Source organism: uncultured Selenomonas sp. (assembly GCF_963528755.1).
GTDB lineage: Bacteria > Bacillota > Negativicutes > Selenomonadales > Selenomonadaceae > Selenomonas.
Map to the genome: position 1 here is coordinate 1 of NZ_CAURXA010000004.1, position 56489 is coordinate 56489.

Genomic DNA, 56489 nt, shown 5'->3' on the forward strand with positions numbered 1-56489 from the left:
CTGCCCGCGTGCCTGCCCGTTTTGTCGCGCCCCACGTGGGCGCGTGGATTGAAATTTGACGCGAGGCTGCCCGCGTGCCTGCCCGTTTTGTCGCGCCCCACGTGGGCGCGTGGATTGAAATGTTGAATGCTACCGTGCAAAGTGGTACAATTATGGTCGCGCCCCACGTGGGCGCGTGGATTGAAATGAGCATGTGCAGCGCAAGACGGAGGAAGCGAATGTCGCGCCCCACGTGGGCGCGTGGATTGAAATCCCGTGCCGGAAGAGCTGCACTATGAATGGTACCGTCGCGCCCCACGTGGGCGCGTGGATTGAAATACCTGAACACGCTGAAGGAGTACGCCACGCTTGCGTCGCGCCCCACGCGGGCGCGTGGATTGAAATGACACAGAAAAGGCAAAATTTGCATTACTGCGCCGTCGCGCCCCACGCGGGCGCGTGGATTGAAATGCGGCATGCCGTGCTATATGAGCAGAGGTACGGCACGTCGCGCCCCACGCGGGCGCGTGGATTGAAATAGGTACCTTGACGTTCGGCAGCTCCGCCGTCGGCGTCGCGCCCCCACACGGGGCGCGTGGATTGAAATTTCTGGGACGCCGTGCCCGTGCACAACGTGCGTTAGTCGCGCCCCCATGCGGGGCGTGTGGATTGAAATGGCGAACCTGTGGCGCAGGGCAGGCCGCGCTTTAGGTCGCGCCCCCATGCGGGGCGCGTGGATTGAAATGGGCGGCTCGTGCAGACGCAGACGCGCCACGGCACGTCGCGCCCCCATGCGGGGCGTGTGGATTGAAATCGTGACAATCGAGCAAAACAAGCAAGGTAAATGGGTCGTGCCCCCACGCGGGCGCGTGGATTGAAATTTTGCGGTGCGCTTACTGATGCGATCGACCGCCCGTCGGCCCCCACGTGGAGCGCGTGGATTGAAATACGGCGCGGCTTGCAGGGGCAATCCACTTCGTGGGTCGCGCCCACACGGGCGTGTGGATTGCAATCCGAAATACGCCGACAAGAAGAACCTCCGCACATGTCGCTCCCCACGCGCGCGTGAGACACAGATAAGTGCGACACTCAAAAACGCGAGGAATACGGGCTTTGGTAAGCCTCCTGTGAGGTGTGCTTGGTCAAGGATGCGCGAGAGAATATTTTGTGCATTGAGTCCTGAAGAATGATTTAAACAAAACTCTTGACGCACCCAGAACTCGCGAAAAAAGGAGAGGCATCATGGAGCAGCGAATCAAATACAATCCAAAGGATTATGTCGACTATCTGGAAGAAAGCATGACGCTTTTCGCCGAAGCGATGCAGGGGGGAGATGTATTCCTCATGGAACACGCATGGCGGCGTGTGTACAACGACACGAAACAGGCGATGAAGGGAGGAATGCTGTCTCCCAAAGACCGTGCTGAGATGCTTTTCTGTTGTGACGAGTTGATTTCGAATGCTTGATATTCTATATAGAATGGCATACGAATCACTAGGACAGGTCGAAGAAACGAGGGATTCATCATGGAAGCAGTCTATAAGTACGATCCGCAAGATTACGAAGAACTTCTTCGCGACTATATGGAAGAATTTTATCGAGCTTATGAAGAAAAGAATCATCTCCAGATGGTTCTTGCTATGCAGAGGCTTCATTCCGAAACGAAATATGCCATGAAGGAAGGCGATATTTCATCAGGCACCCGGGAGGAAATGCTGACATATTTCGGAGGGTTGATTGATGGTTGATCTGACACATGTGAAGTGGCTGCCGAATCGTTTCGGCGGTTCAGAGAGCAAGTGGACGATGCAGTACAACGACAAGCTCTATATGGTGAAGTTTCCCGATCCCAATCGAGCGCTGAAACAAACATCACAGCCATACATCAACAATCATTTCTCTGAATATATCGGCTGCCATATATTTCAGATGCTGGGGATTCCAGCACAAAACACTTTCTTGGGACGTGCTACGCCGCCGAACAGTGAAAAAGAGAAGCTTGTGGTGGTGTGCGAGGTGTTTTCCCCGAGCAACGAAGGTATTCTCATTGAATTCAGCAAGTTCTTTTTACATGAGACGGACAGCAAGAAACGGAGCAAGACTACGATTGACGATGTTATGTATATCATCGATACTGATGTGACGCTCAAGGACAAGATGCTCTTGAAAAAGTTTTTCTGGGAAATGTTCGTAGTGGATGCTGCTATTGGCAATACGGATCGTCATTTGGATAATTGGGGCGTGATGGCATCGTCTGATGGCAAAATATCTCCCGCGCCTGTATATGATTGCGGTTCAGCGCTTTCTCCGCTAGTGTCTGACAGGGAAAAAGAGGAACTCTTGGAAGATGATATAAGCTTCAAAAATACAGAGTATAACTTGTGTTCTGTCTATCGCTATCAAGGAAAGCGAATCTTCTATCATGAAATCTTGAAAGCGCCTCCGGCTGACCTGCATCGGTCGATTTTGGAGATCGTCCCAAGAATCAAGTTCGCGGCACCGCGCATCGATGCGCTGATTGATGCGACGGAGGGAATGACCGACATCTCCAAAACCTACATGAAGAAATCCCTCGCCATGCGCTTGAATCAGATGCTGCTTCCGGCATGGAAGAAAGCGCAGGAGCATCAGGCTCGCGAGGATGGGGAAAGCCGCGGCTTCAGCCGCTGACACAAATGGCAAGAGCAGAAGAGAACAGTCCGATGAGCAGCACATACACCTACAACGACTATCTGCGCGATCTCTTGAAGGATGCGTCTTGCATCCTCGCCTACGATACGGCTGCGGATTATCTGGAGCTATGGAGCGGCAGTATGAATCCGCTTACGGCGAAGATTTATGTCTGCAAGCCTCTACACATCAAAGGAACGACGGAATATCTGATTTCTTCCTTTGAAGCTGTGGAACATGAGAATCGCCTCGCTGTCGAGAAGGCGAAAAAAATCGCCGCAGAGCTTGAAACTCTGCGGCAGGAATTCTAGGAGATGCGCGGCGAAGCCGAAGCCGACAAGATGAACATTCAATTTTGCCGGGGAGTGCCGGAGAAGCACGGATAAAGATTCAGAGGATGGAGAAAGGCAAGCCGTATCTGCGGTTATTGCTGATGCGGGCCGTGGCCTGCTCCGTGGCCACCGCGACCGTGACCGTGTCCGCCGCCTTTGCCGCGATGCGGACAGCGCCCTTCACCCATGGTGGCGTCCTGTCCGTGACGGTGTGTGTGCGCTTGGCTTTCACCGTGGTGCTGACCGCAGTGACCTTCGCCCTCGCCGTGACGATGCTGACCTTCGCCCGCGCCGTGCGCGTGGGAACAGCGATGGCCGCCTTCGGCGTGCTCATGTCCCTCACCGTGATGCGAGCAGTTTGCTTCCGTCGTATAGTCGAGCGTACCGGCGAGATGCTGTGCGACAGCTTCGTCCGCCGCACCCTTGACGCCGGCGTAGACGCGGATGCCAGCATCTCGGAGCGCTTCGATCGCGCCCGCGCCGATACCGCCGCAGATGAGCGCATCGACTTCGTTTTCCTTCAAAAATCCAGCGAGTGCGCCGTGACCGCTGCCTTGCGTGCTGACGACCTCCGATTTCTCTACGGCGTCCTCCTTGATGTCGTAGAATTTGAATGCCTGCGAGTGGCCGAAGTGCTGGAACACCGTGCCGTTTTCATTTTCATAGGGGACTGCGATTCTCATCGTTCCTTCTCCTTTCTTTCTCGGGGGCGAAAAGCAATAGTCTTGACGCGCTTCTGCACGCGGGCAGCATTTGCCGCACGGTGCGGACATGTCGCAGAGTTGGTAGAAGCCGCCTTCGATGATGAGCGGTCTGCCGTGAACGAGGCTCTCGGCGATTTTTTTGCGTGCTGCGGCATAGATTTCGGCGACCGTCGTGCGCGAGATCGCCATGCGTTTGGCGCATTCCTCCTGCTTGAGCCCGTCGTGGTCGATGCTGCGTATGCACTCGTACTCTTCGAGGAGCAGGGTGACGGCCTCGCCGCCGGGAAAGCCCGCAGGCGTGAAGCGCTCGTAGGCGGGACGCACGCAGATCCTTCGCCCCCGTGTCGGTCTTGGCACAGCCCCCGCCTCCTTTAACATATTTTACGGATTTGTTATCGACATATGTCGATAACTGTGTTATGATCGTATCATGGAAGGTACAGAGTGTCAAGCCGTTTTGGCGAAAACTGCAGGATTTAGCCCTTTCATGGAGAAAAGAACAATATCGTTCATCAAAATAGAGGAGGGATTTCATGGCAAAGGAAACGATACAGAAGGACGTCGTCATCATCGGTGCGGGCATGGCAGGGCTGACGGCGGCGCTCTATGCGGGACGCATGAATTTTTCGACGCTCGTCCTGGAGAATGCCATTGTCGGCGGGCAGATTGCGAACGCCACGGGCATTGAGAATTATCCGGGCTTTTTGAGCGTCTCGGGCAGCGACCTCATTCAGACAGTGCAGCAGCAGGCGGAGAAGTTCGGCGCTGTCGTCGACGAGTTCGATGCGATTGAGAAGGTCACGCTCGAAGGCGCAGTCAAGCGCGTCGAGACGGAGAGCGCCGTTTACGAGACGCCCGTCGTCATCATCGCCTCGGGCATGAGCCGCAGGAAGCTGCCGCTCGCTGAGGAAGCAAAGTACGCGGGGCGCGGCGTCCACTATTGCGAGCTTTGTGACGGACACATGTATCAAGATAAAATCATTGCTGTCATGGGCGGCGGCAATGCGGCGCTCGATGCGGCGAACTTCCTCTCGCGTTACGCGAAGAAGCTCTACCTTGTGCATCGCTCGCGCCTTCGTGCCGACGAAGTTTCGCAAAAGCGTCTCCGAGAAAATCCCAAGGCGGAGATCTTGCTCGAAACGGAGATCCGTGCCCTGCGGGGCGAGGGAAAGCTCGAATCTATCGAGATTTTTGACAAGAAGGCGGGCGAGGCACGGGAACTTGCTGTCGACGCCATATTCGTCAACATCGGTGTGCAGCCGAACACGGCGCTCTTTGAAGGACAGGTTGAGATCAACGAGAAGGGTCATATCGTCGCGGGCGAGGACTGCCGCACGAATATCCCCGGCGTTTTCGTCGCCGGCGACATCCGTGAGAAGGAGATCCATCAGCTGACGACTGCCGCATCCGACGGCACGACGGCGGCGCTTCTCGCCGAGAAGTACATCACAGGAGGGAAAACATCATGGTAAAGGTCTATTCCATCACGCAGTGCCCTTGGTGCGACAAGGTCAAGAAGTATCTGAAGTCGAAGAACATCGCCTACGAGGAGCACAACATCGAAGAGGACGAGACGGCGCGCAAGGAGTGCGAGGCCATCTCGGGCGATCTCATCGTGCCGGTGACGACGGTCAACGGCAAGGATTTCGTCGTGAGCTTCGACAAGGCGAAGCTCGATGCGATTCTCGGTATTTGAGAGTGACTGCTGCCGCAGGCAGTATCGAAAAACGCCCGCATGTGCAAAAGTGCATGTGCAGGCGTTTTTTCAGTCTGCGCCCTTCGGGCTTGACTTCTTGGGGTTTCATGGTAAACTACACGCACAAACGTCCACTTTGTGGACATTGTGCGCCGCCCTTACATGAAAGAGCCAATCAGTCTGCGCCTACGGCTTGACTTCTTGGACTTTCATGGTAAACTTTTTGGACATATGTTCAGCCGTCGCGCGAAGCAGCATGAGCTGTTTTTCGTCCGCTTTCTGCGACAGCTTCATCAAGGAGGCACGCTGTACATATGTCCACACGCCTTACATGAAACCGGCCAATCAGTCTGTGCCCTTCGGGCTTGACTTCTTGGGGTTTCATGGTAAACTATAAATTGCTATATTAGCCACATTAGCTCGATGGAACTTGCAGTGTGTGGGGGAGGAAATGGGACTTTCATGGAGAAGTTGATTATAAAGGGCGGCTGTCGGCTTGCGGGACGCGTGAAAATCAGCGGTGCGAAGAACGCTGTGCTGCCCATCATCGCCGCGACGCTTCTGGGGCAGGACGCCCCAAGCCGCTTAGAGGAGGTTCCTTCGCTCGATGATGTGCATACGATCACGGAGGTGCTGCGGGCGCTCGGTGTACATGCTACGTTCGACAAGGCGGCGAGCGCGCTGACCGTGGACAGCTGCGAGATCAAGCGGACGGAAGCGCCCTACGAGCTTGTGCGAAAGATGCGCGCTTCTTTCCTCATCATGGGGCCGCTGCTCGCACGCCTTGGTCATGCGAAGATCTCGCTGCCGGGCGGCTGCGCCATTGGCACCCGCCCCATCGACCTGCATCTCAAGGGCTTCGAGGCCCTGGGCGCAAAGATCGAGATCGGGCATGGCTACATCGAGGCGCGCGCTGACGCGGGACTCAAGGGCGCGCGCATCTATCTCGACTTCCCGAGCGTCGGCGCGACGGAAAACATCCTCATGGCGGCCTCGATGGCACAGGGGCAGACTGTGCTCGAAAACCCTGCGCAGGAGCCGGAAATCGTCGATCTCGCGAACTTCCTGAACGTCATGGGCGCGAAGGTGCGCGGCGCGGGTACAAACGTCATCAAGATCGAGGGCGTCAAAAAGCTCACAGGGCACAACTATACGATCATCCCTGACCGCATCGAGGCGGGCACCTACATGGTCGCCGCCGCCATGACGCAGGGCGACGTCTATATCGAAAACGCTATTTCCGAGCATCTGAAGCCCGTCATCGCCAAACTCAAGGAGGCGGGCGTCACGATCGAGGAGGCTGTTGAGGGCATTCGCGTGACCTGCGACCACAGGCCGAAGGCGGTCGACATCAAGACGATGCCGTATCCGGGCTTTCCGACAGACATGCAGGCGCAGTTCATGGCGCTCCTCGCCATCGCAGACGGTGCGGGACTCGTGACAGAAACGGTCTTCGAGAACCGTTTCATGCATGTGGATGAACTGAAGCGCATGGGGGCGTCCATCAAGATTGACGGGCGCACGTCCATCGTCGAGGGCGTCGATCATCTGACGGGATGCCAGGTCAAGGCGACCGATCTGCGTGCCGGCGCTGCCATGGTGCTCGCGGGTCTCGTTTCCGAAGGCGAGACGCAGGTCGGCTATATCCACCACATCGACCGCGGCTATGACAAGCTCGTGGAGAAACTCGTGGGGCTTGGTGCGGACATTCGCCGCACGGATGATTGAAGGGAAATCGATAGCAGATGCAACCGGTTGCTGCAAATAAAAATTGACATTCCTACGGGAAAAGTGATATATTGTTTCTATTGATGCGCTCGTAGTCCAGTGGATAGGACGTTAGCCTCCGGAGCTGAAAGCGTGGGTTCGACTCCCGCCGAGCGCACCATGGGATGACCTGAAGGAGGGCGCGCTTTCGCGCCCTTTTTATCATATCTGCGAGAGGCGGAAGGTACGATGAACGAAAAGGCGAGCGCGGCGATGCGCCAGTTCCTTGAAGCGATGGGACTCGATCTCGCGGCGTGCGGCATGGAGAAGACGCCGGAGCGCGTGACGGAGATGTTTGAGCTGCTCTTTTCGGGCTGCGGCGAAGATGCGTCTTCGGCTTGGGGCGAGCTTTTCGAGACGAAGGCGCGTGGACTGACAGCGGTGCAGCACATCCCGTTTTATTCGCTGTGCGAGCATCATCTCGTGCCGTTCTTCGGCGAGGTGCATATCGCCTATTTGCCGAAGGACGGTAAGGTCGCGGGCTTCGGTAGGTTCGTCCATGTCGTGCATCTTCTCGCAAGGAGGCCGCAACTGCAGGAGCGGTTTACGCGCGAGATCGCGGACGCAGTGCTCGGCGGGCTTTCGGCAGAGGGCGTGCTCGTCATCGTCGAGGCGCGTCAGCTGTGCATGATGATGCGCGGCGAGCTTGCACCCGGGACGCGCACGCTGACTTCGGAGACGGGCGGCACGATCGCCGCCGATGCGGCTCTTGGCAAGGAGGCATGGGATCTTCTGATGCGCGGAGCGAAGGAGGGATGAGGCAGATGAAGGCGAAGAGGCATTACCGACTGCCGTCGGGCAAGGAGCTGACCGTCGGCGAAGGGACGCTCGTCATGGGCATATTGAACGTGACGCCCGACTCTTTCTCAGACGGCGGCAAGTGGAACACGCTCGATAAGGCGCTCGACCACGCGCTTTCGATGGTCGAGGACGGCGCGGCGATCATCGACGTCGGCGCGGAGTCGTCGCGCCCGGGCTTCGTGCCCGTGTCGGCGGCAGAGGAGATCGAGCGGCTCGCGCCCTTCTTGGAGCATATCGCGCCGAAGATTCCCGTGCCGATCTCCATCGACACGTTCAAGGCGGAGACGGCACGCGCTGCCTTGCGGCTTGGCGCGGACATCCTCAACGATATATGGGGCCTGCAGTACGCGGCGGAAGAACGCGGCGCGATGGCTCGCGTCGCAGCCGAGTACCACGCGCCCGTCGTCGTCATGCACAATCAGACGGGTACGGTGTACAGGACGGACGTCATCGAAGCTATGCAGGATTTCTTCCGCGAGAGCTGCGCCATTGCCGAGGAAGCGGGCGTGGCGAAAGAGAACCTAATCTTCGATCCGGGCATCGGCTTCGGCAAGACGCCCGAGACGAACATCGAGGTACTGCATCGTCTGCATGAGCTGATGAAGCTCGACGGAGAAGCGTATCCGCTGCTTTTGGGCGCGAGCCGCAAGAGTTTCATCGGCTATGCGCTCGATCTCCCTGTCGAGGAGCGGCTTGAAGCGACGGGCGCGGCGACGGTTTTGGGCGTCGCCGCAGGCGCATCCATCGTGCGCGTGCACGACGTCAAGGAGATCGCACGCATGTGCCGCATGGCGGACATCATCTTGGAGGGCGGGAAGCATGGACAGGATTGAGCTTTCGGGCATGGAGTTTTTCGGCTATCACGGCTGCTTTGCTGAAGAGCGTCAAAAGGGACAGAAATTCATCGTCGATGCCGTGCTCTGCCTTGACCTCGCTGAAGCGGGGCGCATGGACGAGCTTTGCAGGAGCGTCAATTATGCCGAGGTGTTCGAGGACGTGCGCACCGTTGTTGAGGGAGAAGCGAAGAATCTCATCGAGGCGGTAGCGGAGGAAATCGCAGCGCAGCTTCTCAAAAAGTATGCGGCGCTTACACGCGTTGAGATCGCCGTGCATAAGCCTCAGGCACCGCTTGCAGGCGCATTCTGCGACGTCTGCGTGCGCATCGAGAGGGGCCGCGCATGAACGGCGAAGAGGCGAGAGCTGGCGAACGGGTGAGGAACGTGCACCTTGCGGAGCGGGGACTTGCGCATAATATTGCAGGGCGTACGCAGAGAATGTATCGCATCTATCTTGGTCTCGGCGCGAACCTCGGTGACCGTTGCGCTTCCGTGCGGCGAGCCTTGCGACTTTTGGCTCATCTTGAGGATACGCGGCTCCTACGCGTATCCTCTTTTTATGAGACGCCGCCGTGGGGAAACGAGAAGCAACCGCCGTTTCTTAATGCCTGCGCCGCTTTGGAGACGCGCCTTTCGCCCCTCGTGTTCCTGCGCCGCGCTCAGCGCATCGAGCGTGCGCTCGGCCGCGTGCGCAAGGAGCATTGGGGGCCGCGCACGATCGACATCGACCTGCTCTTCGCCGAAGGATTCGAGAGTGCAGTGCCAGAGCTTCGCCTGCCGCATCCGTATATTCACGAACGGGCCTTCGTCCTTTTGCCCTTGACGGAGATTGCTTCCGGGTTGATTGTCCGAGGCAGGAAAATCGACGAATGGTTGGAGGATCTTTCGGAATCTGCCGCTTGCCGCAGGTGTGGCGTATATCGTCCTATGAAAAAATGACAGAAGGTTTTTTCTTCCAAAAGAAAAGCTATCTTTTCCTGCTGGAACATGGTAAGCTACACGCACAAACGTCCACTTTGTGGACATTGTGCGCCGCCCTTACAGAAGCCTAGCCAATCGGTCTGCGCCTATGGCTTGACCTCTTGGGGCTTCATGGTAAACTACACGCACAAACGTCCACTTTGTGGAAATTGTGCGTCGCCCTTACAGAAGCCTAGCCAATCGGTTTGCGCCTATGGCTTGACCTCTTGGGGCTTCATGGTAAACTACACGCACAAACGTCCACTTTGTGGAAATTGTATGCCGCCCTTACATGAAAAAGCCAATCGCTCTGCGCCCTTTGGGCTTGACCTCTTGGATTTTCATGGTAGAATAGACTCGGTTGATTGAGATTTCATGAGAACTACGCCAAGGAATTTGGATGGCGCGACTGTCCTCTCCGTGGTATCTTTAGGAGGGAAATGCATGGCGAGATTCAGTATGCAGGAAGCGCGTCAGCTGGAGCAAAATCTTGCACATATATATGATTTCGCTCGTTTTGTGGATGCAAAGGCATGTGAGGTGCTTCATCTTGAAGCAGATGGTACGGTGCAGCGCGAGGGGCGTTGCTTCACCACTTGGGGAAGGACGCGTCGCTGCCGGCACTGCACGAGCTTCTGCGCCGCCGAGACGCAGTCAAACTTTGAAAAGGATGAAATTTCGGCCGACAAGATCTACCATATCCTTTCCGCACCGGTTGAGATCGAGATGCCGGATAAGAGTATCCTGCATTGTACGATAGAACTGGTGACGAACTACCCGCGCAATGCGGATACGCGCGCGATGTGTGACCGCGAGGTGCTGCAACTTCTTTCGCGTGCGAAAGATACGGCTCATGCGGGCGTCTTGTGCTTCAATATAGAGGATTCCTGCATTTATGCCAACCTTGAAGCATACCGTGCCTTCCAGGTGCCGCCGGGCGAGCTTGAGGCTCTGCGCACTTTCTTCATGACGTGGCTCAAGGACGAAAGCTGGGATTTTCCGTGGGAAAGCGCGGCAGCGTGGGAGCAGGAATTCTTCCTCGAAGGCGAGCGATTCGTTTATCGGGTGACGATGGCGAAACTCTTTGACGCGGACGGGCATTACAAGGGCTATTATTACACGATCCGTGACCGGCAGGGAGAGATGGAGGAGCAGGACGAGACGTCATCATGGTCGCGCGACAAGCTCACGGGACTTTATGACCGCGAGGGCTTCTACGGCGCTGTGCGCGAGGAACTTGACTACGGCGTGAAGGGAAAACGCTGCATCATCTGTTCGAACATCAAGGATTTTAAACTGGTCAACGAGCTTCTCGGCGAAGAGAAAGGAAATGAGATCCTGAAGAGCCTGGCGGAATTTTTCACCGACCTTGCCATGGATTCGGGCGCGGCAGCGCGTCTGCACGGCGACCATTTTGCCGCCTATGTGGACAAATCGCGCTTTACGGAAAAGGATTTGCTCGACGGCCTGGAACATTTGGGACAGGCGTTCGACAGCAATTCATTCAAGTTGAACATTCATCTCGGCATCTATGAGATCCAGGAGCTGCAGATGCCCGTTTCCGTCATGTGCGATCGTGCGCACCTTGCACTTTCCTTCTTGCACGATGAGAACGGCAACAAGGTGGCATTCTATGACGATGCCTTGATGGAGCGCACACTGCGCGAAAAGGAAATCTTGGGAAGTTTCGAGGAAGGCTTGGCCGAGCGCCAGCTCGCCGTCTACCTGCAGCCGCAGGTTTCGACGGAAGGCGAACTGCTCGGCGCGGAGGCACTCGTGCGCTGGGATCATCCCGAAAAAGGCTTCCTCGCGCCTGGGCAATTCATCGGCATACTGGAGAATGCGGGACAGATTCATCGCCTTGACCAATATGTCTGGGAAGAGGCGGCGGCGATTCTGAAAAGTTGGCAGGGAACAGAAAAGGAAGGGCTTACGATCTCCGTCAACATTTCCGTGAATGACATGCTTCATCTCGACATTTTCCAGACGATGACGGACATTGTGAAGCGGCATGGCATCGACGCCAAACAGCTGAAGCTGGAAATCACAGAGACGGCCTTGATGGGAGACATCGAAAAGTATAGCAAGCTCATCCGCAGTCTGCAGGAGGCGGGCTTTGAAGTCGAGATCGATGATTTCGGCAGCGGCTACTCCTCGCTTTCCATGCTCAAGGACATCGAGGCGGACATTCTGAAAATCGATATGGGGTTCTTGCGCCAGACGGGTAATCCAAAGCGTAGTTCCGTCATATTGAATGCCGTCATCGCCATGGCAAAGTGGCTCGGCATGCGCGTCATCACGGAAGGCGTGGAAACGAAGGAGCAGGTCGAGCATCTTCGGTCGCTTGGCTGCGATATGTTCCAGGGGTATTTCTTTGCGAAGCCCATGCCAGTCGAGGAGTTCGAGACAAAGTATTTTCAGGAAGCATCGAATATATCTGCGCTTACTGAAGCCGGACGGTGATGGAAAAAGTTGCATGAGGAGGATTTCATGCAGAGGTACGAATCGTCCTGGCGCAAGGGAGGAATGCTGGAAATGAAAAAGGGTTGGATGAAGCGTGCGGGGTGGCGAGCCTTCGTGCTTAGCGCATGTGCTTTTGGGGGATGGAGTGCGCAGGCCTTCGCCGCCCGCATCGACCCGCAGGAGCTTGAGCAGCTGCGTGGTACGGTCGGTATGTTGTTCGAAGACGTCGAGGAATTTTACCATGTGACGCTCTTGATTGAATCGTTCATGGTCTTCATGCTGCTAGCGCTGATCGTTGTCGGGCTTGTCGGCTATATCAAGCTGAGAAAGGAAGTTCGCGAACTGCGGCGGCGCGTTTGCGGCGAGGACGATTTTGCGGCAGAGCCGCCCGAGGACATCGACTCTCCCTTTGAGCCTATGCCAGAGCCAGAGTCGATGCCTGAGCCTGAACCAGAGCCTGAGCCTGAGCCGATGCCAGAGCCTGAACGAGAGCCGGAATCACCGCCGATCGTACGCTTTATGGAAGCGTACAGCGAGGCGAACGATATAGAAGACCCCGCTCTGCAAAAAGCGCGCTTTGCCAGCCTCTTGGCGGAGTTCTCCAGCAAACGGTTCACCTGCACGAATCCTGAGGATCGGAAGACGAACCCGAATGCGCCACCGACGTTTGAAACGAGGGATGAAGGCGACTTCTGGGCTGTTGAGAAGGGCGACGGTTCGGACGATTACTATGTCATTCCCGATCCCACGCTTCCGTACAGTGAGGAACGCCATCGCTTCTGCGGCATGAAGGAAGCATTCGCCTCGAACTACCAGGAGGGAAAGACGTACACGCACATGGAGGTCGAAGCTCCTGCGCGTTTCAGCCTCATGGGCAGTCTCTGGGCGCCGCAGCGCCCCGGCAAGATCATGCTGTCGGGAGAATAAGACGTATAGGAAGAATGAGGAACTCCGGCAGGAAGAGATTTTTGCTGGAGTTTTTCGTCCCTTTGCACATGAAAACCCCGCAGGTCTGGAGCCTGCGGGGTTTTCATGTAAAGATGCGGTGTCACACTTTGAACTTGACGGATTCTTCCTTCAGATTCTTTGCGGAGTCTGCAAGGCCACGCGAGCTTGCGGCGATTTCTTCCATGCCCGCGGCCTGCTCTTCGGTGGCGGCAGATACATTCTGCGAGGCGTCGCTCGCACGTTTCGCGGAATTGTTCACGTTCTCGCTGAGGTTCACGATCGTGTGGATGCGTCCGTCGAGGATCTGCATTGTGTCGGTGATCTGTGCGCTGTCGTCGCTGCAGATGCGGATGAGCTCTAGGATGCGCGAGAAGCCCTGGCCTGTCGAAGAGACATTCTCCAGCCCCTTCTCAGCCTGTTCGCGGCCGTCCTTCATGGCGCTGACTGCTTGCTCCGTCTCGGTCTGGATGGAACTGATGAGGTCGCCGATCTGCTGTGCTGCCTGCTGGGATTCTTCGGCGAGCTTTCGGACTTCCTCGGCGACGACGGCAAAGCCGCGTCCGTTCTCGCCGGCGCGCGCAGCCTCGATGGCGGCATTCAGAGCGAGGAGATTCGTCTGCTCGGCAATGCCCGAAATCGTCGAGATGATCTCGCCGATTTCCTGCGAGCGCTGACCGAGCTTTTCGACAATCTGCGCCGATTGGTCGACCGTCTCAGAAATTGTGTTCATCTGCTCGACGGTCGATTTCACGAGGTCATTACCTTCGTTGGCGCGCTCGACGGTGTCCTCGATGTTCTTGCGGATCGTGGCGATGCGGCTGACGGCTTGGCTGATGCCGTCGGACAGGGCGTCAATCTCATGCTTCGTTTCGCCGAGAGAATCCATCTGGACGGCAGCGGACTCGGCTACCTCCGTGATGGACTGAGCGACGCTCTGCGTGGCCTCAGCAGACTGGTTGGCGTTCGCCGTGAGCTGCTCGGATGTGTCGGAGACGAAAGCGGCGGTGTCTTGGATCTTCTTCGTCATCGAGCGCATGTTGTCAATCATGCCGTTGAACGCTGTCGCCATCTCACCAAATTCGTCCTGATTCTCCACGGGCGCATGAACGCTGAGGTCGCCGCCTGCGGCGCGGCGCACGGCCTGCAGGAATCCTTGCACGGCGTTGTTGATTTCGCGGCGCAGCCAGTAGAGGACGGCGAGCGTCAGGGCGATGACGAGGAGCAGAGCGACGATGGTGATGACGGCGATCTGCGTTTCTTTTGCCTGGCTGAGTTCCTTCTGCGTCGCAGCGTCTTTGATGCAGTTCTGAGCGTCCTGGTTGATGCCGGCGACAGCGGCATCGAACGCCTTGACGAGCTCGGGCGCAAGGATGAAGGTTTCGGCCTCTTCCCGATTGTCCGCCTTCTTCATGGCATCGCCCGCCTGACTCATGCGCTTGTAGTTCTCCCAAAGTTCCTGCTCTGCATCGAGTTCGGAGAGCGCCTGTTTCGTGATGTCGGGCGAGCCGAAATCCGTGTTTTTCTTTGCCTCGCGCAGGGCATTGAACGCATCATCCACATCCTGACGCGCATCTTGGATCTTTTGGGCGAAATCTTGTTTCTGCGCAGGATCAGTTGACACCACCTGATAGAAGATGTAGAGGCGCGTCTTCTGCATGGCCTGCGCGACCCTGTTCGAATTGGCGACGAGGGTCGTGCGTTGGTTGATCCCCGTATTGAGATCGTCGAGTTCACTTACGGAATGATAGGCGAAGACGCCGAAAGCAATGAAGGCAATGAGCAAGATGCTGAAAGAGAACAGAATCTTGTTTGCCACGGTCATGTTTTTCATTAGAACCATCTCCATTGATTTACGTTGAGTTGAAACTTTACTCTATTAGCCTTCGACGTTCTGAGGAAAAATCCTTCGAGAAATTTTTTCTGATTTTAATGGATTTTTTTCGTTTTGTCGTATCGCGGAAAATGGAAGAAGAAAAAGCCCCCCGATACGCCTTCTGTGCTGAGATGGCGGTACTGAGCGGCTTTTCGCTATAGGAAGCGCTGATAAAATGAGGTCGCCCAGATTTGCACAGATGCGCTGTATCTATCGAGGAGACAAACCGCAGGCGTAGCGGTGCTACGTCGAGGATTTGTCGACGACGAGAGGACAGCGCAGATGTGTGAAGATGGGTGGCTGAATTTATCAGTGATTCCTATAGTTTGCGTCCCTTGCGGGACAGCAGTTTACGATTCTTTGAAGTCATCGACCTCGGTTGCATCATGCTCGGGCAGTTCTTCCAAGAGTAACGCCGCAGCGTCGACCCAGTCGCCCTCGAACGACTCGATCTTGCCGGCGTCGCAGAGCGCGGCGAGCTTCGGCTCGATCGGCAGGCGCGCGAGAAGCGGCAGGTAGTAGTCGCGGGCGATCTCCTCGATGTGGCTGTCGCCGAAGATCTTGTGCTCTGCCGAGCAGTTGGGGCACTTGAAGTACGCCATGTTCTCGATGATGCCGAGGATGGGGGCGTTCATCAGTCCGGCCATCTTGACCGCCTTTTCGACGATCATGGAGACGAGCTCCTGCGGCGAGGTCACGACGATGATGCCGTCGATGGGCAGGGACTGCAGCACGGTCAGAGGAACGTCGCCCGTTCCCGGCGGCATGTCGACGAAGAGATAGTCCTCATTCTCCCAGACGACGTCCTGCCAGAACTGCTGCACGACGCCCGCGACGATGGGGCCGCGCCAGACAACGGGGTCGGACTCTTCCTTCAAGAGCAGGTTGATCGACATGATGTCGATGCCGCCCGCGCTCTTCAAGGGTCGGATGCCTGCAGCATCGGCGTTCGCCTTCTCTACTTCGCCCTTGACGCCGAAGACCTTCGGGATCGAAGGCCCCGTGATGTCGGCGTCGAGCACGCCGACGCGATGGCCGCGCCGCGCCATGGCGGTCGCGAGAAGCGAGGTGACGAGGGACTTGCCGACACCGCCCTTGCCGCTCATGACGGCGATGACGCGCTTGACATGGCTGTGTTCGTTCGGTGGTGTAAGAAGGCTCTGTGGCTCCTGCTGTGCGCCGCCGCAGCCGCCCGCCGAGGAACAGCTACTGCAGCCGCTGCTGCAATTTTCACTCATGATGGATCTCTCCTTTGCTATACACATAATGGAAAATTTTTCTGAATGGATAGGGTATATTTATTATCTTACCCCTTTTTCTTGAATTGTCAATAGCCGCGCTGTGCTGTGTCATTCCAATGCACGAAGGATGCGATAGAGCTGCTCCTTCAGCGCCTCGGCCTCTTCGAGGGTGAACAGTGTGCCTTTTTTATTGACGAGGCAGCCCATCGCATAGGGAATCTTTTCCGCCTCTTCGCGCAGGGCTTCCCCTTCCTTCGTGATCTCCACGACGACCACGCGCTCATCGTCCGCCTTGCGGCGGCGCTTCAGATACCCCATGCTTTCCAACTTCTTGAGCACGGGCGTCAAGGTGCCGGAGTCGAGGTACAGGCGCTTGCCGAGATCGTGCATGGTGACGGTGTGCTCTTCCCAGAGCACCATCATCGTGACGTACTGTGCATAGGTCAGACCGATCCTTTTCAGAAAGGGATTGTAGGCGGCCACGATCTTGCGGCCTGTGGCGTAGAGTGGGAAACAAAACTGATTTTCCAGCAGAAGCGGATCGAATTTCTTTTTTGCCATTGACAACATCTCCATAGAATGATTCTTGTTTCAGTGCTTTTTCGATATTTTATCAGATAAATAAAATACAAGCAAACGAAATGTAGAAAAATAAAATATGAAAAAATGATATTTTATAAAATTACATTTGACAAAATATATTTTACGTGTATAATAAAACATGTAAGCAGCTTCTCCCGAACGCGAAGAGGAAAAGAGCTGCTTATATGGATGAAGAGAAAATTCCGTGCTTCGGACATTTGATTTGAAGTATTGCATGATTTATTTGGATGAAAACAGGAGGTTATTCATTATGAGCACCATCGTTTTGGCAGTATCGGCCCTTGTATGCGCTACGGTATTTCGGCTTCTCGGCGAAGAAGTGCAGAAGGGATAAGGCGACGCATCCTGCATACCACATAATCACATAAAGCAAAACGCCGCAAGGCACTCAAACAGCATGTGTTTCCGATGGGAGCGCATGCTGTTTTTTTTAGGAAGCTTTGACGAATTGCTTTATAGATGAATCTTATCACAAAACCTTCATATATAAATAAAATAATGATACTCTATCTCATTTACAACCTTCGAGGAACGTGCTATACTACATGCTAAGAAAATCTCGAAAGAAGGTGCAATATGAATTTTTTGAAGAGGATGCTTCGTGGGAACGGCAAGGGGCTGTTTCTGCTGGCTCTGTGCCTCGTGGCGGCGCTTCTGACGGCGGGCTGCGGCGGTGCAGCGGGGGATGCGCCCTCGGGCAAGAAGAAGGTCACGGTGACGACGTCGTTTCTCGCCGACATGACGAAGGAGCTGGCGGGCGACTACGTCGATATTGACCTCGTCATTCCGGCAGGCGAAGACCCGCATCTTTACGTCGCACAGCCGGCAGACCTCAAAAAGCTCAAGGATGCCGATCTCGTGCTTTACCACGGGCTGCATTTCGAGGGCAAGATGGTCGAAATCCTTGAAAAGCGCGGTACGGCGGTGACGGCGGACTTCCCGGCGGACGCTGTACTGCGCATGGAAGAGGACGGCGAGAGCGTCGTCGATCCGCACTTCTGGTTCAGCATTGCGCTCTACAAGAAGGCGACGGAGAAGGCGGCGGATAGTCTCTCCAAGCTCGTGCCCGAGCATGAGAAGGAGATTCGGGCGAACTCGGCTGCATACCTCGCCAAGCTCGATGCGCTCGACGCCGAGGTCAAGGAGAAGATTGCGTCCATTCCCGAGGGCAAGCGAAACCTCGTCACGCCGCACGACGCTTTCAACTATTTCTCCAAGAGCTACGGCATGACGGTCGTCGCGCCGCAGGGCGTGAGCACGAATTCTGAGGTGGCGAATGCTGACATTGAAAAGACCGCAGACTTCATCGTCGAGCACAAGGTCAAGGCGGTCTTCGCCGAGAGTACGACGAATCCCGAGCGCATGAAGAAGCTGCAGGAAATCGTGCGGTCGAAGGGCTTCGATGTCGAGATCGTCGGCGGCGAGGGGAATGAACTGTTTTCCGATTCGCTCGCACCCGCAGGGCAGAAGGGAGATACGTTCATCGACATGTATCGGTTTGACGTCGATCTGATCGTCCGTCATCTGAAGTAAGGAAAAAGGGAAGAAGGGCGGGCGACCGCCCTTTTTTGCTTTTTCCGTTCGATGCGGTCGAGTTGGCTGATTCTAGGGAAAGAAGGCGGAATATGGGAGAAAAGATGCTGCTTCATGTGGAGGATGTGACGATGGCGTACCGCGAGAGCGCGGTGCTCTGGGACATCGATCTCGATGTGCCGACGGGTGTACGATGTGCGATCGTCGGGCCGAACGGCGCAGGAAAATCGACGCTCCTGAAGGGAGTCCTCGGTCTTGAGAAGCCCGTCGCGGGCTATGTGCGCCTTTGGGGCAAGACGATCGACGAGGTGCGCGAGCGCATCGCCTATGTGCCGCAGCGCGGCGCGGTCAACTGGGATTTCCCGACGACGGTGTTCGATGTCGTGCTCATGGGACGCTATGTGCATATCGGGCTCATGCGCCGCCCGGGCAGGGAGGATCGCGAGAGGGCGAGGGCGGCGCTCGCTGAGATGCAGCTTGAAAAGCTCGCCGAGCGCCAGATCTCGGAGCTTTCGGGCGGCCAGAAGCAGCGCGTCTTCATCGCGCGCGCACTCGCGCAGGAAAGCGACCTCTACATCATGGACGAGCCGCTGGCGGGCGTGGACGAGACGACGGAGCGCATCGTCATGGATAAGTTCGTCGCGCTGCAGAAGGCAAGGAAGACGGTGATCGCCGTGCATCACGATCTTTCGACGCTCGACATGTACTTCGACTACCTCGTCGTTCTGAATCGTACGATCAAGGCGAGCGGCTACTTGAAGGATATGGACAAGGAAGCGGCGCTCGCGCTCGCCTTCCGTCCGAAGGAGCGTTGACGATGGACATTCTGATGAACTACGCTTTCCAGATCATCGCCCTCGGCACGGCACTTCTCGCGGCGGTCGCGGCGCCCGTCGGCGCTCTGAGCGTCTACAAGGGGCAGAGCCTCATCGGCGACGCCATCGGACATGCGACGTTTCCGGGCGTCGTCCTCGCCTTCATGGCGTTTTCGACGCGAAGCCCCGCCGTGCTGCTCGTCGGCGCAATGGCGGCGGCCGCCGTCACCTTTTTCGCCATTCAGGCGGCGCACGAGAACACGCGCGTCGGACTCAATGCCAACCTCGCCGTATTCCTCTCGGGCTTCTTCGGCCTCGGCATGGTCTTGAAGAGCTTCATTCAGGGGAACGAAGCTTATCGCGGCGCGTCACAGGCGGGGCTTGAGACGTACATTTTCGGGCAGGCGGCGTACATGCTCGAAGCCGATGTGAAGCTCATCGCCTTCGTCGCTGCGCTCTGCGCGGCGCTGCTCTTCGCGTTCTACAAGGAGCTGAAGGTCTTCGTCTTCGATGCCGAGTATGCGCGTGCCGTGGGGCTTCCCGTGCGCCTGCTGCAAGTCCTGCTGCCCTTTTTGACGATCGCCGTCATCGGCATCGGCATCAAGGCGGTCGGCGCGATTCTCATCAGCTCCTTCCTCATCATCCCGTGCGTCGCGGCGAGCCAGTGGTCGGACGATTTTGCGCACGTGCTCTTCCTGAGCGCCGTCTTCGGCGTCGTCGCAGCTCTCGCAGGCACCTATGTGAGCACGCTGGAGCAGGGCATGTCGACGGGGCCGAGCATCATTTTGGCAGCCTCTGCCATCGCCTTTTTGTCCATGTTCTTCGGCAAGCGGGGTGCGTTCAGAAAGCGCGGAAGGAGGGAAGAGGCATGACCGATTCTTTCGTCGTGCTCGCCCTGACGGCGGCGGCGTGCGCCCTGCCCGGCGTGTTCCTGCTCCTGCGCAATCTCTCGATGATGGCAGATGCGATCAGTCACACGGTGCTCCTCGGCATCGTGCTCGCGTTCTTCCTCGTGCGCGACCTCTCGTCACCGTGGCTGCTTTTCGGTGCGGCGCTCATGGGCGTCGTGACCGTGCTGCTCGTCGAGCTTCTGGGAAAGACGAAGACGACGAAGAGCGACGACGCGATCGGCATCGTCTTTCCCGTGCTCTTCTCGCTCGCCGTCATCCTCATCAGCAAGTATGCGGGCAACGTGCACCTCGACACTGACATGGTGCTGATGGGCGAGGTCGTCTATGCGGGACTCGATACGGTGACGCTTTTCGGGCACGAGATTGCATCCTCCACCGTCAAGATGGGCGCGATCTTCCTCGTCAATGCGGCGTTCATCACGCTCTTTTACAAGGAACTCAAGCTCTCGACCTTTGACGAGGAGAACGCGCGTCTCATCGGCATGGCGACGGGCGCGATCTTCTACGCGCTCATGACGCTGATTTCCCTGACGACGGTCGCGGCATTCGACGCCGTCGGCTCGATCCTCGTCATTTCGTTCTTCATCGCGCCCGCGGCGGCGGCGCTTCTCTTCACGAAGCGCCTGCATCACGCGCTCTTTCTCGCCGTGTTCTTCGGTGTCCTCGGCAGCGCCATCGGCTACGGCCTCGCGCTTCACTTCAACGCTTCGATGGCGGGCATGTGCGCTCTCGTCAACATGCTCATCTACGTCGTCGCCGTCTTCGTCTATCCGAAGGGCGTCATCACGCGGCGTTTGAAGCGCATGCGGCGCAAGGCGCGGCTCAAGGAGGAGCTTTTGATCATCCACCTCGGCACGCATACCGCCGAGAACCTTTACAGCGAGGAAAACGCTGTGCGCGACATCGCCGAGCACCTGCGCTGGAGCGAAAGGGAGATGCGGCGCGTCAGCGAGAGATTGAAGGAAGCCGGCATCGTGCGCCGTTCGGGCGGTTACTACCTGCTGACGGAGAAGGGGGAGGAGTGCTATCGTGCGCTTTGCGAGGAGTATGTGATCTGAGGAGGAGTTGCAAATTCATATCATTTGTACTATAATGTAAAGGTATGGAACAAATGTGTTCCGCAGAGTGAATTGTTCTCGATGGGAGGATGAAGAATGAAGAAGAAGCTTTTGGCAGCGGCGCTTGGCGCATTTGTAGGACTTGGTATGTATGCGGCGCCGACGGATGCGCACGGCGTGTTCTATGCGAACCGCCTCGATCAGAAGGCGCTCGTGCTCGGTGAAGGTCCGTTGGACAACGCTTACGATCCCGCATGCGTGCAGCGCATCGACGCCTACGATGTGAACTTCGAGCCGACGACGGTCGAGCGCGTCGATGCGGGCAACCATGTGACGATCGTGCCGGGCGACGACCTCGGCGTGACGGCGACCTTCTTCGACTATGGCTACTTCGCCAAGACGACGGACGGCCAGGTCATTCCGACGCGCGACTACGCGAGCGTTGAAAATCTCAAGGCAGTGACGTACGCGCGCAAGTACAATGTGCATTACTGGAATGCGGCTGTGAAGCCGGGCGGGCTCTACAATGTGCCGATCCAGATCGTTCCCGCAGTCAATCCCCTGACGCTTCGCCGTGGCGACGCGCTGCGCCTGCGCATCTACAAGGATGGCCAGCCGTATGCGAATGCGCCCGTTATCGCTGACGTTCTTGGCGATCTCACGACGGAAACGAACGCGGATGCGAACGGCTACATCACCGTGCGTGTGGCGAACAACGGCCTCAACGTCATCGGCGTCGAAGTCGCCTTCCCGACGGACGATCCGATCGTGACGGAGAAGATCTTCAGCTCGCTTTCGTTCATCATTCCGGCCGAGTAAGAGCGGCTTCGCTTCGTAGAAATATGAAAATATGCGCTTAGGCGCATCAAAAACACCGCAGGCATTGTGCTTGCGGTGTTTTTGATGTTGCGGCGTTTTCAGATGTCGACGCTGCATTCCTTACGGATAGCATGCACCTGCTGCATATAAGGTCAAATAAAAGTGAATCTTTCTTCAAAAATGAACAAATTTCATTTTCAGATTGAATTTTAACGATGTATGTGCTATACTCACAAATGTGATAGGAATAACCGCTATCAGCGGTGTTCAGATAGAAAATCATTGAAGGAGATGTTCTCGTGGAAAATACGTGGGAGTTGTTTCAAAAGGGCGGCCCTGTCATGTACGTCCTCTTGGTGTGTTCGATCGTTGTTGCGGTCATTGCCATCGAGCGGTTCCGCTTCTACCGTCAGGCGGGCAGGGGCGCGAGCGATTTCGTCGCGAAGCTGCCGGCTTTCCTGAAGGAGCACGATTTGAAGCAGGCAGCGGAGCTTTGCCGGACGGAGAACACGGCGCCCGCGTACATCGCCGAAATCGGCGTGCGTGCGGCGGCGGCGGGCGATGACTTGACGCTCGCGCTCGACACGGCGTACGCCGATATGGCGATGCGCCTGAGGGAGAGGCTCAACTACTTGTCGATGATCGTGACGATGGCACCGCTCCTGGGGCTTCTCGGTACGATTTCGGGTATGATTGAGTCGTTCAGCATCTTCAGCGTGCGTGCGGGCGAGCCGCTTGCCATCACGGGCGGCATCGGCGAGGCGCTGATCGCGACGGCGACGGGGCTTTGCGTGGCGATTTTTTCGCTGATCGTGCATACGTACTTCGTGCAGAAGCTTGACGAGATGCTCGCCATGCTCGACAAGGCGGCCGCCGCTGTGCGGAACGCGTTGAAGAAGACGGGGGAGGATGGCCATGCGGCGTGATTTTCGTATTACGAAAGAACCGCTCGTCATGATCATCCCGATGATCGACATCATGCTTTTTTTGCTCGTGTTCTTCATGATCAGCACGATCTACATGGTGCAGACGAACACGGTGCAGGTCGCTCTGCCGCAGGCGGCTGCGGGAAAGATGGAGACGCGCCCGAACATCGTGCCGATCACGGTGACGGATAAGGGCGATGTGCTCTATGACAAGGACGAACTGCCGAATGAAGACCTTGCGGACAAGATGAAGGCTTCCTTGGCGAGTGATCCCGATACGGTGTTCGTGTTGCGCGGCGACAAGAAGGCCGACTATGAAGCCGTCGTGCGCGTCTTGGACCTCCTCAAGCGCTCGGGCGCGAAGCACGTCTCCATCGCGACGGAGACAGCGGGGAGGCAGTGAGATGCGGTTCAAGAGCTACTGGCGCACGACGGTCGTCGCGGCGATTTTTCTGCACTTCTTCGTCTGGCTGGGACTGGCTCTCGCGCTGCCCCTGCTCGACTTCGAGGGCGATCCCTTGGCGGTGCAGGAGATGGAAGTCGTAGACCTTCCAGAGGAAGGCTCTTCGGGCGAGATGGAAGAGAAAAAGCCCGATCCGCCGAAGCCGGAACCGCCCGAACCGCCGAAGCCTGAGACGCCGCCTGTGGAGACGCCGCCCGAGGATGTTATCCCGACGGAGACGTCGCCGACGGAAGCCGCTGAGTTGGACGAGGCGGTGGCGGAGCTGCAGAAACAGGAGGAAGCGGCGAAAAAGAACGGTGAGGACGGCAAGGCTCTGCCGCCCGCACCGCCCTCACAGGCGGTTGGCGTGCTCATTACGGCGGGCAATACGCCTGATACGCGCGGCACGGACTTTCGCGGCACGGTCGGCATCCTCGTGAGCATCGACGCGCAGGGGCATATCAGGGGTTATCGCTTCACGCAGACTTCGGGACGCCGCGTCGTCGATCAGCTCGTCTTGAATGCCATTCGCAACTTCAAATTCGAGCCGGCGCTCGATACGAATGGACAGCCGATGAAGACGATGCGTCTCCTGCGCTTCCCGTTCGACGGTTCGGGCAGTCATGCCTACGAGGATGATGAGAACAAGCGCATTCGCGTGAACAAGGAGATGTTCCTCCGAGAGCTTCATGCGAGGGGACAAGCGCCGTCGACGTAAGGGGGCGGCACATAAGAATCGTATCGGAACTTCCAAAAAGAAGGTGAGAGTCTTGAAAAAAATCTTATTCCTTTGCATGGCACTCGTGCTTTTCGCCGTGCCGCGCGCAGATGCAGCACCGAAGTGGCAGGAGGTCGCTGATCGCATTGCTCAGATGGTCGATCAGGCCGTTTCTGTCTACGAGACGGGCGACTACGAGGGTGCACGCGACCTCGTCAATACATCTTACTACGGCATTTATGAAAAAGAGGGTTTGGAGAGCGTCATGCGCAGTTCCGTCTCCGCCAAGGAGACGAGTCTGACTGAGTATCAGTTCTACAAAGTCAAGAAGAGCATGAAAAATGGCGAGAGCGTAGACACGGTCAAACAGGAAGCCGAAAAGCTCAAGTCGATGGTCAACGACAACGTCAAGGCGCTCGAAAATGCGCATGGCAGTTCAGGCTGGGCGGCGTTTCTGCCTGCTTATCTGATCCTCCTTCGCGAGGGCTTGGAAGCGATCCTCGTGCTCGTCGCGATCATCGCCTATCTGAAGCGCGCGCAGGATGAGAAGCATCTCGGCACCGTCTACAACTTCTCGATTGCGGCGGTCGTCGCGAGTTTCATCTCGGCGTATCTGTTTAACACGTTGTTGAACAACACGACGGGCGGCATGAGCCGCGAAGTGCTCGAAGGTGCGACCGCGCTCTTCGCCGTCGTCGTCCTGCTTTTGACGAGCGCATGGCTCGGCGGCAAGGCGAACAAGGACAACTGGAAGCAGTACATCGACGGACTCGTCAAGGAATCCATCACGCATGGCACGGCCAGGGCATTGGGCATGGCGGCGTTCCTCGCCGTCTACCGCGAGGGCGCGGAGGTCATTCTCTTCTATCAAGCGCTCTTCAACAACGCGGCCGCCGACGTCACGATGATTTGGGCAGGTTTCGGCGCGGGTTGCGTGACGCTGGCCTTGATCTTCTACGGCATGCAGCATGGCATCTTGAAGATTCCCCTGCGTCCGTTCTTCCTGTTTACGAGCATCCTGATGTTCCTGTTGGCCGTCACTTTTGTTGGCGGTGGCATCGAGGAGCTGCAGGAGGGCGGCGTCATCGGCATCACGCGCTTCGAAGGCTGGCCTACGGTCGATCTTCTGGGTATCTTCCCAACGGCGGAGACGCTCGGCGCACAGCTTCTCGTGCTGCTTCTTGGCGTGGGAATGGTCATCTACGCGAAGAGACGCAAGCCGAAAGCGGCGTGATCGCCTCTTCAAGAATTATTGGCAATGGCGGAGCAAAGTGCTCCGTTTGCAGGTGCAGCGGATTGCCGCATCTATATAGGGCGTATTATGTAAGGGCGTCCAGGAGGAATTTCATTACATCATTTTTCGGAGGAGTGTGTTTTATGAAAATGTTCAAGCTCAAGAAACTCAAGTCAGCGTTGGCGGTCTGCGCGGTAGCGGCATCGCTCTTCACGCTCGGCGGCTCTGCGTCGGCGGCGGGCTTCACGGAGTACCCGATCGGCGACGAGATCGAGAACGAGGCGAACCACTTCAAGGTAGCGCTCGTCTATTTCCAGCCGATTGAGATGCTGCCTGCAGGCATGATGCTTTCGCCGGACAAGGCGGACATGCACATTGAGACGGATATCCATGCGACGGAAGGCAACGACACGGGCTTCGGCGTCGGCGAGTGGATCCCGTATCTGACGGTTCACTACAAGTTCACGAAGCGTGAGACGGGCCAGAGCGTCGAGGGCGTCTTCATGCCGATGAACGCAGACGATGGCCCGCACTACGGCGCGAACGTCAAGCTCCTGGGTGCCGGCACCTACGACATGCACTTCTCCATCGAAAGCCCGTATCGCCAGAACTACGGCCTGCACGTCGATGATGAGACGGGCGTCAAGGGTCGCTTCTGGGATGAGCCTGTGACGATGGATTGGGTCTTCAACTACGTGCCTCGTCGTTGGTAGTGCTGAGCCGTCCAAGAAGCGAACCCTGAAAGGGTGAAGCTGATTGGGCAACGGCTCGTATGCGAAAACGTCCCAAGAGCGCAAGCCGAAGGCGCAGCGCGATTGGCAGACGTTGACCGCTGCTGACCTGTCCGTGAGACGAACCTCGTTCTCTTAAAGGGCATAAGCCCACCACCATCCAATGGGTGGCGGTGGGCTTTGCTTTCATATTCCTATAGATAAAGTGAGGTGCAGAATATGCTGCAGATGTTCCTGCAACAGTTTGTGCCGGCGATGGAGCAGGTGCTGACGCTTGCTGTGCCGCTCGGCATCCTTTTCGCCATCCTGCGGCGGCTGCCGCTCGAAAAGTATCGCCGCAATTATAACACCGCGATTCATTGGGGCTTCTGGCTTTCCGTCGCCATCGTGGCAGCTCGCGTCGGCACGCGAAACGCCGTGAGCCGCGAGGTCGCCGAAGCCGGCGCGATCGCCGTCGCCATGATCGCCGAGGTCGTGCTCGTCGCCATGCTCGCGCGCGGCGCGGGGCAGAAGGAGGAGCTTTCGCGCCCGCTGCAGGTTTCCGCCTGCGTCATCGGCGTCTTGCTCTTCTTCTATCACGGCATGGAGCTTTGGCTCATCCCCGTCGGCACGATCATCTCGGCGGCGGGCGACTACATGACGCAGACGGTCGCCGTGAAGCTCGCGGGCTTTGCCGCGGGGCTGTTCTTCGGCGTCGTCAGTTCCTTCGTCGCCTACAAGGCGGCGGCGGCGCTCAACCCGAGGCGGCTCTTTTTCGTCTTCGTCATTCAGGCGGGCGCCATGTTCATCCAGCAGGGGATCTTCCTCGTGCAGGTGCTGATGGCGCGGCACATCCTCGACAGCGCGGCGCTGCTTTCCATCATGGCGCCGATCATCGACCACTCGTCGTGGCTCATCTTCATCATCTTCTTCGCGCTGCTCTTCGTGCCGCTGACGCTCTTCTCCCAGAAGAAGCCGGCGCGTCCTGCCGGCACGAATCCCGCCGAGTACCGCCGCATGATCATGCAGGCGATGCACAAGAGGCGCTGGGGCACGGCGACGGTGCTGTTTCTCGCGGGCATGGTCTTCTTGTCGAGCTTCGGCGCGAGCTATGCGAACCGCAAGGAAGAACTCGTGCCCGCTGTCCCTGTGACGGCGGTTGACGGCTTCGTCGACGTGGATCTCTCCGTGGTCAACGACGGACATCTGCACCGCTTCGTCTATCAGACGGCGAGCGGCCAGATGGTGCGCTACATCGTGATCTTAAAGGGCGGAAATTCCTACGGCGTCGGGCTTGACGCCTGCGAGATCTGCGGTCCGACGGGCTACTACGAAAAAGACGGGCAGGTCATCTGCCGCCTGTGCGACGTCATGATGAACAAGGCGACGATCGGCACGAAGGGCGGCTGCAACCCGATTCCGCTCGAATACAGCGTGGCGGACGGCAAGCTGCGCGTGCCGCAGGACGCCTTGGACAAGGCGCGCGACGTGTTCCGCTGATGCGTGAAGGAGGGATACAATGTTTTGGCAGATGGTAAAGGGCGCGCTGATTCGCCAGAGGAAGCGCTTCTTCCTCATCGCGCTGACGGCGGCTCTCGGCGTATCGCTGGCCGCCGCCATGCTCAACGTCATGTTCGACATCGGCGAGAAGGTCAATCAGGAGCTAAAGGCTTACGGCGCGAACATCACGGTCACGCCGAAGACGGCTTCCGTGCTGCAGGACGTCTACGGCCTTGAGGGCGGACGCAAAGAATATTTGAACGAGGCGGATGCGGCGAAGATCAAGACAATCTTCTGGACGAACAACATCGTCGCCTTCGCGCCCGAACTTTCGGGCGAAATCGCTCTCGCGGACGGCAGGAATGTGCCGATCATGGGCACGTGGTTCGACCATGAGCTTGAACTGCCGACAGGCGAGAAGATGCAGACGGGCGAGAAGGAAATGAAGTCGTGGTGGAAGATCGACGGCGCGTGGCCGACGGAAAGCCCCGACGAGGCGCTGGCGGGCGCGAAGCTCGCGGACGCTCTGGGGCTAAAGCCCGGTGATACAGTTTCCTATCGCACGAAGGACGGCGCGGAAAGGACGCTAAAGATCACGGGTGTCGTCACGGGCGGCGGCGCAGAGGATGATGCTCTGACCGTGAACCTCGCGCTCGCGCAGGAGCTTCTGGGCGCTGCCGGAAAGATCGACAAGATCGAGGTTTCCGCCGTCACGACGCCTGAAAACGACCTTGCGCGAAAGGCGGCGGAGAACCCCGAGCGCCTTTCGCAGAAGGAGCGCGAGATCTGGTACTGCACGGCCTACGTCAGCTCCATCGCCTTCCAGATCGAGGAGGCGATTCCCGGTTCTTCGGCGCAGCCCGTGCGGCAGATCGCCGAGTCCGAGGGCAAGATTCTCGAAAAGACGCAGATGCTCATGCTGCTCATCACAGGGCTTTCGCTTCTGTCGGCGGCGCTCGGCGTGTCGAACCTCGTCAGTGCGAACATCATGGAGCGAAGCCGCGAGTTCGGCCTCATGAAAGCGCTCGGCGCGACAGACCTCTCCGTCGTCCTCATGGTGCTCGCCGAAATCTTCATCGCAGGCGCCTTGGGCGGCTTCTTCGGCTACTTCGGCGGTCTGGCGCTCGCGCAGGCGATCGGGCAGACGGTCTTCGGATCGAGCATTGCGAACAACCTCGTCGTCATCCCCATCGTGGGCGGACTCATGGCTCTGATGCTCCTCATCGGCAGCCTGCCCGCCATCCGCATGCTTCTCTCCTTGCAGCCCGCAAGCGTCCTTCATGGCAGGTGATTTGATATGGCAGGAAGAATAAAGATACTGGAAATGTTTCTGCGCATGATCGTGCGGGCGCTCTTCCGCCAGAAGTCGCGCATGTTCGTTGCGCTCCTGGCGGTCGCGGTCGGCGCGGCGATCATCTCAGGCATGATCACGGTCTACCGCGAGGTGCCCGCGCAGCTCGGGCGCGAGTTCCGCGCCTACGGCGCGAACGTGCTGCTCTTGCCGGCGGGCGAGGCGAAGACCTTCGACTCCGCCGCCTTGCAGAAGGCGCGTGAGGCACTGGCGGGACGCGACGTCGTCGGTCTTGCGCCGTTTCTCTACGAGCGCCTTGAGGTTAACAAGCAGCCCGTCCTGACAGGCGGCACGGACTTCGAGGAAATCAAGAAGGTCAGCCCCTATTGGATGGTCAAGGGCGAGTACCCGAAGGCGGGCGAGCGCGAGATCCTTCTGGGTGCCGAGATGGCTTCGAAAATCGCGCGTGATACGGACAAGCTCATCGGCCAGACCGTATCGGTCAGCGCGGGCGAGGGCAAGGCCATGCTCTCTTTCACCGTCTCGGGCATCGTCTCGACGGGCGGCAAGGAAGAGCAGTTCGCTTTCCTGAACCTCGACGAGCTGCAAAAGATCGTCGAAAAGCCCGGCGCCGTCGGACTCGCACAGCTTAGCGTCGTCGCCGATGGCGACAGCTTGAAGTCCGTCGAGGAATCCATTCGCACCGCGAATATCGGCATCGAGCCGCAGGAGGTGCAGCAGATCGCGCATTCGGAGTTCAACGTCTTGAAGAAGCTCGAAGTTCTGATCCTTCTCGTGACGATCATCGTCCTCATTTTGACGCTCATCTGCGTGACGACAACGATGACGGCGGTTGTTACGGAGCGCCGCCGCGAGATCGGTCTCAAGAAGGCGCTCGGCGCTTCGAATGCGAACATCGTCATGGAGTTTCTCGGAGAGGGCTGCGTGCTCGGCCTTGTCGGCGGCCTTTTAGGCAGCGGCTTCGGCTACCTCTTCGCACAGAGCGTCAGCATCAACGTCTTTTCGCGCGGCATCGCCTTTGCTCCGGGCATCGCCGTGCTCGCCGTCGTCTTGTCCGTCATCGTGACGGGCGTCGCGAGCCTCATTCCCGTGCGCATCGCGACGAGCGTTGACCCCGCCATCGTCTTGCGGGGAGAGTAGGAGGGTTTTATGAGTCTATTGGAATTGAAAGACGTGACGATGGCCTACGGCGGCAAGGTCAAGGCGCTCGACAACGTCAACCTCAAGGTGGAAAAGGGCGATTGGCTCGCCGTCATGGGGCCTTCCGGCTCGGGCAAGACGACGCTCATGAATATCATCGGCTGCATGGATCACGCGACGAGCGGCACGGTGCTTCTGGACGGCATCGACATCACGAAAGTCTCCGACCACGAGCTGACGCTCCTGCGCCGCGACAAGATCGGCATCGTCTTCCAGCAGTTTCACATGATCCCGTACTTGACGGCGATCGAAAACATCATGGCGGCGCAGTACTATCACAGCATCCCCGACAAGAAGGAAGCGCTCGAAGCGCTCGACCGCGTGGGGCTTGCCGACCGCGCTGACCATTTGCCGAGCCAGCTTTCGGGCGGCGAGCAGCAGCGCGTCTGCATTGCGCGCGCCCTGATCAACTACCCCGTGCTCATCCTCGCGGACGAACCGACGGGCAACCTCGACGAGGTCAATCAGAACCTCGTCATGAAGATCTTCCGCGAACTGCACGCGGAGGGTCATACGATCCTCACGGTCACGCACTCCGCCGAGGTCGGCGCGGCAGCGGAGCGCTGCGTCATCATCGAGCATGGGCGCATGGTGGAAAAGAGCGCCGAGGAGCAGGCGGCGGCAAAGCTGAAGGAAGGGGCGAAACAATGAATTTGGGCAGGAAGTCTCTGACGCTGGTCTTGGGCGTCGCCTTCGCGACGGCTCTCTTCGCGGGCTGCGGTGACGATGCGGCGAAGGACGAGCCGAAAGACGGCGGGGCGCAGGGCGTCGCCGTCAAGAAGATTGCCGACATCGACCTCTCGCAGGCGAAGGACGGCACGTACAACGGCGAGAGCAGCGAGAACTCTGAGTACGGTCACGGTAAGATCGCCATCACGATTAAGGATCACAAGATCGTGAGCGCGACATACTTTGGCATCGACAAGGACGGCACGATGAAGGGCGAGGACTACGGCAAGAAGAACGGCCAGGTCAGCGATGCGCAGAACTACAAGAAGGCGCAGAATGCCGTCAAGGCGAATGCGACCTACGGCGCACAGCTCGTCGAGCGTCAGCAGCCGGGTAAGGTCGATGCCATCTCGGGTGCGACGATCTCCTACGAGCAGTTCATCGAGGCCTCGACGAAGGCGCTCGATGAAGCGAAGAAGTAGCTATGATTCGCTTGCAGAATTTAGTAGCTCAAGGCGCAGGGCATCTTGCCCTGTGCCTTTTGCTCGTTTCTTTTGCCGCTTCTCTTTCGGCGGGATGCTTGCCCGCGCAGATGAAGAGCGCGGCTTCCGACGACGCTTCCCACACCGCAGAGGAAGCGAGTGAGGAGTTCTTCGCGATGGATACGAAGATGACGGTCAAGGTCTATGGCGAAGGCGCACCCGAGGCGGCGCGAGAGGCGAAGGAGCGGCTTCAAGCGCTCGATGCGCTTTGGAGCGCGACGAGCGAGGGAAGCGACGTCGTGCGCTTGAACAGCGGCGCGGGCGAGGCCGTCGCGCTCGCGCCTGAGACGATGCGGCTTCTGCGCCTCTCCGAGGTGGTGCGCGAGGAGACGAAGGGCGCACTCGACGTGACGCTTCTGCCGCTCCTCAAGCTCTGGGGATTTTCGGGCGGCGTGCATCGCGTGCCGACGGCAGAGGAAATCGAGGCGGCGCGTGCCTTGACGGGAGCGGGAAAGCTCAAGCTCGACGAGGCAGCGGGTACGGCGCGGCTCGAAAAGGGCAGCAGCGTCGAGCTCGGCGCGGTGGCGAAGGGCTATGCGGGCGAGCTTGTCGCGGCGGAGCTCAAGTCGCGCGGCGTGCGCTCGGCGCTCCTCGACCTCGGCGGCAACATCGAGACGGTCGGCGCGCGCGAGGACGGCACGCCGTGGCGCGTGGGGCTTCGGAATCCTTTCGGCGGAGCGCTTCTCGGCACGGTCGAGGTCGCGGACGCCGCCGTCGTGACCTCGGCGATCGACCAGCGCTTCTTCACGGATGAGGCGGGAAACCGCTATTGGCACATCCTCGATCCGGCGACGGGAAAACCCGCGGCGAGCGGCCTTGCATCCGCCACTGTCGTCGCGTCATCGGGCGGCAGGGCGGACGCGCTGTCGACGGCGCTCTTCGTCATGGGCGCGGATCGCGCCGCCGCTTTCTGGCGCGAGCGGCAGGATTTTGAGATGGTGCTCGTCGGCATGGACGGGCATGTGTGGATTACAGAGGGGCTTCTTGACCGCTTCTCGGCGGGCGAGGGGCTGACGGGAGAAGCGGAGGTCATTCGATGAACGGGGGAAAGAAGGCGCGGCTCTTCGCTCTTTTCGCCGCGCTCCTGCTCGGCGCGGCGGGCGCATGGCTCTTCGCAGCCGCTTCTCGCGGCGAAGATGCATCGGAGTCGGGCGCGGTCGAGGTCGTGCAGGACGGCGCGGTGATCTATCGCTTCACGCGGGAGGAACTGCAGGAAGAGCGCCATATCCGCGTGCCCTATGGCGAGCACGAGAACGTCATCGCGACGGGCGGCGGCACGATCCGCATCGAGAGCGCCGACTGTCCCGATCAGATCTGCGTGCATACAGGCGAATTGAAGGGGGACGGCGCACCGATCATCTGTCTGCCGCATCGCCTGGAGATTCGCTGGGCGAAAGCGGGCAGCGCGGGCGAGGCCGATGCGCCCGATGCGGTGGCGAGGTGAGGGGCGCGCGGCAGGAGTGCGGCGCTCGGCAAGGTGCGTCCGCGCGGAAGCGTATATGCGCAGAGGGAGCGCAGGAAGCGTGGCTGGCGCAGCAGGGGGCGGCGCGGCTGACGCTTCTTTCCATCTGCCTCGCACTTTCTTTGATGCTCTTCTTCGTTGAGCTTCGCCTGCCGCTCGTCGCGGCGGTGCCGGGCTTCAAGCTCGGCCTCGCGAACATCGTGACCGTCGCCGCGCTCCGTCTCTTTCGCGCGAGGGAAGCGCTCGTGCTCCTCGTCCTGCGCATCGTGCTCGGAGCGGCCTTCGCGGGCAGCCTGCCCGCACTGTCGTTCAGCCTTGCGGGCGGGCTTCTGGCGCTTTCGGTCGGCGTCCTCTTGCTGCGCGCCGCCCCGCGCGTGCAGCTCGCGCTGCTCGGCGTCGCGGGCGCACTCTCGCACAATGTGGGTCAGCTCCTTGCCGCCGCTTTCTGGCTCGGCACGCTCGACGTCTTTTACTATGCGCCCATGCTCTTTGCTCTGGCCGTTTTCACGGGATTTGCCACGGGTTTCCTCGCGCAGGAGATTCTGCGGCGGTTGCCTTTAAAAAATAAGAAAATTTCTCAAAATCTGTAACAAATGTTCCTGAAAAAGCATTTATCTAGTATTATACTAGGAAACAGAAAGAGAGGAGATGACAGCCATGAAAGGTCAGGCAGGCAGGGTGCTTCGCCCCGCCGAGGAAATGGCGCCCGTCCCGGGCTGCACGGTGTCGGAAGCTATCAGCGCGGTGGGCGGCAACAACGTCGTCTGGTTCTCGCTCGCAGAAGCGACGGACATCAGCGCGGAGAGCTATGAGCGTCGCCGCCTCTGGTACGTCGCTTCGGGCACGATGGAAGTGGTCGAGGAGAGCGGGAATACGGCGCTCGCCGCAGGAGATTTTTTCATCGTACCCGTCGGTACGCCCGTGGGCGTCAAGACCGAGCGCGGCGCCGTATATCTTGAGATCAGTTTGCAGGAGGGAAAGACCATGAATAAGGCAATCGAGGACAAGAAGGTATTTCAGCTGGCAGAGCTTCTGCCGTGCCAGGACGGTAAGATCGTCAACATGGATCTAGTGCAGAGCCCGAACCTCAAGTTCGTGCTCATGAGCTTCGGCGCGGGTACGGGACTCGACGAGCACGCGGCACCGGGCGAGGCTCTCGTCTTCGCGCTCGAAGGCGAGGCCGTCATCGGTTACGAGGGCAAGGAGTACACGGTTCACGCGGGCGATAACTTCAAGTTCGCGAAGAACGGCAGACATTATGTGCGTGCCGTGAAGAATTTCAAGATGGCATTGATGCTGGAGCTTGCTTAAGCCGATACGAATACAGGTGCGTTCGTGCCTGTACGGCTTCAACAAGTGGAAAAAGCGTGCGGGCAGGACGAAGCCCGTGCGCTTTTTTTATGAAAGCGGCGGCAAATGCGAATTGCTTTCAGCAAAAGGCTTGACATCTGCCGCTTTCGTGATAAGCTAAGAGTATAGTGTTTCATTAGATTTACAAGGAGTGGATACGATGAGGAACAGCAAGATCAAATGCATCCATGCACGCGAAATCGTTGACTCGCGCAGCAATCCGACGGTGGAAGTCGACGTGCTTCTGGAGGACGGCAGCTTCGGCCGTGCGGCATCGCCGTCGGGCGCATCGACGGGTCAGTTTGAAGCGCTTGAGCTGCGTGACGGCGATAAGGCTCGCTACCTCGGCAAGGGCGTCCTGAAGGCGGTCGAGAATGTCAACACGACGCTCGCCAAGGCGGTCGTCGGCGTCGACGCTGCGGATACGGCTCTCGTTGACCGCACGATGCTCGATGCGGACGGCACGGAAGACAAGTCGAAACTCGGTGCGAACGCCATCCTCGCTGTTTCCATGGCGGCGGCGAAGGCAGCAGCTGCGAGCGAGGAGACGCCGCTCTATCGCTTCTTGGGCGGCAGTCAGGGCGGCCTTTTGCCCGTGCCGATGATGAACATCCTGAACGGCGGCGCCCACGCGGCGAACAGCATCGACGTGCAGGAATTCATGATCATGCCGGTCGGCGCTCCCGATTTCCGCACGTGCATCCAGTGGTCATCGGAAGTCTTCCATGCGCTGCAGAGCCTCTTGAAGGCGGACGGCCATGCGACGGGTGTCGGCGACGAGGGCGGCTTCGCGCCGAACCTCAAGTCGGACGATGAGGCGATCGATTACATCATGCGTGCGATTGAGAAGGCAGGCCACAAGCCCGGCAAGGACTTTGTGCTCGCGATGGATGCGGCCGCCAGCGAATGGAAGGGATCGAAGAAGGGCGAGTACAAGCAGCCCAAGTCCGGTCAGGTCTTCACGACGGCAGAGCTTGTCGAGCATTGGAAGAAGCTTGTCGACAAGTATCCGATCATCTCTCTCGAAGATCCGCTCGACGAAGAGGATTGGGAGGGTTGGCAGCTCATCACGAAGGAGCTCGGCGACCGCCTGCAGATCGTTGGCGACGATCTCTTCGTGACGAACACGAAGCGCCTCAAGAAAGGTATCGACATGAAGGCCGCGAACGCCATTCTCATCAAGGTCAATCAGATCGGCACGCTGAGCGAGACGCTCGCTGCCGTTGCCATGGCGCACAACGCGGGCTTCAAGGCCGTCGTGTCGCATCGCTCGGGCGAGACGGAAGACACGACGATTGCCGACCTCGTCGTCGCGCTGAACGCTGGCCAGATCAAGACGGGTGCACCGAACCGCAGCGAGCGCGTCGCGAAATACAATCAGCTCCTGCGCATCGAGGAAGAGCTGGGCAAGAATGCCGTCTTCGCAGGCAAGAATGCTTTCAACGTGCCTCTGCCGTGAATTTGAACGGAAAGTTTCAGTGATTCTCAAGATTTACAGCCTCCCCGACGGGGAGGCTGTTTTCGTCCCAAAGCATATCGTCAACACTAAGAATCACTATTGACAAGTCGATAAAGCGCGGGTAGAATAGAGCGATAGCATGGTATATAAGGGCAATGCCCTTTGGCAAGGAAAGAAGGAGAAATCATGGCAACGTATATTCTGGGAGCGATTCTTTTGGCAGCACTTTTTTTCGCTGTGCGCGGCATGATGCGCCACTTTGGCGGTGATGGTGCTTGCTGCGGCGGGGGCGGCAGCATCGAGGGCGGCCCGAAGAAGAAGCTCTATCACGATGTCATCGGCGAAAAGGTGCTGCACATCGAGGGCATGCACTGTGACAACTGCAAGAACGCCGTCGAACGTATGCTCAACGGCATCGACGGCGCTGCGGCCGAGGTCGATCTCGGAAAGAACATCGCCGTCCTCAAGATGGAGCGCATGATCTCCGATGAGGAGCTTCATGCAGTTCTCGATAAGACGGAGTACAAGCTCGCCCGCGCCGAGCTGCGCGAGGCATAAGATCATACAAAAAGACCCTGCCGTCTGGCAGGGTCTTTTTGTATACCTTTATCAAATTAGATTTCATGCTTCCCTATGCGCGGATAGTCTCTCATCGCGCGAAGGTCGTCGTCAAGGAATACGGCGGGGTCGATGCCTGTATGACGGATGAAGTTCAAGAGTTCCACGTCGTCCATGACGTAATGTATGGCATCGCGGCGGCAGTGGGCGAGGTTTACGCCGAAGGGTTTCGGGAGAAGATTACCGTTCTTGTCTGCAAAGACAACGACGATGGGAGCGAGCGTGTGGCCGAAGACGACCTTCTTGACGATGGCGTAACCGAGCTGCGTCTTCATGACCGTACCGACGGGGTAGATGGCGACATTGTCGAAGAAGAGGCGTAGGCGATCCATGTCGAAGTGGCCGGGCGAGTTCTTCATCATCATCTGATAGACGACGTTCGGTTTGTATGCCCTTTTGTAGGAGCGTGCGCTTGTCAGCGCATCGTAGACGTCAGCGATGGCAGTGATGCGGCTGTACGGGTGGATGGACTTGCCGCGCACATGGTAGGGATAGCCTGAGCCGTCAAGGTGCTCATGGTGCTGGACTGCAATGATGGCAAGGATTGAGGCGATTGGCGAGTTGAGTTCCTTGAGGATCTTACGTCCTTCGCTTGGATGGCGGCGGATGATTTTGAATTCGTCGGCAGTCAGAGAACTGGTTTTGTTGAGGATAGGCGTGGGCACGGCGAGCTTGCCGATGTCGTGCAAAAGGCCTCCGAGCGTGATGACCTGCAGCTTGCTTTTGGAGTAGCCGCAGAGATTGCCGAGCATCGTCGCGAGGACGGCGACATTGACCGAATGTGAAAACGTGTAGGAATCGTGCAGACGAATGTCCGTGATCTGTACGAGATTCTTCTTTTTCGTCATGATGTCGCGCACGAGAAGGTCGGCGCACTGTTCCATGAGGTCCATGTCGAATTGCCCGTTCACCTCCGCTTGGCGGAAGGTTTCCGCTACACTGTCGACGGCCTGTACGCGTGTGCGCTCTTCGATGACGTCTGGAGGCGGCGGCAGCTGGAAATCGGCGGAAAGCGAGGTGACGTGCAGCTCAGGGACGCTGAGCTGACGAAGCCGATAGATGTAACGATCCGTTAGAGGCGTGCCGCGCACGAGAAAAGGGGCGCCTTTTTCGTTGAAGATGCTTTGCGCCGTCACCATGCCGACTTTGAGCTGGTTTGATTTCAAGCGTATCATGGACAAACACCCCTGTGTAGCAGTGAGCGGTATCGGACTGCTTTGCCGTCTCAGGCTATGTGGTCTTGGAGGAAAATGGCAGGATCGATATTGATGGCATGGATGAAGTGGTACAGTTCGCTGTCGGTGACTACGCCTTCGAGCATTTCTTTTGGCATTTGCTCCAAATCGAGGTCGCGGATTTTTGTGAGTAATTTGCCCTCATGGTTGGCAAAGACACGGACGATTGGCGTCTGTGTATGGCCGAACTCGACCTCTTTGACGATGGCATAGCCAATCTGCGTCTTGACGATCGTGCCGACGGGATAGATTGCAACGTTGTCGAAGAAGAGATGCAGGAGCTCGAGGTCGAAGTGTCCAGGCGAGCATGTCGTCATGATGCGGTGAGCAACGGACGGCGTGTACGCCCTCTTGTACGGGCGCACGCTTGTCAGGGCATCATAGACGTCGGCGATGGCGACGATGCGTGCATATCGGTGAATCTGTTCGCCCTGCAGATGGTTCGGGTAACCGCTGCCATCGATGTGCTCATGGTGCTGCAGTGCGATGGTGGAGAGCAGAATGTCGTTGGGAAACATCTTTTTCAGTCGCTGCCTGCCTGCATCGGGATGACCCTGCATCAACCTCCATTCATCATCGGAGAGATGACCGGGTTTCGTGAGGATTTCATGGGGGACGGTGATCTTACCAAGGTCATGCAGCAGGCCGCCGAGCGTGAGCTTTAAAAGATCTTCTTTAGGAAGCTTCTGAAGTACGCCGAGAAGTGCCGAGAGGATTGCCACGTTGACCGAATGGGCGAAAGTGTAGGTGTCGTGCAGGCGAATGTCCGTGAGCTGCACGAGGTTTCTTTGCTGCTCGATGATGTCGAGCAGGATCGTTTCGGAAATATCCTGCAGCGGCTTTGGGTCTAAGGTTCCATGATCCTCGACATTCTGAAAGGCCGTCGCCACGTTATGTATGGCGGAAATGCGAGTCTTTTCCTGCACGATGTCAGCAGGCGGCGCGAGCTTGAGTTTGGGATCGAGCGACGTGACAGTGACGCCGTCGAGTCCAGCCTTTTTGAGCCTCTCGATGTATTTCGGGCTAAGCTCCACACCCTTCGTTAGATAGCTGGCGCCGAGCGGGTTGTATATGCTCTGCGCCGTGATCATGCCTTCTTTTAGTTTTTTTATAGGGATATGAATCATTTTGCTCACCTATTGTCGTCTATGGATGAAGTGTCTCAATCATCGCCTGATTTCATTTTGCCGATTTCGAGTCATTTGTCTTGCCATCGCTCTCCTAAATAAAGAGGGCATATAGCTGCCCTGTTCATGACGCGATATTCTGCTTCTTATATTCTGCCTCTGAGGGAAAGAATCCTGCTAGTGGAGGAAGAAGGAAAGGCGGCAGCTTTTTGCCGTGACAAAGATGGCTCATGTGCTATAATGGGAGGAAATGCGTAGGAGGGATGCTTGTGATTATGCGCCCACGTTGGGGATCTGCCGTCTTTCTTGCCATCTTGCTGCACATCGTCGTACTATGCGCCGCGGGGCTCTTACTGCCCGATGAAGGCGGATTTTCGGATGATGGGCAGGAGATCGCGTGGCTCGATGTGTCAGATGCGGAGGATGCGTCTGAGCAGACGGCTTCTCCGGTGCAGGAGAAGCCGGAGACGTCGGCAGATGAAGAGGTGGGGCAGGAGGAGATGCCCGTTTCTGAGCTTATGCCGTCGCCTCCCAAGGAGGCGGCGAGAACTCCGCTGGAAGGCGAGAAAAAATCAACGGATGGCAGAGAGAAGAAGACACCGCCGAAAGAGCGGGATTATCCTGCGATGCGCAAGCCGAACAAGCCCGCCGTGCTGCGTGAGGAGACGAAGCGCGGCCTGACCGAGAAGGAGACTGCGTACCGCGGGCATGTGCAGTTCTTCGCGGACATCTCGCAAGAAGGTCGCGTGACGGGCGTCCAAGCGTGGCAGTTCGAGCCGGAAATCACCGACGAAAAGGAGCGCCGACTTCTTGAAGAGCGTCTGGAAAAGAGGATCAAGGAAAGCTGGCGTTATGCGCCGAGCCTTACGCCTGAGGGCGTGCCGACGACGCAGACGAAAGCCGAGGAGCTTGACATTCCTGAAAAAGAAAAGCCCAAGGACGACCGTTAGGGACGCCCTCGGGCTTTTCTCGTTCGGCCGTACGAAAATCGCGGACGAATCAGTGGCAGACGAAGGTCTCGATCGTGCCGAAGCGGATGTAGCGGCTCGCTTCGGCTGGGTCGCTCTCAAGAATTGCCGTGCGCACGTTCGTCAGATCGTCCTCGGCTATTTCGATGCGCGAGGCCGCCCGCTCCTCCTTGACCTTCTGCCAAAGAGCCTTGCGCGAGGCCTGCGTGTCGCGGTAGATTTCATGGTTGTAGAAGATGTTCATCGAGCCGTGGGATTTTTCGGCGTCGCAGTTGAAGAAGATGTAGGCGACGTTCGAAGCCCTGCGCGTGCGCGAGGGGGCGTTGCTTTTCTTTGGGACGGCGGTCTTTCTTGCGCCGCTCGATTTTGCTGCTGTTGGCATGGAAAAGACTCCTTTCGCTTTTGTGCGGCACAATGGCGATAAGCTGTGCCGCATCTGAGAAATGATGAAATGTATAAAGCCGTGCGGTCTGCCGCACGAGCCTCATTATAGCACAATTCCCGCACGGGTGCAAAAAGTTGCGGGAAAATACCAGAAATTGAGAATACTGGAAAAGGAAAGAAAGAGAAAGAAAACAGGCAGTGAGCCTCGGCTCTCTGCCTGTTCTTTTCTGTTGGCCTTGCAGCCTGAACCCCTGGGCGGGATTCGATTATATTGCCACCAGGAGGAACCATACGCGATGATTCCTTCTGGTGGTTAGTAAGGTACGGCACTAAAGGCGGGATGACGCTTAGTCCACCTGCCGCACCTTTATTATAGCATATTGGTTCGTATATGCAAGAGGGCACAGGTAAATTTTTGCAATATTTAGCTTTTGTTAATTTTTGGCCGTACATCACGCATTGTCACTGGGCGGTCTCTTTGCTATACTAGGAAACGTACAGGAATGAGGTGGAAAAATTGTTTCCTTTCATGGACAGGAAGAAGGGCAGCTGGCGTGCGCCGGCAAACGACAGCGGCGAGCTTGTCGGCTACAACGACCTCGCGCGCGTTTCTTTCGGCATACGCATGGTGCACTACCTCGTGCGCGAGACGATCCAGAACTCGCTCGACGCGCGAAGAGACGACGCTGAAGGCGCCGTCCTCGTTTCCTTTCAATCGTTTGACATCCCGCGCGAGAGGTTTCCAGGGCGCGAGGATTTTCAGAATATCCTGGAGCGCTGCTTCCTCAGCAATCGGGACGACAAGAAGTGCCGCGAGGCGTTCGAGCGTGCGGCGGACGTTCTCAAGGCGGAGCGCATCGCTGTCCTTCGCATCAGCGATTTTCGCACGCGCGGGCTTGAAGGGGCGCTCGCGGGCGAGAAGGGTTCGCTTTGGAGCGGACTCGTCAAGGAGCAGGGTTTTTCCGTGCAGAAGGAAGAGAACGCGGGCGGCAGTTTCGGCATCGGTAAGGCGGTCGTCTATAGCTGCTCGGAGCTTCGCACGGCGTTCTTCGCCTCGTTGGACAAGGAGGGCGTGGAGTCGTATACGGGCGTCGCGAAGCTCGTCTCCTACAGGGACGAGAAGGATCGCTGGACGACGGGCACGGTCTACTACAGCGACGAGAACAAGAAGGCGCTTCTGGACATCTTCACGCTCGATCCCGCCTTTCGGCGTCGCACGAGCGGCACGGACATCTTCATCATGGGGCTCGTGCCCATCGAGGGCTTGGAACAGGAGATGATCCGCGCCGTTCTCGACAATTTCCTTCTCTCGATATGGCTTGGCAACCTGGAGGTGGAGATCGGCGATCACCGCATCACGAAGACGAGCCTTGGCCTTTACGCGGATTCACTTCCCGTTGAAAAGACGGCTGGCAGTCCGCATCACAAGGAATACTATGAGGAGAACCGCATGATCCAGCGCTACGCGCGCATGCTTCTAGGCGAGGACGAGGCGACGCAGAGGATCGAGCTTCGTGCCGCAGAATACGGCGCGAAGTACGGCTTTCCTGACAGCGCGGCGACGCTATTTTTGACGCGCGGCGAGGGGCTGAACCGCCGCATCCTCATGTCGCGCCACATCGGCATGAAGCTCTTCGAGCAGAAGGGGTTTCCGAGCGGCATCGATTTCACGGGCATCTTCCTCATCAAGGAGAACGCGATGGGGCAGGCTTTTCGCCGCATCGAGGTGCCGTCGCACGACGCGTGGGAGCCAGGCGTCCTGCAGGATGCGGCAGAGGAGAAGCAGGCGAAGGAGATGTACCTGGGGCTCAAGCGCTACCTGAAGGAAAAGGTGCGCGAGCGGCTGATGGCGGAGGAGGAGCGTGGCGTCGACGCCTTCGGCGCGGGCGATTTCCTGCCTGACTTGGAAGACGCGGCCGTGCGCCGCGCCCTTGTCGCACGAAAGGGCGGACGCAAAGAGGAGCTTCAAAGCGGTGTTGAGAAGATCCGCAAGAAGAAGGCGGCGGCATCGCGCCTCTCGCCGCTCCACATGCGCTCCTTCTGTGTCGAGCGCGGGAAGGGGCGCTATCGCTTGAGCCTCATCGCGCCGCGAAAGGCTGAGCGCGTGCGCCTGGAGCTTTTTCTCGCGGGCGAACAGATGGATGTTCCTGTCAAATTGCTCGCGGCCTCGCTTTCGGGCAGAGCCAGGGCGAAATTGGTGAAATTCGAGAAGAACGTCATCGAACTGCAGAATGTCGCGAAGGGCGCGAAACTCTTTGTCGACTATACGATGGATTATCGTGACTACTGCCTGATGGAGGTGAAGTACGTTGAAGATCCGGGGGCGTCTGGCGCCGTATCCGCTGCTGGCGAAGACGAATGACAGCTACCGCAAGTCGTCGTTCGACGGCATCGCCGAGCTGAAGGCGGCGGGAGGAGAACTGCGCCTCGAATTTCGCGCCGTGCTTCGCTGTACGTCGCTCAGGAACCTCGTGCGTGCGGGGTTTGCGGGCTATGCGCTGCACGTCGAGTCGCCCGTCACGTCGTATCGCCGCCTCTTCGAGTTCAACGATGCGCCGTTTCATCTGACGCTGGCGGCGGACGAGGTGCGTTCTGCGCTGCAGGTCACGCCGTTCGTCGTCGCGAAGGCGGCAATCGAGGGATATGTGAGCGACGATTTTCATGAAGCCTACGAAGGGCAGGCCTTTTCCTTCTCGCGCGGACATATCCTCGCCGTCGATCAGACGACGGAATTCCTGCTGCAGGCGCACGACGAACGCGAGACGCTTCCTTCCATCGTGCGCGTCGAGCCTTTGGGGCGCGAGGCGGGCGAGGCGGCGCTTCGCGTCGACTGCGGCTCGGACTACATCGTCGCCCGTCTGCCGCAAGGCATGTACGACGCTTATCGCCGCTACGCGAAGGGCGTCTACAGCGCGACGTTTCTCTCGTGCGTCGTCCAGCCGGCTCTCACTGCGGCGCTCGAAAAGCTGCAGGATGGCCTGTGTGCGGGCGAAGAGCCGAGAACGCGCTGGCAGAGGGTGCTCGTGCACCTCTTGGAAGAAGAAAAGCTCGATCTTGCGGCGAAGGACGCACAGCCCCTTGCCGTCGCCCAGCGCCTCCTGCGCGACCCGCTGAACCGCGCCGTGCAGGAGTTGGAGGATCTGGTGCAGCGCGAGGAGGTGGGCGCATGGAACTGAGCTTCATGACGCAGGCGGGCGTCGACGATATGAAGACACATGTCGAGGAATATGCCGCGATGTATCAGAGCGCGGACAATGCGGCGATGCTCGCGCATCTTTCGGCGCGGGGCTATCTCGAGAAGACGGAGCTTGCCGCACTTTCGCCCGTCGAGCTTCTGACAGAGGGCGACTTTGTCTCGACGGACGTGGAGAATGTGCGGCGCATTTACGGCGCATGGCGCACGCTCGCGCCCTATACGGCGGCGGATGAGCGCTTCTGGGCGGGGCTTTCGCACACGCTCTTCTGGCGCTACATCCATTACCGCAAGGAAAAAGATTTCGGCGAAGGCAAGGCTGCCGCGCTCCGAAGCGATTTCTTCTTCGCGCAGGGGAGGCGCCGCTCGCTCTTCGTGAATCCGATCGCCCGCCTGTGGTGGGCGGGGCACATGGTCTTCGATGAGCGCCGCCGCGATCCGTTCGAACTTCTGCCCGTGCTCGCGCAAGAAGCGTTCGCCTCGCAGCTCGTGCTCCTCGCTTCAAGCAGCCTCATGAGCCGCAGGGAGACGCGCTTCGCCGTGCTCGCGCTCTTGGAGCGCTTCGAGCGCAGTGGGAGGAAGGTCAAGCGCGAGCATCTGCAGGCGCTCCTCGCGCGCCTCAATGTGATTTCCTCGCTGACGCTTGTCGACATGCTCGCGCAGGAGGAGATCGAGAAACGGTTGGAAGGAGTGCTTTTCGATGGAGAATGACGTCGTGTTTCAGCGCCGCAGCATAAGGAAGTATCAGGCGAGGCCAGTCGAGCCAGAGAAGGTCGAGCGCATCCTGCGTGCAGGGATGCAGGCCCCGTCCGCCTGCAATCAGCGGCCGTGGGAGTTCTTCGTCGTCGAGAACCGCGAGAAGATCGCTGCGCTCGCCAAGGTCACGCCCTATACAGGCTGCGCGGCGGGAGCGCCGCTCCTCTTAGCGCTCGCCTACCGTACGGAAGGCTTGACCGTGCCTCGCTTCTCGCACATCGACATGGCAGCGGCGCAGCAGAACATCTGGCTCGAAGCGACGTATCTCGGCCTCGGCGGCGTCTGGTTCGGCATCGCTCCCTACGAGGAGAACATGAAGAAGGTGGAAGAAATCCTCGAAATGCCCGCGAACCTCAAGGCATTTTCCCTCTTCGCCCTCGGCTATCCGAACGAGAGAAAGCTGCATGTAGACCGCTTCGAGGAGGCGAGGGTACATTATGTGCGGTAAAGCGGAGTTGAATGATGAAGCATGAATGAGATCGTTTAGAAGTCCGGGAGGTTCATGATGCTTATATATGCGGACGATAAGGGCGGCTTCATGCGCCTGTTGGATCAAGCTCGATTAGCTGATTGGATCAAAGAGTTGGTTCAAGAAAAAATGAGGCGGATCGTGGGGCGGGCGGAGTATCGCTCTTGGGCGAATTCCTTACGGGATATGGGACATGTGCTCGATGATGATTCTATTCCAGACAATGTGGGAATTGCCATCGAGTATAATATTCCGCAGACTGGCATGCGTATCGATTTTATGATTTCCGGTTATGACGGCAGCAATCATGGAAACGTCATTGTCATCGAGTTGAAACAATGGGATGAGATCCGCAGGATTCCGGCTTCGGACAGCGTCATTGAAGCCTTGGATGACGACCTTGAACGGCTGGCGAATGTCGGAAGCAAAGACGAAATTGTTGAAACATATACGGGTGGATGCCTGCAAGAAGTCAGCCATCCCGCCTATCAGGCATGGTCCTATTGTCGAGTGTTGGAAGCTTTCAATGAGAATGTACAGGAAAAGCTAATTGCGCTGCATCCTTGCGCTTATTTGCACAACTATGTTCGACAGCCAGACGATCCGCTCTTTCACGAGCAGTATCGGACATATCTCGATCGTGCGCCCGTTTTTGTTCATGGAGAGATTCCAAAACTCCGCGAATTCATCAAGGAATACATTTGCAAAGGAGATCGAAGCGAAGTCTTGCATATCTTGGATCGTAGCAAAATCCGTCCGTCCAAGAAGCTGCAGGATGCTATCGGCAGTATGATGAAGGGCAGGCAGGAATTCGTACTGCTCGATCATCAGAGGGTGGTTTATGAAAAAATCTTGCGACTGGCTCGTCGGTGCGTATGCGATAACAAGAAGCGAACCATCTTGATACAAGGCGGACCGGGGACAGGAAAATCTGTGATTGCGATCAACCTGCTCTGTCAACTGACTCAGGATGGTCAGGCTTGCCAATATGCCTCGAAGAACCAGGCTCCTCGGCAAGTCTATAGCGAGAAGTTGAAGGGGACGATGAGGAAGAGCGCCATCGATATGCTTTTCAAGGGAACTGGTTGCTATACAAAGGTTTCTGCTTCTACATGCGGCCGTATTGATACGATCATCGTAGATGAGGCGCACCGCCTCAACGAAAGATCATTCCATAGCCTGGGGAAAAATCAGGTGATGGAAATCATCCATAATGCGAAATGCAGTGTCTTCTTTATCGATGAGAATCAGCGTGTTACATTGAACGACATCGGCAGCGTCGCTGAAATCAAGAAATAGGCGGCTGAAGCAGGTTCGGAAGTCTACGAGACGGAGCTTGTGTCCCAGTTCCGTTGCAACGGATCTGATGGATACCTGGCGTGGCTGGATCATGCCCTAGGAATTCGTAAAACAGCAAATACGACACTGGAAGGAATCGCGTATGAGTTCCAGGTCGTGGATTCTCCGACGAAACTTCGCAGGATGATCAGGGAGAAAAATCGGTCGGGGCAATCTGCACGTCTTGTAGCCGGATATTGCTGGAATTGGCTCAAGGCAGGGAGAAATGATTCCAGCATTCATGATATCAAAATAGGCGATTTTTCTATGAGCTGGAATCTGGGCAGTGGAATCTATGCATTGGAAGATACGTCCATCGATGAAGTCGGCTGTATTCATACTGTGCAGGGGCTGGAATTTGATTATATCGGAGTGATCATCGGGCTTGATCTGCGCTATGAAGATGGGCATCTTGTAGCGGATTATACGCAAAGAGCGTGGACAGACCAGTCTTTGTCGGGGATAGGGAGACTGGTCAAGGGATATCCCCGCGATGCAAAGAAAATTGCAGATGAAATCATCAAGAATACCTATCGTATACTGATGACCCGAGGCATGAAGGGCTGCTACATTTATTGCTGCGACCCAAGTCTGAGCCGCTATTTCCAAGGTATTCTTTGAGCAGATAGGAAACCTTCAGGACATATGTTCAGTCATCACGCGAAATGGCAATAAATTTATCTTTCCATACATTTTATTGACGTTAGACGGGCTTTAATGTATAATCCTTGCTGTGAGGCGTTTGACGCGCTTCGCCTTTGAAAAACTTCATACATAATCAAGGCGCTCGCGAGAGCTTAATAGGGAAATCGGTGCAAGCCCGATGCGATCCCGTCACTGTGATGCGGAGGATGTTCCATGATGTCACTGGAGGAAACTCTGGGAAGGCGGAACAGACGATGATGCAGAGCCAGGAGACCTGCCTTGATTTGTGAAACCGCACCTTCTTGCGAGCGACAGGAAAGGGTGTCTTTTTGATGCTCTTTGTCCTCCTTGCAGATTGTGGGGAGGTTTTTCTGTATCAAGGAATCTTGTAACAAGAAAGTAAAGGAGTCGTTCAAGTGATGAGTGCGCAGAGAAAGAATTGGCTGGCATTGGCAATCGTGGGGGCGTTGACGGGCATGAGTCTGCACGGTAGCGTTTATGCGGCAGAGGCTGATGGGGAGGAAACAGCACACGAGCTGTCAGAAACGGTCGTGGAGGCTGGACGAGCGAAACTCGCGGGCGGCCTTGTCGAGCGCAGGGAAAATATCGGCCTGCTCGGCTCGAAGGACGTCATGGAGACGCCGTTTCAAGCGATGACTTTCGGCAAGAAAGCCTTGGAGCAGTTCAGCGTGCCCGATCGGACGATTCTCGACACACTTTCCTTGAGTCCCGCCGTTCGCGTCGGCCAGGGTGCAACGGACAGCAATGTCACGATTCGTGGACTCAGCTCCAATGGCAACAAGTGGTATATCAACGGCGTGCCCGGCATGGCGCATCAGAAGGATATGACAGCGAACTTCATCGACAGTGTCACTGTCATTGCAGGACCTGCGCTCGGCGTGCGCGGTACGACAGCGGGCTGGCAGGAAAATGCGGGCGGCGTCGTCGATATGATTTCCAAAAAGGCGTCGGCGAAGGGCGACCGCGAGGCGAAGGTCTCGTTTCACGGCAAGAGCTATGTGTCGCAGTCGGTTGATCTCGGCGAGCGCTTCGGCGAGAACAAGGAATGGGGTGTGCGCTTTAACGTCCTGCAGGGGCAGGGCACTTTGTCGGTTGATCATGCACGCATGTGGAAGTGGGGCGTCTATCTGAATCTTGACCACAAGACGACGAACAGCACGACGAATTTGCTCATGGGCTACGACTATACGCGCCAGCGCGGCGATGGCAATAGCTTGAGTGTAGCAAGAACTCTCAAGCGTCTGCCGAAAGCGCCTAGCGGTTCGGTCAACTTCTCCCCAGATTGGGCAGAGGATACGTATAACGATTGGACATTCATTCTGAACCATGAGCAGAAGATCAGCGAACATGCGAGGGCATTTTTGAATGCCGGGTATCACAAGGAAAACTATACGAGTTGGATTCAAGGTTACGGTCGCACGCTGCTCAATCTGGATGGAGATTATGCCTCTTTGCGGTCATCTGGGTACGGTAGCGGCTATTCGCAATGGCCTGTGGCGCATGAGACGAAGTATATCGGCATCGGCGTCAAGGGCGATTTCAAGCTCGGCGAATGGAAGAGTGATTATGTGCTGAGCCTTGACAAGATGTGGTTTCGGCGTGAAGTCATAGGGAATTACGGGTCTGATCCTTCGGATATCTACGTCCCAGCACCTGGTAATATCTATCATTCCAATTCCACACCACTTCCCGCGCCGTTGCCCAAGCACACATTGAAGACGCAGTACAATCTGCAGATGCTTGGCTGGCATGTCGTGGATACATTTACCGCGCCGGGAGACAAGCTTGGCATTACGCTCGGTCTGCACGGGCATCGCGGCATCCGCGCTAGAAACTATGCGGGCAGCAGCGCGTCAGAAATCGACGCGAGCGCGACTTGCCCGACATTTGCCGTTACGTATCAGTTCACGCCGCAATTCATGATGTATGCAAATCACAGCGAGAGCTTTGACGAGGGGACAGTCGTTGGCTCTGGCTATGCAAACATGGGCGAGACGATTCCGCCGGCAAAGACGAAGCAGAACGAGGTCGGCGTCAAGTATCAGAGCAAGGGGCTTTTGCAGACGCTCAGTTACTACAAGATGCGCAAGCAGGGAACGAACGATGTTTTGCGGGGCGGTTTGAAATATTTGGAAATCGACAAGGAGCAGAAGTATTCGGGCGTTGAATATTCAGCCGTCGGCAAGATCTCGCCGCAGCTCGATATGATTCTCGCGCTGAATTGGCTGCAGGCGGAGCAGACGGACGGCAATTCCGTCCTAGGGCTGCCAAAGTGGGCAGGAACGGCGGCGCTCGTCTATAAGCCGACGGAAGATCTCTCGGTCATCGGACGGTTGAACTACAGTGCCAAGGCGCGTATTCGCCATAGCGATCCACTGGATGTGCCTGCGTATACAACCTTCGATTTGGGGCTGAATTATAAGACAAAGATTTCGAGCAAGGATGTGACGTTCTCCTTGATGTGCAGCAACTTGTTTGACAAGCGCTACTGGTATGCTTCGGGGAGTTCTATCGCTTTGGGCATGCCGCGTACGGTTTCCTTGTCGGCGAGCTGCGATTTCTGATGACGGGAATGTTTGCGGATTCGTTGAGTCGTTCTTTTGAGAAGATGGTGTGATGAGGCGATTGTATATGGGCGGCGTCCTTCTCGGAGCACTTTTCCTTTTCGCGCTTATTCGAACGGGTTGCTCCTATGGCGGTGAACAGGCAGCGCTGCAAGCGGATGGATTTGCTGTAGAAAATTATGATTCGGCTCTGCGACCGCATGTTTATCACTATTCAGAGCATCCGAAGCGTATCGTGGCGCTTTGGCAAAATTCCATTGAGACCTTACTGGCTTTGGGCGCGGCAGACCGTATCATCGTCGCGGGCGGGTTGTCGAATACGGATGTCCTTGCGCCGGAGAACGTATCAGCTTATGAAACGATTCCTCTGCGGCTCAAGCAAGTGCCTGATGTGGAAACAATGCTGACGCTGCAGCCCGATCTGATCGTCGGCTGGCTCTTCGACTTTACGCGGCAGAGCAACGGCGTTGGGCGCAGCGACTTCTGGGAGAAGCGCGGTACGAACGTTTATATGACGACGATGAACGGCGCGGATTTTAAGGACGTTCATACGTTGGAAGACGAGCTGAGATTCATCCGTGATCTCGGCACGATCGTCGACCGCGAGGAAAGGGCGGCAGAGATCGAACAGGAGATCCGCGCTGAGATGACGCCCGTAATGCAAGGGAAGAGGCCGCGCGTCCTCGTCGTATCTTCCGTCGCACGCCAACTGACCATCTATACGCCGCGCACGCTCGCGGGAGACCTCTTGGAGCGGCTCGGCGCGGAAGTTTTGGGCGCGGATCGGCAGATGGTAGGAGAGGACGAGTTCATCAGCTATGAGCAGCTCTTGATGCTCGACCCTGACGTCATATTTGTTCAGTCTACGTCGCCGCACGATCAAGGGCCGCGTGAGCGGCTTCTGGCCAATCCAGCGCTTCACCGTCTGCGTGCCGTGCGGGAAGGGCACATCTACTGCGTGCCCTTCTATCTCATGCGCTGCCCAGGCGTGCGGGTATTGGACTGCATCCGCTACTTCAAGCGCGGCTTGCAGGAGGCCGCTGCATCGGAAGGGGACGCTGCATGAAGAAAAAAATGTGGGAGAGCAGTCTTTCCTCATGGCTCTTGAGCGGGCTGCTCATTGCATCCGTCTTATGTGCCGTCACGGTCGGCACGGTCGATGTCTCCCTTGCGGAGGCTTTCGGCTCGATCGTCTATGGTATCACGGGTTGGGAGAGTTTTGCCTCCTATGGTGACAGCGCCGTCTATGATATCATCTGGATGCTGCGTTTGCCGCGCATCGTGCTCGCCGTGCTGACGGGCATGGGGCTTTCTGTCTGCGGCGTCATCATGCAGGCAATCGTGAAGAATCCGCTGGCTGATCCGTACATCTTGGGCATCTCCTCGGGAGCGTCGCTCGGAGCTACGGCGGCGATCATGTTGGGGCTCGGCGCGTTCCTCGGCGAGAATTTCGTCGGGCTTGCAGCCGCCGGAGGCGCTTTTGCCGTCTCGATGGGCGTCCTCGTCCTTTCGGGCGTCGGCGGGCATTCCAGCCCCGTCAAGCTGCTGCTCTCGGGCATGGCACTGAGCGCTGTCTGCAGTGCGTTTTCGAGCTTCATTGTTTATTTTGCCAACAATCGCGAGGGCATGCAGACCATCGCCTATTGGCTCATGGGCAGTTTGGCGAATGCCAAATGGGAGAATCTCGCGGTGATCTGCCCGATCATCGTGCTCGGCACGGCGTTCTTCTGGACGCAGAGCCAGATCTTAAACCTCATGCTTGTGGGCGATGCCGCTGCCATTACTCTAGGCAGGGATTTGACGCGCTATCGCCATGGCTATCTTGTCTTGTCGTCCTTGATGGTGGGCTTCGTCGTCTATTCCGCAGGCATGATCGGCTTTGTCGGCTTGATTTGCCCGCATGTCATGCGCATGCTCACGGGAGCGGAGCATCGACGGCTTCTGCCCGCCAGCGCCTTTGCCGGTGCGATCCTGCTCGTTTGGGCAGATGTTCTGTGCCGCACGATCCTGCCGCGAACGGAACTGCCGATCGGCATCCTCGTCTCACTGGTCGGCGCGCCGTGCTTCGTCTACCTGATGGTGCGCCGCAGCTATGGCTTCGGCGATGTCGAATGAGAGGGTTTCGGCGCACGAAATTGTTCTCTGGACAAAAGACGGACTGTCACACGGAGCGGAAAAAGCTTCGTATGACAGCCCGTCTTTCTTGCGCTTTCGAGGATTCCGTAAGATTTCTTATCGTGCCTCTTGACAGTGCAGGTGGAGATTCGTATAATATAAACCATACTGATTTTATATGAATTATCAACCGCCTGCTTCTGAGGAAGCGGCGATTGGTTCGTTGACGTGGTGGGAGGCTTCCTGCCATGCAGAAAGAAGGGGTATCCATGTCGGAAGAAAAGAATCATGCGGCCGTCGAGGAGACGGCGCAGGCGGCGATCGCAAAGAGCCGTCAAAACGGACAGGGCAAGCAGTTCATCCTGTGGTTTCTCGCGCTCATTGTCGGTGCCGGCCTTGGCTGGCTGAACGTCGGGCCTTTGAACGAACTGTTTGATTTCGTTGCGACGGTGTTCACGCGCCTCTTTCAGTTCATCGCTGTGCCGACCATCGCGCTTGCCGTCATCACGACGCTTGCAGCGCTTGGCGCGAAGAAGGATACGGGACGCATCTTTGCCCATGCTGTCACTTATACACTGTTGACGACCATTTCAGCGGCGACGGTCGGACTTGCGCTCTATGTGTGGATCGCGCCGGGCAACCTGCCCGCAGAGGTCATCGGTGCGGGTGCAGCCGATGTGCCGCAGAAGCTTGGGACGCTTTCCTACTATGACCACATCCTTTCGGTCATTCCGAACAATTTGCTGCAGCCGTTCCTCTCGGGCAACGTACTCTCGGTTATGTTGATTGCGGCAGCTGTCGGGTTGGCGCTCGCCTTCATGCCCAAGACGGAAAATCGTGCCGTGCTGTTGAAGACGCTCCATGGCGCACAGGAGCTTCTTTTCACGCTGATCCGTGCGCTGCTCTACGTTCTGCCCGTCGGAATCCTCGCCTTTGCCGCGCAGCTCTCGGCACAGATCGAGGCCGGCGTCATCGTCGGTGCGCTCGGCAAGTATACGGCTGTCGTCCTCGGCGGCAACCTCATCCAGTTTTTCATCATTCTGCCGCTCTTCCTCCTCGTGCGCGGCCTCAATCCGCTCCATGTCTTCCGCAAGATGGCGCCGGCCGTCGCCGTGGCGCTCTTCACGAAGAGCTCAGCGGGCACTTTGCCCGTGACGCTGGCTTCGGCGGAAAAGAATCTCAAGGTGAATCCGACCGTCTCGCGCTTCGTCCTGCCGATCTGCACGACGATCAACATGAACGGCTGCGCGGCTTTCATCCTCGTGACCTCGCTTTTCGTCATGCAGAATGCGGGCTTCGAGATTACGCTTGGCACGATGGTCACGTGGCTCTTCGTCGCTGTCCTCGCCGCTGTCGGCAATGCGGGCGTGCCCATGGGCTGCTACTTCCTGACGCTCTCCTTGATGTCCTCGCTCGGTGCGCCCCTGGGGCTGATGGGCGTGATCTTGCCGATCTACACGATCATCGACATGATCGAGACGGCGGAGAACGTCTGGTCCGATGCTGCCGTCTGTGCCATGACGGATCACGATCTCGAAGGAACGCTCGACGACGAAGAGGCGCACCCAGCGGAAATTTGAAGGAAGCACGCAGGCGTCCTCAGCCGTTTTTGACGTTGCTGTAAAAGACGATTGCGCCGAGCGTGTAGCCGGTGAGCATGAGAACTGCCATGGGAATCGCCGTATGGTCTCCTGCGATGCCGACGAGGGGCATCATGACGCCGCCGAGCACCATGGAGAAGAAGCCGATGAGAGCCGACGCTGCGCCCGCGTTCCTGCCCTGGCGTGAGAGCGCGAGCGAGAAGCTTGCCGTGCCCATGACGGAGAGCGGCACGACGGTGATGAAGAGCAGGACAATGGTGAGCGCGAGCGGGGCAATGCCTGCAAGGAGGGTGGCAAGGAGGAGCGCACTGGAGACGAGCGGTACGAGGAGCGAGGTCTTGAGCATGGAGATGTCCTTGACGCGTCCGGCGAGGCGCGCGGGCAGAAGCCCTGCGAGGAAGAGTCCCGTGCCGATGCCGCCGAAGATCAGGCTGTAGCCTTGCGCCGAGACGCCGTAGATATTCTGAAAGACGAAGGAAGAGCCGGCGATGTAGGAGAAGAACGCGCCGAAGACGAAGCACTGCACGAGGCAATGCCCAAGAAAGTAGCGGTCGCGAAGGAGCGCGGGAAAGGAATGGAAACTCGCCGTCATGCTCTTTTGGCGCGCCCCTTCGGCCAGCGTCTCGCGCGTCTTGAGCGTCCAGACGGCGAGGAGGACGCCGATGGCGGCGAGCACGGCGAAGACGATGCGCCACGAGGAGAAGACGAGGAGCTGTCCGCCAGCGACGGGAGCGAGGATCGGCGCGAGTCCGTTCACGAGCATGAGGATGGACAAGAAGCGCGTGAGTTCGACGCCGTCGGCCACGTCACGCGCGATGGCACGCGCGATGACGATGCCGCTCGCGCCCGCAAATCCCTGCAGGAAGCGCAGTGCGAGAAAAGGTTCGATGGAGCTTGCGTAGAAGCAGCCCACCGAGACGAGAGCGAAGGCGACCATGCCCGCAAAGAGCGGCCGTTTGCGCCCGTACATATCGCTCAACGGCCCGAGGAAGATCTGCCCGATGGCCATGCCGAGCAGCGTCATCGTCAAGGTCAGCTGCGTCGCCGAGGTCGAGGCGGAAAATTCTGCTGAAAGCTCGGGCAGAGCAGGCAGGTACATGTCGGTCGCCAGCGGCGCCATAGCCGACATTATGCCTAGAAAAACAGTCAGGCTTATGCGGCGGCGTTTTGTCATTTTCATAAGTACACTTCTTTCTAGCAGATATTCCATTAAAATACAGAGGGAACAGGGTTTTCCAGTTCGAGGGTCGTCAGATTGAAAAAAATTAGAAATCGTTGGCTTTATCCCTTGACTAAACCATTGTCCTAGAGTATAATTAAAAACAAGAACAGAGGCTCCGTCGGACTTCCGGAAAATCGGGATATGACGGAAGCCCAAGGGATGTCCTCCGCCATAGGGGACAACAATCGGGTGGAGCCGAGGATTGGAACTGACCTCGCACAGCGTGCAGTACATTCGTACAAATCGATGGCTTTCAGCAGCCCGCGTCTCCCTTACAGGAGAAGCACGATGCACACGGCGCGGATCAAGCCGCTCTTGGTACCCTTGGGGAGGGCGTCCCGGCCAAGACCTCATCCCTTCATTTGCGCCGCGTTCTGCGGCGTCTTTTTTTGTCTGTGCAGGATCGTAAATAGAAAGAAGGGACGGGAAAGTCCCGCCCCTTCCTTGCTTGCCGCCTTGCGCGGCATTTTCTTTTTGTGTGAGCCTCACTTATCCTCGCGATAGAGGCGTGCGATCTCGCGCTTGGCAATCTTGCCCGTCGAGGTACGCGGCATTTCAGGAATCTGGCAGAACTCGCGCGGCACCTTGTAGACGGCGAGATTCTTCTGCAGGAACTTCTTCAAGGTGCGCATGTCGACCTCTTCGTTCTTCTTGACCGTGTAGTAGCAGGCGCCAGCCTGCCCGCGCAGAGGATCGGGAATGGCGATGACGGCGGCGTCCTCGATGCCGGGGAAGGAGTAGACGAGCTCTTCGATCTCGCGAGGGTAGACGTTCTCGCCCATACTGATGATCATGTCCTTGATGCGGTCGACGATGTAGACGAAGCCGTCCTCATCCATGCGCGCGATGTCGCCCGTATGCAGCCAGCCGTCCTTGAGTGCACGCGCTGTCGCCTCATCCTGATGCCAGTATCCCTTCATGACGGTTGGCCCCTTGACGAGAAGCTCGCCCTTCATGCCGCGTGGGAGCTCCGTGCCGTCGGTGTTGGCGATGATGACCTCAAGCCCCTTCATGGGTACGCCGATGGAGCCGGGGCGGTAGTGACGCGGCGAGTCCATCGTGACGACGGGAGAGGCCTCGGAGAGTCCATAGACCTCGTAGATCGTGAGGCCGAACTTTTCGCGGTAGGCGGCGGCGATTTCCTGCGGCAGCGCTGTGCCGCCGATGCCCGTCAGACGAAGGCTCTTGAGGTCTTCCGCCTCTGCCTGGCGCGTGAGGATGGCGCAGACGGAAGGCACGGCGTACATGATGGTGACCTTCTCGTCGCGGATGGCGCGGATCGTCTCCTTGGGCATGAAGCCGTTGACGATGACGATTGTGCCGCCGGCTGTGAGCGTCGCGAGGACGGAGCACGTCCAGGCGAAGCAATGGTACATCGGCAGCACGCAGAGTACCTTGTCGTTCGGCGTGATGGAGTGATGCTCCATGACCTGATGCGCGTTGGTGCACTGGTTTCGGTGACTGAGCACGGCCCCCTTGGGTGCGCCTGTCGTACCTGAGGTGTAGATGATAACGCAGGGATTTTCCTCTGAGAAGATGTTCGAAAGCTTCGGCGCGGGCATGGCGCTCGCGGGCTTCATGACGTCGAGGAGGGGCAGCTGACAAAGCTCGCCGCCGTATCCCTGCTGTCCGAGGTGGGATTCGAGGGGCAGATCCTTTTCTGTTACGAGATGACGTACGCCCGCGTCCTTGATGATGTAGGCGACTTCGCGCACGCTGAGCTGGTAGTTGAGCGGGACGGCGACAGCGCCGAGCGAGTTCACCGCGAGGTAAGCGACGAGGAGTTCGACGCGGTTATGGGAAAAGAGCGCGACGCGGTCGTGCGCACGGATTCCAGCGGCGTAGAAGCGGTCACGCGAGGCTCTCAGGGCTTCGCGCAGTTCGTCGTAAGTGATGCGGCGACCGCGGTCGATGACGGCGATGTCTTCGCCGCGCCCGTTTTGCAAGATTTCGTGCAGTAGCATGGAACACATCCTTTATCTCTGAAAAAAACATTGCTCATAGCTGAATTTTAAGGCCTAAAGGTCTATAAGTCAACTGAAATTATCATTGTATGGATTGACAAAAACGGTGTTCGATGCTAGATTTAAGATAGTATTAAGTTATGCCTTGGATAGTGGATGTTTATGCCTGTATCAAGGAGTGCGAAAAGGAGAGAGCGATATGAGGAAAATCTTTGCCTTGCTGCTTGCTGCATTCGTGGCGATTGCAGCCGCGGGGTGTACGACGAATGGGCAGGACGCGAGCAAGGTCGGCAGCGCAGAGCCGGGTTCTGGAAACCGCAAGATCACGATGGGCTACTCGCAGATCGGCGCCCAGTCCACATGGCGCGCCGCGCATACGGCGTCGATCAAGCAGGCAGCGGAGGACGCGGGCATCGAGCTGCAGTTCTCCAACGCGGAACTCAAGCAGGAGAATCAGATTCGGGCGATCCGCTCGTTCATCGCGCAGAAGGTCGACATCATCGCCTTCTCGCCCATCGTGGCGACGGGTTGGGATGAGGTGCTGAAGGAAGCGAAGGCGGCGAAGATTCCCGTGATCGTCGTCGATCGCGACCTTCAGACGAACGACGATAGCCTCTACGTCATGCGCATCGGCACGGATTCCGTGCTCGAAGGGCGTCAGGCGTTCCGCTGGCTCGACGGCTATATGTTGGCCAAAGGGAAGAAGCCGCGCGACGGCGGTGCGAAGTTCAACAT

53 protein-coding genes, 1 tRNA gene, 1 pseudogene, 1 CRISPR repeat array and 1 riboswitch (1 of these 57 running past the window's edge) are annotated in these 56489 nt (G+C 57.7%); of the genes and pseudogenes, 46 read left to right on the forward strand and 9 right to left on the reverse strand.

The features are described from left to right. Positions 1–25 precede the first annotated feature (25 nt). Positions 26–992: a CRISPR direct-repeat array (repeat unit 32 nt; unit sequence GTCGCGCCCCACGTGGGCGCGTGGATTGAAAT). 229 nt (positions 993–1221) lie between these two features. Genes RWS31_RS05595 through RWS31_RS05610 form a run of 4 tightly spaced genes read left to right on the forward strand, consistent with a single transcriptional unit; the run spans position 1222 to position 2961 of the window. Beyond that, positions 1222–1446: a glycosyl transferase gene (locus RWS31_RS05595; RefSeq protein WP_314596597.1), complete on the forward strand. Its 225-nt coding sequence runs from the start codon at positions 1222–1224 to the stop codon at positions 1444–1446. Between the two features lie 60 nt (positions 1447–1506). Then, positions 1507–1728 carry a hypothetical protein gene (locus RWS31_RS05600; RefSeq protein ID WP_314596598.1) on the forward strand — a complete coding sequence of 74 codons (222 nt, stop codon included), beginning with the start codon at positions 1507–1509 and terminating at the stop codon, positions 1726–1728. After that, entirely contained in the window at positions 1721–2650 is a 930-nt protein-coding gene (locus tag RWS31_RS05605; RefSeq protein ID WP_314596599.1) for a HipA domain-containing protein, read from the forward strand. Before RWS31_RS05600 ends, RWS31_RS05605 begins: the two co-directional genes overlap by 8 nt. A 5-nt stretch (positions 2651–2655) precedes the next feature. Further along, entirely contained in the window at positions 2656–2961 is a 306-nt protein-coding gene (locus tag RWS31_RS05610; protein WP_314596600.1) for a hypothetical protein, read from the forward strand. A 113-nt stretch (positions 2962–3074) separates the two neighbouring features. Here RWS31_RS05610 and RWS31_RS05615 read toward each other — a convergent pair whose 3' ends face one another. After that, positions 3075–4043: a DUF134 domain-containing protein gene (locus tag RWS31_RS05615; protein ID WP_314596601.1), complete on the reverse strand. Its 969-nt coding sequence runs from the start codon at positions 4041–4043 to the stop codon at positions 3075–3077. A gap of 176 nt (positions 4044–4219) precedes the next feature. On the opposite strand from RWS31_RS05615, the gene RWS31_RS05620 reads away from it, so the two are divergent. The 10 genes from RWS31_RS05620 to RWS31_RS05665 all read left to right on the forward strand — a co-directional run bounded on the left by RWS31_RS05620 (position 4220) and on the right by RWS31_RS05665 (position 13136). After that, complete coding sequence (locus RWS31_RS05620) at positions 4220–5158, forward strand: FAD-dependent oxidoreductase (protein ID WP_314596602.1); 939 nt, start codon at positions 4220–4222, stop codon at positions 5156–5158. Beyond that, on the forward strand, positions 5152–5382 hold the full coding sequence (locus tag RWS31_RS05625; protein ID WP_314596603.1) for a glutaredoxin domain-containing protein: 231 nt from the start codon (positions 5152–5154) through the stop codon (positions 5380–5382). Before RWS31_RS05620 ends, RWS31_RS05625 begins: the two co-directional genes overlap by 7 nt. 462 nt (positions 5383–5844) lie before the next feature. Beyond that, on the forward strand, positions 5845–7110 hold the full coding sequence (gene murA, locus RWS31_RS05630) for a UDP-N-acetylglucosamine 1-carboxyvinyltransferase (protein WP_314596604.1): 1266 nt from the start codon (positions 5845–5847) through the stop codon (positions 7108–7110). Between the two features lie 85 nt (positions 7111–7195). Next, positions 7196–7270, forward strand: a tRNA-Arg gene (locus RWS31_RS05635). A gap of 68 nt (positions 7271–7338) precedes the next feature. Beyond that, positions 7339–7908 (forward strand): GTP cyclohydrolase I, encoded by a 570-nt coding sequence (gene folE / locus RWS31_RS05640; protein ID WP_314596605.1) that lies wholly within the window; start codon positions 7339–7341, stop codon positions 7906–7908. Between the two features lie 5 nt (positions 7909–7913). Further along, on the forward strand, positions 7914–8783 hold the full coding sequence (gene folP / locus RWS31_RS05645; protein ID WP_314596606.1) for a dihydropteroate synthase: 870 nt from the start codon (positions 7914–7916) through the stop codon (positions 8781–8783). Then, positions 8770–9132: a dihydroneopterin aldolase gene (gene folB / locus RWS31_RS05650; RefSeq protein WP_314596607.1), complete on the forward strand. Its 363-nt coding sequence runs from the start codon at positions 8770–8772 to the stop codon at positions 9130–9132. Before folP ends, folB begins: the two co-directional genes overlap by 14 nt. Next, positions 9129–9725: a 2-amino-4-hydroxy-6-hydroxymethyldihydropteridine diphosphokinase gene (folK, locus tag RWS31_RS05655; protein WP_314596608.1), complete on the forward strand. Its 597-nt coding sequence runs from the start codon at positions 9129–9131 to the stop codon at positions 9723–9725. Before folB ends, folK begins: the two co-directional genes overlap by 4 nt. Before the next feature lie 465 nt (positions 9726–10190). Beyond that, positions 10191–12209: a GGDEF domain-containing phosphodiesterase gene (locus tag RWS31_RS05660; RefSeq protein WP_314596609.1), complete on the forward strand. Its 2019-nt coding sequence runs from the start codon at positions 10191–10193 to the stop codon at positions 12207–12209. Positions 12210–12272: 63 nt separating this feature from the next. Next, positions 12273–13136, forward strand: coding sequence for a LapA family protein (locus RWS31_RS05665; protein WP_314596610.1), 864 nt, complete (start codon positions 12273–12275; stop codon positions 13134–13136). Positions 13137–13257: 121 nt separating this feature from the next. On the opposite strand, the gene RWS31_RS05670 is transcribed toward RWS31_RS05665, so the two are convergent. The 3 genes from RWS31_RS05670 to RWS31_RS05680 all read right to left on the reverse strand — a co-directional run bounded on the left by RWS31_RS05670 (position 13258) and on the right by RWS31_RS05680 (position 16832). Next, the gene (locus RWS31_RS05670) at positions 13258–14988 is read right to left on the reverse strand and encodes a methyl-accepting chemotaxis protein (RefSeq protein WP_314596611.1); all 1731 of its coding nucleotides are present in this window, start codon (positions 14986–14988) and stop codon (positions 13258–13260) included. Between the two features lie 392 nt (positions 14989–15380). Beyond that, the gene (locus RWS31_RS05675) at positions 15381–16268 is read right to left on the reverse strand and encodes an Mrp/NBP35 family ATP-binding protein (protein WP_314596612.1); all 888 of its coding nucleotides are present in this window, start codon (positions 16266–16268) and stop codon (positions 15381–15383) included. A 111-nt stretch (positions 16269–16379) separates the two neighbouring features. Continuing rightward, complete coding sequence (locus RWS31_RS05680) at positions 16380–16832, reverse strand: MarR family transcriptional regulator (protein ID WP_314596613.1); 453 nt, start codon at positions 16830–16832, stop codon at positions 16380–16382. Positions 16833–17450: 618 nt separating this feature from the next. Between RWS31_RS05680 and RWS31_RS05685 the strand changes: the two genes are divergently transcribed. The 21 genes from RWS31_RS05685 (at position 17451) to RWS31_RS05785 (ending at position 36092) form a co-directional block, all read left to right on the forward strand. Next, positions 17451–18407, forward strand: a complete 957-nt coding sequence (locus tag RWS31_RS05685; RefSeq protein WP_314596614.1) for a metal ABC transporter solute-binding protein, Zn/Mn family — start codon at positions 17451–17453, stop codon at positions 18405–18407. Positions 18408–18499: 92 nt separating this feature from the next. Further along, complete coding sequence (locus tag RWS31_RS05690; RefSeq protein WP_006193845.1) at positions 18500–19222, forward strand: metal ABC transporter ATP-binding protein; 723 nt, start codon at positions 18500–18502, stop codon at positions 19220–19222. 2 nt (positions 19223–19224) lie between these two features. Continuing rightward, positions 19225–20094 (forward strand): metal ABC transporter permease, encoded by an 870-nt coding sequence (locus tag RWS31_RS05695; RefSeq protein WP_006193844.1) that lies wholly within the window; start codon positions 19225–19227, stop codon positions 20092–20094. After that, a complete protein-coding gene (locus RWS31_RS05700; protein WP_314596615.1) occupies positions 20091–21191 on the forward strand; it encodes a metal ABC transporter permease in 1101 nt (366 codons plus the stop codon). Before RWS31_RS05695 ends, RWS31_RS05700 begins: the two co-directional genes overlap by 4 nt. A gap of 96 nt (positions 21192–21287) precedes the next feature. Further along, positions 21288–22010: a DUF4198 domain-containing protein gene (locus RWS31_RS05705; RefSeq protein WP_314596616.1), complete on the forward strand. Its 723-nt coding sequence runs from the start codon at positions 21288–21290 to the stop codon at positions 22008–22010. A 299-nt stretch (positions 22011–22309) separates the two neighbouring features. Continuing rightward, positions 22310–22936, forward strand: coding sequence for a MotA/TolQ/ExbB proton channel family protein (locus tag RWS31_RS05710; RefSeq protein ID WP_314596617.1), 627 nt, complete (start codon positions 22310–22312; stop codon positions 22934–22936). Further along, positions 22926–23339, forward strand: coding sequence for a biopolymer transporter ExbD (locus tag RWS31_RS05715; protein ID WP_009646938.1), 414 nt, complete (start codon positions 22926–22928; stop codon positions 23337–23339). Before RWS31_RS05710 ends, RWS31_RS05715 begins: the two co-directional genes overlap by 11 nt. 1 nt (position 23340) lies before the next feature. Further along, a complete protein-coding gene (locus RWS31_RS05720) occupies positions 23341–24096 on the forward strand; it encodes a TonB family protein (protein WP_314596618.1) in 756 nt (251 codons plus the stop codon). A 52-nt stretch (positions 24097–24148) separates the two neighbouring features. Next, positions 24149–25330, forward strand: a complete 1182-nt coding sequence (locus RWS31_RS05725; protein WP_009646955.1) for an FTR1 family protein — start codon at positions 24149–24151, stop codon at positions 25328–25330. A 143-nt stretch (positions 25331–25473) separates the two neighbouring features. Continuing rightward, a complete protein-coding gene (locus RWS31_RS05730) occupies positions 25474–26043 on the forward strand; it encodes an iron transporter (RefSeq protein WP_264917582.1) in 570 nt (189 codons plus the stop codon). Between the two features lie 237 nt (positions 26044–26280). After that, positions 26281–27540 (forward strand): DUF2318 domain-containing protein, encoded by a 1260-nt coding sequence (locus RWS31_RS05735; protein WP_314596619.1) that lies wholly within the window; start codon positions 26281–26283, stop codon positions 27538–27540. A 19-nt stretch (positions 27541–27559) separates the two neighbouring features. Beyond that, positions 27560–28831, forward strand: coding sequence for an ABC transporter permease (locus RWS31_RS05740; RefSeq protein WP_314596620.1), 1272 nt, complete (start codon positions 27560–27562; stop codon positions 28829–28831). Between the two features lie 6 nt (positions 28832–28837). Beyond that, positions 28838–29992 carry an FtsX-like permease family protein gene (locus RWS31_RS05745; RefSeq protein ID WP_314596621.1) on the forward strand — a complete coding sequence of 385 codons (1155 nt, stop codon included), beginning with the start codon at positions 28838–28840 and terminating at the stop codon, positions 29990–29992. Between the two features lie 9 nt (positions 29993–30001). Next, complete coding sequence (locus RWS31_RS05750; RefSeq protein ID WP_006193832.1) at positions 30002–30703, forward strand: ABC transporter ATP-binding protein; 702 nt, start codon at positions 30002–30004, stop codon at positions 30701–30703. Further along, entirely contained in the window at positions 30700–31203 is a 504-nt protein-coding gene (locus RWS31_RS05755) for an FMN-binding protein (RefSeq protein ID WP_314596622.1), read from the forward strand. The genes RWS31_RS05750 and RWS31_RS05755 overlap by 4 nt, the downstream gene beginning before the upstream one ends. A gap of 2 nt (positions 31204–31205) precedes the next feature. Continuing rightward, positions 31206–32303, forward strand: coding sequence for an FAD:protein FMN transferase (locus tag RWS31_RS05760; protein WP_314596623.1), 1098 nt, complete (start codon positions 31206–31208; stop codon positions 32301–32303). Further along, a complete protein-coding gene (locus tag RWS31_RS05765; protein ID WP_314596624.1) occupies positions 32300–32707 on the forward strand; it encodes a NusG domain II-containing protein in 408 nt (135 codons plus the stop codon). Before RWS31_RS05760 ends, RWS31_RS05765 begins: the two co-directional genes overlap by 4 nt. Then, complete coding sequence (locus RWS31_RS05770; protein WP_314596626.1) at positions 32704–33315, forward strand: Gx transporter family protein; 612 nt, start codon at positions 32704–32706, stop codon at positions 33313–33315. Before RWS31_RS05765 ends, RWS31_RS05770 begins: the two co-directional genes overlap by 4 nt. A 67-nt stretch (positions 33316–33382) precedes the next feature. Beyond that, a complete protein-coding gene (locus RWS31_RS05775) occupies positions 33383–34036 on the forward strand; it encodes a cupin domain-containing protein (RefSeq protein WP_314596628.1) in 654 nt (217 codons plus the stop codon). A 199-nt stretch (positions 34037–34235) separates the two neighbouring features. Further along, the gene (eno, locus tag RWS31_RS05780; protein WP_314596630.1) at positions 34236–35534 is read left to right on the forward strand and encodes a phosphopyruvate hydratase; all 1299 of its coding nucleotides are present in this window, start codon (positions 34236–34238) and stop codon (positions 35532–35534) included. Positions 35535–35720: 186 nt separating this feature from the next. Continuing rightward, a complete protein-coding gene (locus RWS31_RS05785; protein WP_314596632.1) occupies positions 35721–36092 on the forward strand; it encodes a heavy-metal-associated domain-containing protein in 372 nt (123 codons plus the stop codon). Between the two features lie 56 nt (positions 36093–36148). Here RWS31_RS05785 and RWS31_RS05790 read toward each other — a convergent pair whose 3' ends face one another. Then, on the reverse strand, positions 36149–37327 hold the full coding sequence (locus RWS31_RS05790) for an HD-GYP domain-containing protein (RefSeq protein ID WP_314596634.1): 1179 nt from the start codon (positions 37325–37327) through the stop codon (positions 36149–36151). A gap of 50 nt (positions 37328–37377) precedes the next feature. After that, on the reverse strand, positions 37378–38478 hold the full coding sequence (locus RWS31_RS05795) for an HD-GYP domain-containing protein (protein ID WP_314596636.1): 1101 nt from the start codon (positions 38476–38478) through the stop codon (positions 37378–37380). A 299-nt stretch (positions 38479–38777) separates the two neighbouring features. On the opposite strand from RWS31_RS05795, the gene RWS31_RS05800 reads away from it, so the two are divergent. Continuing rightward, entirely contained in the window at positions 38778–39464 is a 687-nt protein-coding gene (locus tag RWS31_RS05800) for a hypothetical protein (protein ID WP_314596638.1), read from the forward strand. Between the two features lie 49 nt (positions 39465–39513). On the opposite strand, the gene RWS31_RS05805 is transcribed toward RWS31_RS05800, so the two are convergent. Next, positions 39514–39864: a hypothetical protein gene (locus RWS31_RS05805; protein ID WP_314596639.1), complete on the reverse strand. Its 351-nt coding sequence runs from the start codon at positions 39862–39864 to the stop codon at positions 39514–39516. 510 nt (positions 39865–40374) lie between these two features. Between RWS31_RS05805 and RWS31_RS05810 the strand changes: the two genes are divergently transcribed. The 9 genes and pseudogenes from RWS31_RS05810 to RWS31_RS05850 all read left to right on the forward strand — a co-directional run bounded on the left by RWS31_RS05810 (position 40375) and on the right by RWS31_RS05850 (position 52547). Continuing rightward, a complete protein-coding gene (locus RWS31_RS05810; protein ID WP_314596641.1) occupies positions 40375–42228 on the forward strand; it encodes a hypothetical protein in 1854 nt (617 codons plus the stop codon). Next, complete coding sequence (locus RWS31_RS05815; protein WP_314596642.1) at positions 42176–43042, forward strand: hypothetical protein; 867 nt, start codon at positions 42176–42178, stop codon at positions 43040–43042. The genes RWS31_RS05810 and RWS31_RS05815 overlap by 53 nt, the downstream gene beginning before the upstream one ends. Further along, positions 43033–43770, forward strand: a complete 738-nt coding sequence (locus RWS31_RS05820) for a DUF6339 family protein (RefSeq protein ID WP_314596644.1) — start codon at positions 43033–43035, stop codon at positions 43768–43770. The genes RWS31_RS05815 and RWS31_RS05820 overlap by 10 nt, the downstream gene beginning before the upstream one ends. Beyond that, complete coding sequence (locus RWS31_RS05825) at positions 43760–44263, forward strand: nitroreductase family protein (RefSeq protein WP_314596645.1); 504 nt, start codon at positions 43760–43762, stop codon at positions 44261–44263. Before RWS31_RS05820 ends, RWS31_RS05825 begins: the two co-directional genes overlap by 11 nt. A gap of 300 nt (positions 44264–44563) precedes the next feature. Further along, a pseudogene (locus tag RWS31_RS05830) lies at positions 44564–46243 on the forward strand (DNA/RNA helicase domain-containing protein). 143 nt (positions 46244–46386) lie between these two features. Further along, positions 46387–46564, forward strand: a riboswitch (cobalamin riboswitch). Positions 46565–46686: 122 nt separating this feature from the next. Further along, on the forward strand, positions 46687–48852 hold the full coding sequence (locus RWS31_RS05835; protein WP_314596647.1) for a TonB-dependent receptor domain-containing protein: 2166 nt from the start codon (positions 46687–46689) through the stop codon (positions 48850–48852). A gap of 52 nt (positions 48853–48904) precedes the next feature. Next, positions 48905–49918 carry an ABC transporter substrate-binding protein gene (locus tag RWS31_RS05840; RefSeq protein WP_314596649.1) on the forward strand — a complete coding sequence of 338 codons (1014 nt, stop codon included), beginning with the start codon at positions 48905–48907 and terminating at the stop codon, positions 49916–49918. Next, on the forward strand, positions 49915–50967 hold the full coding sequence (locus RWS31_RS05845) for an iron ABC transporter permease (protein ID WP_314596652.1): 1053 nt from the start codon (positions 49915–49917) through the stop codon (positions 50965–50967). Before RWS31_RS05840 ends, RWS31_RS05845 begins: the two co-directional genes overlap by 4 nt. 269 nt (positions 50968–51236) lie before the next feature. Continuing rightward, positions 51237–52547 carry a dicarboxylate/amino acid:cation symporter gene (locus RWS31_RS05850; RefSeq protein ID WP_314596963.1) on the forward strand — a complete coding sequence of 437 codons (1311 nt, stop codon included), beginning with the start codon at positions 51237–51239 and terminating at the stop codon, positions 52545–52547. Positions 52548–52566: 19 nt separating this feature from the next. Here the strand turns inward: RWS31_RS05850 and RWS31_RS05855 are convergent, their stop codons facing one another. After that, positions 52567–53748 (reverse strand): multidrug effflux MFS transporter, encoded by a 1182-nt coding sequence (locus RWS31_RS05855; protein ID WP_314596653.1) that lies wholly within the window; start codon positions 53746–53748, stop codon positions 52567–52569. A gap of 527 nt (positions 53749–54275) precedes the next feature. Then, entirely contained in the window at positions 54276–55754 is a 1479-nt protein-coding gene (locus tag RWS31_RS05860) for an AMP-binding protein (protein ID WP_314596655.1), read from the reverse strand. 199 nt (positions 55755–55953) lie between these two features. Here RWS31_RS05860 and RWS31_RS05865 point away from each other — a divergent pair, with 199 nt between their 5' ends. Further along, positions 55954–56489, forward strand: partial view of an ABC transporter substrate-binding protein gene (locus RWS31_RS05865; protein ID WP_314596657.1) — the 5' portion only. Its footprint extends 493 nt past the window's final position; the window shows 536 of its 1029 coding nt (coding positions 1–536); it begins with the start codon at positions 55954–55956; its stop codon lies off the right edge, out of view.

Excerpts from the sequence above, each read along its gene's own strand:
- RWS31_RS05705 (WP_314596616.1), top strand. The coding sequence starts at position 21,288 with ATGAAGAAGAAGCTTTTGGCAGCGGCGCTTGGCGCATTTGTAGGACTT.
- RWS31_RS05605 (WP_314596599.1), top strand. The coding sequence starts at position 1,721 with ATGGTTGATCTGACACATGTGAAGTGGCTGCCGAATCGTTTCGGCGGT.
- RWS31_RS05690 (WP_006193845.1), top strand. The coding sequence starts at position 18,500 with ATGGGAGAAAAGATGCTGCTTCATGTGGAGGATGTGACGATGGCGTAC.
- RWS31_RS05720 (WP_314596618.1), top strand. The coding sequence starts at position 23,341 with ATGCGGTTCAAGAGCTACTGGCGCACGACGGTCGTCGCGGCGATTTTT.
- RWS31_RS05760 (WP_314596623.1), top strand. The coding sequence starts at position 31,206 with ATGATTCGCTTGCAGAATTTAGTAGCTCAAGGCGCAGGGCATCTTGCC.
- folB (WP_314596607.1), top strand. The coding sequence starts at position 8,770 with ATGGACAGGATTGAGCTTTCGGGCATGGAGTTTTTCGGCTATCACGGC.
- RWS31_RS05840 (WP_314596649.1), top strand. The coding sequence starts at position 48,905 with ATGAGGCGATTGTATATGGGCGGCGTCCTTCTCGGAGCACTTTTCCTT.
- RWS31_RS05625 (WP_314596603.1), top strand. The coding sequence starts at position 5,152 with ATGGTAAAGGTCTATTCCATCACGCAGTGCCCTTGGTGCGACAAGGTC.
- RWS31_RS05750 (WP_006193832.1), top strand. The coding sequence starts at position 30,002 with ATGAGTCTATTGGAATTGAAAGACGTGACGATGGCCTACGGCGGCAAG.
- folE (WP_314596605.1), top strand. The coding sequence starts at position 7,339 with ATGAACGAAAAGGCGAGCGCGGCGATGCGCCAGTTCCTTGAAGCGATG.
- RWS31_RS05700 (WP_314596615.1), top strand. The coding sequence starts at position 20,091 with ATGACCGATTCTTTCGTCGTGCTCGCCCTGACGGCGGCGGCGTGCGCC.
- RWS31_RS05860 (WP_314596655.1), bottom strand. The coding sequence starts at position 55,754 with ATGCTACTGCACGAAATCTTGCAAAACGGGCGCGGCGAAGACATCGCC.
- RWS31_RS05785 (WP_314596632.1), top strand. The coding sequence starts at position 35,721 with ATGGCAACGTATATTCTGGGAGCGATTCTTTTGGCAGCACTTTTTTTC.
- RWS31_RS05600 (WP_314596598.1), top strand. The coding sequence starts at position 1,507 with ATGGAAGCAGTCTATAAGTACGATCCGCAAGATTACGAAGAACTTCTT.
- eno (WP_314596630.1), top strand. The coding sequence starts at position 34,236 with ATGAGGAACAGCAAGATCAAATGCATCCATGCACGCGAAATCGTTGAC.
- murA (WP_314596604.1), top strand. The coding sequence starts at position 5,845 with ATGGAGAAGTTGATTATAAAGGGCGGCTGTCGGCTTGCGGGACGCGTG.
- RWS31_RS05715 (WP_009646938.1), top strand. The coding sequence starts at position 22,926 with ATGCGGCGTGATTTTCGTATTACGAAAGAACCGCTCGTCATGATCATC.
- RWS31_RS05730 (WP_264917582.1), top strand. The coding sequence starts at position 25,474 with ATGAAAATGTTCAAGCTCAAGAAACTCAAGTCAGCGTTGGCGGTCTGC.
- RWS31_RS05670 (WP_314596611.1), bottom strand. The coding sequence starts at position 14,988 with ATGAAAAACATGACCGTGGCAAACAAGATTCTGTTCTCTTTCAGCATC.
- RWS31_RS05665 (WP_314596610.1), top strand. The coding sequence starts at position 12,273 with ATGCTGGAAATGAAAAAGGGTTGGATGAAGCGTGCGGGGTGGCGAGCC.
- RWS31_RS05735 (WP_314596619.1), top strand. The coding sequence starts at position 26,281 with ATGCTGCAGATGTTCCTGCAACAGTTTGTGCCGGCGATGGAGCAGGTG.
- folK (WP_314596608.1), top strand. The coding sequence starts at position 9,129 with ATGAACGGCGAAGAGGCGAGAGCTGGCGAACGGGTGAGGAACGTGCAC.
- RWS31_RS05595 (WP_314596597.1), top strand. The coding sequence starts at position 1,222 with ATGGAGCAGCGAATCAAATACAATCCAAAGGATTATGTCGACTATCTG.
- RWS31_RS05775 (WP_314596628.1), top strand. The coding sequence starts at position 33,383 with ATGAAAGGTCAGGCAGGCAGGGTGCTTCGCCCCGCCGAGGAAATGGCG.
- RWS31_RS05795 (WP_314596636.1), bottom strand. The coding sequence starts at position 38,478 with ATGATCACGGCGCAGAGCATATACAACCCGCTCGGCGCCAGCTATCTA.
- RWS31_RS05620 (WP_314596602.1), top strand. The coding sequence starts at position 4,220 with ATGGCAAAGGAAACGATACAGAAGGACGTCGTCATCATCGGTGCGGGC.
- RWS31_RS05740 (WP_314596620.1), top strand. The coding sequence starts at position 27,560 with ATGTTTTGGCAGATGGTAAAGGGCGCGCTGATTCGCCAGAGGAAGCGC.
- RWS31_RS05685 (WP_314596614.1), top strand. The coding sequence starts at position 17,451 with ATGAATTTTTTGAAGAGGATGCTTCGTGGGAACGGCAAGGGGCTGTTT.
- RWS31_RS05855 (WP_314596653.1), bottom strand. The coding sequence starts at position 53,748 with ATGAAAATGACAAAACGCCGCCGCATAAGCCTGACTGTTTTTCTAGGC.
- RWS31_RS05850 (WP_314596963.1), top strand. The coding sequence starts at position 51,237 with ATGTCGGAAGAAAAGAATCATGCGGCCGTCGAGGAGACGGCGCAGGCG.
- RWS31_RS05610 (WP_314596600.1), top strand. The coding sequence starts at position 2,656 with ATGGCAAGAGCAGAAGAGAACAGTCCGATGAGCAGCACATACACCTAC.
- RWS31_RS05800 (WP_314596638.1), top strand. The coding sequence starts at position 38,778 with ATGCTTGTGATTATGCGCCCACGTTGGGGATCTGCCGTCTTTCTTGCC.
- RWS31_RS05755 (WP_314596622.1), top strand. The coding sequence starts at position 30,700 with ATGAATTTGGGCAGGAAGTCTCTGACGCTGGTCTTGGGCGTCGCCTTC.
- RWS31_RS05745 (WP_314596621.1), top strand. The coding sequence starts at position 28,838 with ATGGCAGGAAGAATAAAGATACTGGAAATGTTTCTGCGCATGATCGTG.
- RWS31_RS05675 (WP_314596612.1), bottom strand. The coding sequence starts at position 16,268 with ATGAGTGAAAATTGCAGCAGCGGCTGCAGTAGCTGTTCCTCGGCGGGC.
- RWS31_RS05805 (WP_314596639.1), bottom strand. The coding sequence starts at position 39,864 with ATGCCAACAGCAGCAAAATCGAGCGGCGCAAGAAAGACCGCCGTCCCA.
- RWS31_RS05790 (WP_314596634.1), bottom strand. The coding sequence starts at position 37,327 with ATGATACGCTTGAAATCAAACCAGCTCAAAGTCGGCATGGTGACGGCG.
- RWS31_RS05660 (WP_314596609.1), top strand. The coding sequence starts at position 10,191 with ATGGCGAGATTCAGTATGCAGGAAGCGCGTCAGCTGGAGCAAAATCTT.
- RWS31_RS05695 (WP_006193844.1), top strand. The coding sequence starts at position 19,225 with ATGGACATTCTGATGAACTACGCTTTCCAGATCATCGCCCTCGGCACG.
- folP (WP_314596606.1), top strand. The coding sequence starts at position 7,914 with ATGAAGGCGAAGAGGCATTACCGACTGCCGTCGGGCAAGGAGCTGACC.
- RWS31_RS05680 (WP_314596613.1), bottom strand. The coding sequence starts at position 16,832 with ATGGCAAAAAAGAAATTCGATCCGCTTCTGCTGGAAAATCAGTTTTGT.
- RWS31_RS05825 (WP_314596645.1), top strand. The coding sequence starts at position 43,760 with ATGGAGAATGACGTCGTGTTTCAGCGCCGCAGCATAAGGAAGTATCAG.
- RWS31_RS05845 (WP_314596652.1), top strand. The coding sequence starts at position 49,915 with ATGAAGAAAAAAATGTGGGAGAGCAGTCTTTCCTCATGGCTCTTGAGC.
- RWS31_RS05765 (WP_314596624.1), top strand. The coding sequence starts at position 32,300 with ATGAACGGGGGAAAGAAGGCGCGGCTCTTCGCTCTTTTCGCCGCGCTC.
- RWS31_RS05835 (WP_314596647.1), top strand. The coding sequence starts at position 46,687 with ATGAGTGCGCAGAGAAAGAATTGGCTGGCATTGGCAATCGTGGGGGCG.
- RWS31_RS05820 (WP_314596644.1), top strand. The coding sequence starts at position 43,033 with ATGGAACTGAGCTTCATGACGCAGGCGGGCGTCGACGATATGAAGACA.